The organism is Paenibacillus sp. CECT 9249 (assembly GCF_918697855.1).
Taxonomy (GTDB): domain Bacteria; phylum Bacillota; class Bacilli; order Paenibacillales; family Paenibacillaceae; genus MSJ-34.
The window spans coordinates 345,661-403,331 of the sequence record NZ_CAKKLI010000001.1; the positions used below are offsets into that span (position 1 = coordinate 345,661).

At 51.6% G+C, this 57,671-nt stretch carries 55 protein-coding genes, 2 tRNA genes and 1 other annotated feature (2 of these 58 only partly in view); of the genes, 6 read left to right on the top strand and 51 right to left on the bottom strand.

The annotated features are described in order from the left end of the window. The 13 genes from LQ229_RS01585 to LQ229_RS01645 all read right to left on the bottom strand — a co-directional run. Positions 1-485, bottom strand: partial view of an ROK family protein gene (locus LQ229_RS01585; RefSeq protein WP_290369999.1) — the 5' portion only. It extends 397 nt beyond the left edge of the window; 485 of the gene's 882 nt are visible here — the first part of the coding sequence; its start codon is at positions 483-485; the stop codon falls past the left edge of the window. 47 nt (positions 486-532) lie between these two features. After that, a complete protein-coding gene (locus tag LQ229_RS01590; RefSeq protein WP_230190766.1) occupies positions 533-1,666 on the bottom strand; it encodes a phosphodiester glycosidase family protein in 1,134 nt (377 codons plus the stop codon). A 10-nt stretch (positions 1,667-1,676) separates the two neighbouring features. Further along, on the bottom strand, positions 1,677-2,555 hold the full coding sequence (locus tag LQ229_RS01595; protein WP_216538519.1) for a 5'-3' exonuclease H3TH domain-containing protein: 879 nt from the start codon (positions 2,553-2,555) through the stop codon (positions 1,677-1,679). A 180-nt stretch (positions 2,556-2,735) separates the two neighbouring features. Continuing rightward, complete coding sequence (locus LQ229_RS01600) at positions 2,736-3,947, bottom strand: aminotransferase class I/II-fold pyridoxal phosphate-dependent enzyme (protein WP_216538565.1); 1,212 nt, start codon at positions 3,945-3,947, stop codon at positions 2,736-2,738. An 8-nt stretch (positions 3,948-3,955) separates the two neighbouring features. Beyond that, positions 3,956-4,315, bottom strand: a complete 360-nt coding sequence (locus LQ229_RS01605) for an arsenate reductase family protein (protein WP_216538520.1) — start codon at positions 4,313-4,315, stop codon at positions 3,956-3,958. 12 nt (positions 4,316-4,327) lie between these two features. Then, positions 4,328-5,308 carry an RluA family pseudouridine synthase gene (locus tag LQ229_RS01610; protein WP_216538521.1) on the bottom strand — a complete coding sequence of 327 codons (981 nt, stop codon included), beginning with the start codon at positions 5,306-5,308 and terminating at the stop codon, positions 4,328-4,330. 41 nt (positions 5,309-5,349) lie between these two features. Beyond that, positions 5,350-5,898, bottom strand: coding sequence for a bifunctional adenosylcobinamide kinase/adenosylcobinamide-phosphate guanylyltransferase (locus LQ229_RS01615; protein ID WP_230190809.1), 549 nt, complete (start codon positions 5,896-5,898; stop codon positions 5,350-5,352). A gap of 171 nt (positions 5,899-6,069) precedes the next feature. Continuing rightward, positions 6,070-6,282 (bottom strand): aspartyl-phosphate phosphatase Spo0E family protein, encoded by a 213-nt coding sequence (locus LQ229_RS01620; RefSeq protein WP_230190810.1) that lies wholly within the window; start codon positions 6,280-6,282, stop codon positions 6,070-6,072. Between the two features lie 120 nt (positions 6,283-6,402). After that, positions 6,403-7,608 (bottom strand): aminotransferase class I/II-fold pyridoxal phosphate-dependent enzyme, encoded by a 1,206-nt coding sequence (locus LQ229_RS01625; RefSeq protein WP_290370000.1) that lies wholly within the window; start codon positions 7,606-7,608, stop codon positions 6,403-6,405. Between the two features lie 13 nt (positions 7,609-7,621). Next, positions 7,622-8,113 (bottom strand): Lrp/AsnC family transcriptional regulator, encoded by a 492-nt coding sequence (locus LQ229_RS01630; protein WP_216538525.1) that lies wholly within the window; start codon positions 8,111-8,113, stop codon positions 7,622-7,624. A 159-nt stretch (positions 8,114-8,272) separates the two neighbouring features. Beyond that, positions 8,273-8,689: a hypothetical protein gene (locus LQ229_RS01635; protein ID WP_216538526.1), complete on the bottom strand. Its 417-nt coding sequence runs from the start codon at positions 8,687-8,689 to the stop codon at positions 8,273-8,275. A 139-nt stretch (positions 8,690-8,828) separates the two neighbouring features. Beyond that, on the bottom strand, positions 8,829-9,248 hold the full coding sequence (locus LQ229_RS01640) for a DUF350 domain-containing protein (RefSeq protein WP_216538527.1): 420 nt from the start codon (positions 9,246-9,248) through the stop codon (positions 8,829-8,831). Between the two features lie 22 nt (positions 9,249-9,270). After that, on the bottom strand, positions 9,271-11,634 hold the full coding sequence (locus LQ229_RS01645; RefSeq protein ID WP_230190767.1) for an endonuclease MutS2: 2,364 nt from the start codon (positions 11,632-11,634) through the stop codon (positions 9,271-9,273). A 188-nt stretch (positions 11,635-11,822) separates the two neighbouring features. Between LQ229_RS01645 and LQ229_RS01650 the strand changes: the two genes are divergently transcribed. Both LQ229_RS01650 and LQ229_RS01655 read left to right on the top strand, forming a co-directional pair. Further along, positions 11,823-12,170, top strand: a complete 348-nt coding sequence (locus LQ229_RS01650) for a phage holin family protein (protein ID WP_216538529.1) — start codon at positions 11,823-11,825, stop codon at positions 12,168-12,170. A gap of 156 nt (positions 12,171-12,326) precedes the next feature. After that, positions 12,327-13,004, top strand: coding sequence for an SDR family oxidoreductase (locus LQ229_RS01655; protein WP_230190768.1), 678 nt, complete (start codon positions 12,327-12,329; stop codon positions 13,002-13,004). On the opposite strand, the gene LQ229_RS01660 is transcribed toward LQ229_RS01655, so the two are convergent. The 17 genes from LQ229_RS01660 to LQ229_RS01740 form a co-directional block, all read right to left on the bottom strand. Next, a complete protein-coding gene (locus LQ229_RS01660) occupies positions 12,991-13,491 on the bottom strand; it encodes a CvpA family protein (protein ID WP_230190769.1) in 501 nt (166 codons plus the stop codon). The two genes, LQ229_RS01655 and LQ229_RS01660, sit on opposite strands and share 14 nt — an antisense overlap. Before the next feature lie 78 nt (positions 13,492-13,569). Next, positions 13,570-15,009: a cell division protein ZapA gene (gene zapA, locus LQ229_RS01665; RefSeq protein ID WP_230190770.1), complete on the bottom strand. Its 1,440-nt coding sequence runs from the start codon at positions 15,007-15,009 to the stop codon at positions 13,570-13,572. A gap of 26 nt (positions 15,010-15,035) precedes the next feature. After that, entirely contained in the window at positions 15,036-17,483 is a 2,448-nt protein-coding gene (pheT, locus tag LQ229_RS01670) for a phenylalanine--tRNA ligase subunit beta (protein WP_230190771.1), read from the bottom strand. A 28-nt stretch (positions 17,484-17,511) separates the two neighbouring features. Then, the gene (gene pheS / locus LQ229_RS01675; RefSeq protein WP_216538534.1) at positions 17,512-18,546 is read right to left on the bottom strand and encodes a phenylalanine--tRNA ligase subunit alpha; all 1,035 of its coding nucleotides are present in this window, start codon (positions 18,544-18,546) and stop codon (positions 17,512-17,514) included. Positions 18,547-18,639: 93 nt separating this feature from the next. Beyond that, positions 18,640-18,912: a binding site (T-box leader), on the bottom strand. Between the two features lie 330 nt (positions 18,913-19,242). Further along, the gene (locus LQ229_RS01680; protein WP_216538535.1) at positions 19,243-19,677 is read right to left on the bottom strand and encodes a GreA/GreB family elongation factor; all 435 of its coding nucleotides are present in this window, start codon (positions 19,675-19,677) and stop codon (positions 19,243-19,245) included. Between the two features lie 43 nt (positions 19,678-19,720). Beyond that, positions 19,721-19,906: a cold-inducible protein YdjO-related protein gene (locus tag LQ229_RS01685; protein ID WP_216538536.1), complete on the bottom strand. Its 186-nt coding sequence runs from the start codon at positions 19,904-19,906 to the stop codon at positions 19,721-19,723. 260 nt (positions 19,907-20,166) lie between these two features. Next, entirely contained in the window at positions 20,167-21,033 is an 867-nt protein-coding gene (locus LQ229_RS01690) for a protein phosphatase 2C domain-containing protein (RefSeq protein WP_230190772.1), read from the bottom strand. A 31-nt stretch (positions 21,034-21,064) separates the two neighbouring features. Further along, on the bottom strand, positions 21,065-22,351 hold the full coding sequence (locus tag LQ229_RS01695; protein ID WP_230190773.1) for an extracellular solute-binding protein: 1,287 nt from the start codon (positions 22,349-22,351) through the stop codon (positions 21,065-21,067). A gap of 68 nt (positions 22,352-22,419) precedes the next feature. Then, positions 22,420-24,108, bottom strand: coding sequence for an iron ABC transporter permease (locus LQ229_RS01700; RefSeq protein WP_230190774.1), 1,689 nt, complete (start codon positions 24,106-24,108; stop codon positions 22,420-22,422). Continuing rightward, positions 24,059-25,198 carry an ABC transporter ATP-binding protein gene (locus LQ229_RS01705; protein ID WP_230190775.1) on the bottom strand — a complete coding sequence of 380 codons (1,140 nt, stop codon included), beginning with the start codon at positions 25,196-25,198 and terminating at the stop codon, positions 24,059-24,061. Before LQ229_RS01705 ends, LQ229_RS01700 begins: the two co-directional genes overlap by 50 nt. Before the next feature lie 103 nt (positions 25,199-25,301). Then, entirely contained in the window at positions 25,302-26,366 is a 1,065-nt protein-coding gene (locus tag LQ229_RS01710) for an ABC transporter substrate-binding protein (protein WP_230190776.1), read from the bottom strand. 674 nt (positions 26,367-27,040) lie between these two features. After that, positions 27,041-27,838 (bottom strand): response regulator, encoded by a 798-nt coding sequence (locus tag LQ229_RS01715; RefSeq protein ID WP_216538541.1) that lies wholly within the window; start codon positions 27,836-27,838, stop codon positions 27,041-27,043. Then, positions 27,813-29,639: a sensor histidine kinase gene (locus LQ229_RS01720; protein WP_230190777.1), complete on the bottom strand. Its 1,827-nt coding sequence runs from the start codon at positions 29,637-29,639 to the stop codon at positions 27,813-27,815. Before LQ229_RS01720 ends, LQ229_RS01715 begins: the two co-directional genes overlap by 26 nt. A gap of 12 nt (positions 29,640-29,651) precedes the next feature. Next, a complete protein-coding gene (locus tag LQ229_RS01725; RefSeq protein WP_216538543.1) occupies positions 29,652-30,269 on the bottom strand; it encodes an NUDIX hydrolase in 618 nt (205 codons plus the stop codon). Between the two features lie 240 nt (positions 30,270-30,509). Further along, entirely contained in the window at positions 30,510-31,460 is a 951-nt protein-coding gene (locus LQ229_RS01730) for a metallophosphoesterase family protein (RefSeq protein WP_230190778.1), read from the bottom strand. Between the two features lie 103 nt (positions 31,461-31,563). Further along, entirely contained in the window at positions 31,564-32,331 is a 768-nt protein-coding gene (locus LQ229_RS01735; RefSeq protein ID WP_230190779.1) for a DeoR/GlpR family DNA-binding transcription regulator, read from the bottom strand. Between the two features lie 147 nt (positions 32,332-32,478). Then, the gene (locus LQ229_RS01740; protein ID WP_230190780.1) at positions 32,479-33,384 is read right to left on the bottom strand and encodes a LysR family transcriptional regulator; all 906 of its coding nucleotides are present in this window, start codon (positions 33,382-33,384) and stop codon (positions 32,479-32,481) included. A 142-nt stretch (positions 33,385-33,526) separates the two neighbouring features. Here LQ229_RS01740 and LQ229_RS01745 point away from each other — a divergent pair, with 142 nt between their 5' ends. Both LQ229_RS01745 and LQ229_RS01750 read left to right on the top strand, forming a co-directional pair. Beyond that, entirely contained in the window at positions 33,527-33,898 is a 372-nt protein-coding gene (locus LQ229_RS01745; RefSeq protein WP_230190781.1) for a CidA/LrgA family protein, read from the top strand. After that, on the top strand, positions 33,895-34,572 hold the full coding sequence (locus tag LQ229_RS01750) for an LrgB family protein (RefSeq protein WP_230190782.1): 678 nt from the start codon (positions 33,895-33,897) through the stop codon (positions 34,570-34,572). Before LQ229_RS01745 ends, LQ229_RS01750 begins: the two co-directional genes overlap by 4 nt. A gap of 61 nt (positions 34,573-34,633) precedes the next feature. On the opposite strand, the gene LQ229_RS27255 is transcribed toward LQ229_RS01750, so the two are convergent. The 7 genes from LQ229_RS27255 to LQ229_RS01780 all read right to left on the bottom strand — a co-directional run bounded on the left by LQ229_RS27255 (position 34,634) and on the right by LQ229_RS01780 (position 40,954). Further along, positions 34,634-34,900, bottom strand: coding sequence for a hypothetical protein (locus tag LQ229_RS27255; protein ID WP_356709244.1), 267 nt, complete (start codon positions 34,898-34,900; stop codon positions 34,634-34,636). Positions 34,901-34,999: 99 nt separating this feature from the next. Beyond that, positions 35,000-35,965: a carbohydrate ABC transporter substrate-binding protein gene (locus LQ229_RS01755; RefSeq protein WP_356709247.1), complete on the bottom strand. Its 966-nt coding sequence runs from the start codon at positions 35,963-35,965 to the stop codon at positions 35,000-35,002. A 37-nt stretch (positions 35,966-36,002) separates the two neighbouring features. Further along, entirely contained in the window at positions 36,003-37,160 is a 1,158-nt protein-coding gene (locus LQ229_RS01760) for an efflux RND transporter periplasmic adaptor subunit (protein ID WP_230190812.1), read from the bottom strand. 71 nt (positions 37,161-37,231) lie between these two features. Then, positions 37,232-38,065 (bottom strand): carbohydrate ABC transporter permease, encoded by an 834-nt coding sequence (locus LQ229_RS01765; protein WP_230190783.1) that lies wholly within the window; start codon positions 38,063-38,065, stop codon positions 37,232-37,234. A 79-nt stretch (positions 38,066-38,144) separates the two neighbouring features. Continuing rightward, complete coding sequence (locus LQ229_RS01770; protein ID WP_230190784.1) at positions 38,145-39,050, bottom strand: sugar ABC transporter permease; 906 nt, start codon at positions 39,048-39,050, stop codon at positions 38,145-38,147. 100 nt (positions 39,051-39,150) lie between these two features. Continuing rightward, a complete protein-coding gene (locus LQ229_RS01775) occupies positions 39,151-40,263 on the bottom strand; it encodes a HAMP domain-containing sensor histidine kinase (RefSeq protein ID WP_230190785.1) in 1,113 nt (370 codons plus the stop codon). Then, positions 40,256-40,954 carry a response regulator transcription factor gene (locus LQ229_RS01780; RefSeq protein ID WP_216538552.1) on the bottom strand — a complete coding sequence of 233 codons (699 nt, stop codon included), beginning with the start codon at positions 40,952-40,954 and terminating at the stop codon, positions 40,256-40,258. The genes LQ229_RS01775 and LQ229_RS01780 overlap by 8 nt, the downstream gene beginning before the upstream one ends. A 638-nt stretch (positions 40,955-41,592) precedes the next feature. Between LQ229_RS01780 and LQ229_RS01785 the strand changes: the two genes are divergently transcribed. Then, a tRNA-Pro gene (locus tag LQ229_RS01785) sits at positions 41,593-41,669 on the top strand. An 11-nt stretch (positions 41,670-41,680) separates the two neighbouring features. Continuing rightward, positions 41,681-41,754, top strand: a tRNA-Gly gene (locus LQ229_RS01790). A 704-nt stretch (positions 41,755-42,458) separates the two neighbouring features. Here LQ229_RS01790 and LQ229_RS01795 read toward each other — a convergent pair. The 14 genes from LQ229_RS01795 to LQ229_RS01860 all read right to left on the bottom strand — a co-directional run. Continuing rightward, entirely contained in the window at positions 42,459-43,115 is a 657-nt protein-coding gene (locus LQ229_RS01795; protein WP_216538553.1) for a YcnI family protein, read from the bottom strand. Between the two features lie 118 nt (positions 43,116-43,233). Then, positions 43,234-43,881: a response regulator transcription factor gene (locus LQ229_RS01800; RefSeq protein WP_216538554.1), complete on the bottom strand. Its 648-nt coding sequence runs from the start codon at positions 43,879-43,881 to the stop codon at positions 43,234-43,236. A gap of 17 nt (positions 43,882-43,898) precedes the next feature. Next, positions 43,899-44,720, bottom strand: a complete 822-nt coding sequence (locus LQ229_RS01805; RefSeq protein WP_216538555.1) for a histidine kinase — start codon at positions 44,718-44,720, stop codon at positions 43,899-43,901. Continuing rightward, positions 44,720-46,276, bottom strand: a complete 1,557-nt coding sequence (locus LQ229_RS01810) for a copper resistance protein CopC (protein WP_216538556.1) — start codon at positions 46,274-46,276, stop codon at positions 44,720-44,722. The genes LQ229_RS01805 and LQ229_RS01810 overlap by 1 nt, the downstream gene beginning before the upstream one ends. A gap of 326 nt (positions 46,277-46,602) precedes the next feature. Further along, positions 46,603-47,595 (bottom strand): LacI family DNA-binding transcriptional regulator, encoded by a 993-nt coding sequence (locus tag LQ229_RS01815; RefSeq protein WP_216538557.1) that lies wholly within the window; start codon positions 47,593-47,595, stop codon positions 46,603-46,605. A gap of 172 nt (positions 47,596-47,767) precedes the next feature. After that, the gene (locus LQ229_RS01820; protein WP_216538558.1) at positions 47,768-49,453 is read right to left on the bottom strand and encodes an extracellular solute-binding protein; all 1,686 of its coding nucleotides are present in this window, start codon (positions 49,451-49,453) and stop codon (positions 47,768-47,770) included. A gap of 76 nt (positions 49,454-49,529) precedes the next feature. Next, entirely contained in the window at positions 49,530-50,423 is an 894-nt protein-coding gene (locus tag LQ229_RS01825; RefSeq protein WP_216540339.1) for a carbohydrate ABC transporter permease, read from the bottom strand. A 30-nt stretch (positions 50,424-50,453) separates the two neighbouring features. After that, positions 50,454-51,410: an ABC transporter permease subunit gene (locus LQ229_RS01830; protein WP_230190786.1), complete on the bottom strand. Its 957-nt coding sequence runs from the start codon at positions 51,408-51,410 to the stop codon at positions 50,454-50,456. Positions 51,411-51,788: 378 nt separating this feature from the next. Further along, positions 51,789-52,784 (bottom strand): LacI family DNA-binding transcriptional regulator, encoded by a 996-nt coding sequence (locus tag LQ229_RS01835; protein ID WP_216540341.1) that lies wholly within the window; start codon positions 52,782-52,784, stop codon positions 51,789-51,791. A gap of 106 nt (positions 52,785-52,890) precedes the next feature. Then, complete coding sequence (locus tag LQ229_RS01840; protein ID WP_216540342.1) at positions 52,891-54,240, bottom strand: ABC transporter substrate-binding protein; 1,350 nt, start codon at positions 54,238-54,240, stop codon at positions 52,891-52,893. A gap of 53 nt (positions 54,241-54,293) precedes the next feature. Next, positions 54,294-55,178, bottom strand: a complete 885-nt coding sequence (locus tag LQ229_RS01845) for a carbohydrate ABC transporter permease (RefSeq protein WP_216540343.1) — start codon at positions 55,176-55,178, stop codon at positions 54,294-54,296. Continuing rightward, the gene (locus LQ229_RS01850; protein ID WP_216540344.1) at positions 55,178-56,068 is read right to left on the bottom strand and encodes a sugar ABC transporter permease; all 891 of its coding nucleotides are present in this window, start codon (positions 56,066-56,068) and stop codon (positions 55,178-55,180) included. Before LQ229_RS01850 ends, LQ229_RS01845 begins: the two co-directional genes overlap by 1 nt. A 432-nt stretch (positions 56,069-56,500) precedes the next feature. Next, positions 56,501-57,166, bottom strand: coding sequence for an MBL fold metallo-hydrolase (locus tag LQ229_RS01855; protein WP_230190787.1), 666 nt, complete (start codon positions 57,164-57,166; stop codon positions 56,501-56,503). 454 nt (positions 57,167-57,620) lie between these two features. Continuing rightward, positions 57,621-57,671 carry the 3' end of an aldolase catalytic domain-containing protein gene (locus LQ229_RS01860; RefSeq protein ID WP_216540346.1) on the bottom strand. The gene runs 903 nt beyond the window's last position, so the window shows 51 of its 954 coding nt (coding positions 904-954); the start codon falls outside the window, past its right edge — the gene reads right to left on this strand; it ends in the stop codon at positions 57,621-57,623.

A 57,671-nucleotide genomic window follows, 5' to 3' on the forward strand; every position in this document is an offset into this window, starting at 1 on the left:
GGATGACGGCGCACAAGAATATGCCCCATCTCCGGATGCGATAAACCGTGCAGCAGGCGGCCTTCCACAATGATCCCCGCCCCGATTCCCGTGCCAACCGTAATGTACATACAGCTATCGTAACCTTGCGCCGCTCCCCAAGTCCATTCGCCCAAAGCGGCGACGTTCACGTCCGTATCGAAGCCGATCGGAACGGAAATCCGCTCTTGCAGCGCACCGAGGAAATTGTAATGTCCCCAATGCGGTTTCGGCGTACTCGTTACATAACCGTAAGTCGGGCTGTTCTTCTTCGGATCGATCGGACCGAACGATCCTACGCCAAGCGCCGCGATGTCTTTCCCGTCGAAATAATCGAATACCCGGCCGATCGTTTCTTCCGGCGTTGTAGTCGGAAAGCTGATCCGGTCGAGCACTTTGCCGTCATTCGTCCCGATTCCGCACACGAATTTCGTTCCGCCCGCTTCAATTGCTCCTAGAATGCTCATGTACCTGTTCTCCTCCTATTGTCATATCCGAACCTTCGTCATATCCGCTATTTCGATTCGTTTTTCCCGAACACCAACGCGTTGCCGATCAAGCGTCCGGGAGCGGTTACCGTTTTGCCGTCGGCAAACAGTCCGGACGAAGCTCCGCCATCCAAATTCATCGCTTGCTGAGCTCCAAGCTTCAGCATAATTTCCGCCCATTGCTTCATCGTAGCGCCGCCGACGGTCGCCAGTACGACGCTGCCGTCCTTCTTCACGGCGATACCGCTGCGCGCCCCGCCGTCCGTTACTATTTTGGAAGACGTGAAGCCTTCTTCCTTCGGATTAACGGCCAGTTTCCCGTCCTTCACAAGACGCGGGCCGGCTCCGATCGCCGTCGTTACGTTCTCCCAAGGAATTTCTTCTCCCTTAAGATTTTGATAGCTTACTTTATATTCAACGGTAGATCCGACCTCGAACCGGTCCGCCATCGAAGCTTCCACACCGACGAACACGAGCACGTAGCCGTTTTTCGGAATAGCGGCATTTTCATTATTCGTCACCTTGGTAACGACGCCGTCCTCGACGACAACGGCGTTGCCGAATTTGAAGCCGATATTCGCGCCTCGCTTGGGCGTAAATAAGATGGCGCCGTTTCCGTTCTCCTTGGGCGTACGGTTCACAAAGTAGACGTACCAACTCGCCTTCTTCTCCGCAGGCGAAGTTACCGTTCCCGATATTTTGATCCGCAAATGATCCATTAGAACGTTGCCGTCATCGGTAAAGCCGACCGCCGTTCCCGTATTGCCGATATGTTCGACCTGTCCGTTCGCTATGATCGTTCCCCACGGTTCGGGGGCGCCGCCGTACGCTTCGAAATACGTTCCGTTAATTCCGAACCGCGCGCCGGATAATTTGACGATATCTTTTAAGTGCCCCGTTTTGCCGACCACATGATTGGGCAGTCCGACGCTTGCCTGCATTTCCTTGGGCAGCGTTACGGTTTGTACGGTAAACGTGCGCTTGCCCACCGTTACTTTTTTCGTTTCCACTTTCGGTTGGAAGGACAGTTTCGCTTGCGCTGCCGCCTGTTTCGTCTCCTGCTTCGCGTTCTGTTTCGGCGGCGTTTCCGCGGCGAATGCCGTAGACGCGCATAATAGACTGAATATAGCGATCGCTGCCGCCCATTTTATTGTTGTCATAACGATTCTGCTACACCTCAATCAATTTTTGTAAGCTCTCCATTTCAAGTTCTTCGAACTTGCGTCTGATTTCGCCATGGTCCACGTTGAAAAAACACGATTCCAGATCGCATTGTACCGGCGCATCGCAACGGATCCGCGCCAAATCGCGCGATAGATGGAGCATGTCCAAATCGCTCTCGATCTTCGTCCGAACCGATTTGCTGAGCTGATCGAGATTGCTCAAAATGCCTTCGATCGACTCGAACTGCTGTATCAGCTTCAACGCCGTTTTCTCCCCGATGCCGCGCACGCCGGGATAATTGTCGCTCGTGTCGCCCATAAGCCCTTTCAAATCGACGATTTGCCGCGGCGTCAGCTGCTTCTCCTCCATTAACGATTCCACGCCATACACCATATAGTTGCCATGGCCTTTCTTCATAATGATGACGCGGATTCGCTCGTCGATCAATTGCAGCATGTCGTGATCGCCCGTCAAGATCAGCACTTCCATTTGCGGAGCGTACAATCTGGCCAACGTGCCGATGCAATCGTCCGCTTCATAGCCTTCGATGCCGACATTCGGAATGCCGAAGCTTTCCATCACTTCTTTGATCAAACTGAACTGGGGAATTAATTCGTCCGGCGCTTCCGCCCGGTTCGCCTTATAATCGTCGAATTTATCCGTCCGGAACGTCCTGCCGCCCATATCCCAGCAGCAGGCGATATGCGTCGGCTTGAACTTGCCGACCGCGTCCCAGAAATAGCGGATAAATCCATGCACCGCATTCGTCGGGACGCCGGCGCGCGTCTTCCGTATGTATCCGCCGTAAGCCGTCGCGTAGTACGCCCGAAACAGAAGGGCCATTCCGTCCACAAGCAGCAATCGCCGTTCATTCGTTTCGTTCACTCGAACTCTCTCCCAACATTGTTAACTCTAAAAAATTCGCAAAACATAGGCTAGAAGTCTAGTATATCATAATTTATAGCGGAAACAGCATGATAGAATCGGCAGCCATGCTCCAAATAACGGTAAGCCGCGAAGGGGAAGAGAACATGGCGAACATCCGGTACTGACCGAAGCTTAACTCTACCGGTCGCGCAAAAATTGTCCGATCCGCTCCACCGCCTCCAGCAATCGTTCTTCCTCCTGAACGAGCGCGATTCTAACATAGCCTTCGCCTTCCTTGCCGAAGGCGTCGCCGGGCACAACGGCCACACCCGCCCGTTCCAGCAAATCCCGCGCGAATTGGCGGGAAGACCGCTCATCCGGAATCGGAGCCCAAATAAACATCGTCGCCTTCGGGTTCGGCACGTTCCACCCGATGCTGCGCATGCCCGCGACGAGCGCGTCTCTCCTCGCTTCATATACGCCCGCCGCCGAGCCGTCCGGCCCGCTTCCGCCGGACGCGGAGGAAGACGCTTCCATTCTTGCGATATCGTCGCGCAGCGCCTTGACGCCGGCAGCCTGCACCGCCGCGAACACGCCGAAATCGATCCCGTTCTTCAGCGCGGCGATCGCATCGAGGACGTCCGCGTTGCCGACGGCGAACCCCAGCCTGACGCCTGCCATATGAAAGCTCTTCGACAACGAGTGAAGCTCGATGCTTATTTCTTTGGCTCCCTCGATTTCGAGAATGCTCGTCGGATGGAAGCCGTCGAACGCCAATTCCGAATAGGCCAAATCATGCACGATAAGCAGACCGGACTTGCGCGCGAAAGCGACCAAATCTCCAAAAAAAGCACGATCCGCCACCGCCGCGGTCGGGTTGCCGGGATAGTTCAGCAATATATATTTCGCGCGCTCCGCCGTTTCTTGCGGTATTTGATCCAATTGCGGCAGAAAGCCGTTTGCCGCGCGAAGCGGCACATAGTAAGGCCGGACCCCGGCTACCGCCAATGCCGCCGCATATATCGGATAACCCGGATCGGGCACGATCGCCGTATCGCCCGGATCGGTCAAAGCGAGCGCCAAATGGGCGAGGCCGTCCTGCGAGCCCATCAGCGCCAACACTTCGCGCTCCGGGTCCAGGCTGGCGCCAAAGCGCCGCTTGTACCATTCGGCCGCTGCCGCGCGAAACTCCCGGCTGCCGCGCGAGCCCGGATAGCCGTAGTTCTCCGGATCGCGCGCCGCTTCCGAGAGCGCGTCCATAATCCTCGCGGATGGAGGACGGTCGGGACTGCCGATGGACAAATCGATCACGTCGATTCCCCGGGCGCGCGCCGCTTCTTTCCATTGCGCCACTTCGGCGAATATGCCGCTCGCCATTCGGTTCAAGCGGGAGGAGCGCAATTGTTTCATTCTCGAAGTCAAGTCCATTGGCGTTCGTACTCCTCCGGTTTATATCCGACGGTTACCCGCTTCCCGTCGGTTACGAGCGGGCGTTTGATCAGCATGCCGTTAGAGGAAAGCAGGCGTATTTTTTCCTCTTCGGATAGGTTCGGCAGCTTGTCCTTGAGCTGCAACGCTTTATATACTTCGCCCGATGTATTAAAAAACTTTTTAATATCCAATCCGCTGATTCGAATGATTTCCGTTAATTCGGAAGGAGTCGGCGTTTCTTCGACAATATGGCGCAATTCCAGCGTTTTCCCTTTATTTTGCAACCATTTCACCGCACTGCGGCATGTACTGCATTTCGGATATTGGTATACGGTCAAATGACTCATGTCTTCACTCCATTAACATATGATTTCGTCTTGGCCTGCGGACAATATTCGGCGCAGACGCCGCATGTCTTGCGGCAAATCCGCCGTAAACCGAATGTCGCGCCGCGTGATCGGATGAATGAATCCGATGCTGCATGCATGCAGCGCATGCCGGTCGATCAAACCGTCCAAAGAAGCCATTCGCTTCGCCCGTCCATCCTCCGCCAGCCTGTCGGCATCCCATGTCTTGTACATTTTGTCGCCGATAAGCGGGCATCCGATATGTCGCATATGTACGCGTATTTGATGCGTTCTCCCCGTTTCAAGCCGCAATCCGACCAAAGAAGCATGCGAATAGGCTTCCTTCGTCTCATAATGCGTCACCGCCGCATAGCCGTCCGCGGTCACGATTCTCACATGCGGATTGCCGGGATCGCGATCGATCGGACCGGTTACGACGCCTTGCGGCTGCTCAGGATGTCCGTGTACGAGAGCGACGTATTCCTTCAACACGGCCCCGTCTATCATTTGCTCGGAAATATGCTGATGTACGTAGGGATTTTTGGCGATAACAAGCACGCCGCTCGTCTCCTGATCCAAACGGTGAACGGGTCGAAACCGGTATTTCTCGCCGCGTTCCGCCCAATAATGCACAACTCCGTTCGCAAGCGTATCCACGTAATGGCCGTGGGTGGGGTGAACGATCCTGCCCGCTTCTTTATTGACAACGAGCAAATGCTCATCTTCATATATGATTTCGAAATCGATCGGCTGCGCCAATATATCTTCCGACGTTTCCCGCTCCATGCGAATTTGCACGCAATCTCCCGCGGCGACGCGAACGCTAATATAACGGCGTTCTCCGTTGACGGTAATGCCCCGTTCCGTCAATTTCAGGCGGGAAAGCAGTTTGCGCGACACCTTCAGCCGCTTTTGCAAAATCGTCTTCAATAAAAATCCGTCCTCTTCCGGCGGAACCGAATAAGAGATCGGATCGTAATAATCGTTCGTCATGATCGTTCTCCGTAGGCATATTTTGTGTGGAACAGGTACAGTTAGCGGCTTCGCATGCGTTTCAGCTCGACGGGAATGCCTGAGGTCAGCAGAAACAGCTCGGCGCATTCCGCGGCAAGCCGCCGGTTGACCGCAGCTGCGGTATGGAAAAAAGCGGATTTCTCCGGCAGCGGATCGTCCCATCCGCCATAAAGTTCGTTGGAAACGATAACGATCATCCCTTGAAACGACATAACCGCCTCGATCATCGCTTCCGCCCGCGCCGACAGTTCGGCTTCCAACGTCGAAACGAGCGCATGGATGCGCGACAAATGCCGGTATTCCTCATAAAGCCACGACGCAATGCTATCGACGACGACAACCCGCCGCTGCGCGCGATAAATATTCGATTCCCGGTTGATTTGATCGATAACGTGCGGCAACTCGAGCCCGGCATGCATTACTTTCCATTGGAAACCGTTCGGAGCGGAACGTTCGGCTTCTCCATTCGGCTCACGGGTCGCGATATAAATGCCTTCTCTTCCCAAACCTGCAGCGTAGCGAAGCGCAAAATCCGTTTTCCCGCTGCCGATCCCGCCCGTTACCATCATCAGCAAATCGAACCCCTCCATCGTCAATTATTTTGGAACGGCTTCTCGCACGCGTCGTTATCATCGTTCTTTTAAACAATATAACATAAATGCGGAAATCAAAAAAAGAAGAAGGTTCCGGCGGAACCTTCCTCGGGAAGTCTATCGTTCGAACGATTGCCTAGCGTTAGCTTATTTTCTCGGATTATTTCTCATATATTCATTTATCTTCAAATCCAGCAGACTGCTTATCTGTATGACGGTGTCCGACGTGAAGGATTGTTCTTGCAATACCATTTGTTCCATTTGAATACGCAAAAACTGAATTTCGTCTTCCAGAGTAACCGCTGACGAAGATGACTTATTTGCATCACTTATGAGCAAATCATTTTCTACACAAATCAACACGATCCCCCCCCGGAGTAAAAATTGCCCGCCAAAATCCAATTATAGCATTTCAAAAAGACAACAAAAAGGAAAATATATGCTATATTATAACAAAATAATCCTATGATTGGTACCTTATTATAAATTATTTCTCACTTTATCCATGAATTTGCCAATTCTCTCCAAAGATTCGTTTAATTGGGCGATCGAAGTCGCATACGAACAGCGCAAAAATCCTTCTCCGCCCAAACCGAACACATCGCCCGGCACCGCCGCCACTTTCGCTTCTTCCAACAACCGATTCGCGAATTGTTCCGAAGTCATGCCGCTCGCTTGAATCGAAGGGAAAGCGTAAAACGCCCCTTGCGGCTCATGGCATTCCAGGCCGATCTCGCGGAATCCTTTCACGACGAGACGCCGGCGCTGGTTGTACGATTCGATCATCCGGTCCTTCTCTTCCATCCCGTTGCGGAGCGCCTCCAATGCGGCGACTTGCCCCATGACCGGAGCGCACATGACGGTATATTGATGAATTTTCAACATGGCGGAAATCAAATCGGGATGTCCGCAAGCGTATCCCATACGCCAGCCGGTCATCGCGAACGCTTTGGAAAATCCGCTGACGAGAATCGTCCGATCTTTCATCCCCGGCACCGAAGCGACGCTGACATGTTTCCGGTCGTATGTCAATTCGGCGTAAATTTCGTCGGAAATGACGATCAAATCGTGCTCTTCGACGACTTTCGCGATCGGAAGCAAATCTTCGTAAGACATAATGGCGCCCGTCGGATTGCTCGGGTAACATAAAATTAAAATTTTGGAGCGCGGCGTCAATTTCGCTTTTAACGATTCGACCGTGAGCTTGAACTCGTCTTTCGCGAACGTTTCAATACCTACCACTTTGCCGCCGCCGATCGACGCAATCGGCGAATAGGATATATAGGACGGCTCGGGAATCAATATTTCGTCTCCCGGCGCAATGAGCGCGCGCAACGCCAAATCGATCGCTTCGCTGCCGCCGACCGTAACCATAATTTCCTTCGCCGGATCGTATGTCACTTTGAATTGATGATGCAAGTAGTTTCCAATTTCTTCACGCAATTCGATAAGCCCGGCGTTCGACGTATATTTCGTCATCCCCCGTTCAAGCGAATACACGCATGCTTCGCGCACATGCCAAGGCGTACAAAAATCCGGTTCGCCAACACCTAACGAAATGATGTCCTTGTCTTTGCTCGCGCTCACCAAATCGAAAAACTTGCGGATACCCGACGGGGGAATGTCGCGAACGAGCGGAGACAGATAGGAGTTCATTGACGTTTGTTTTTCTTCATTTTTAATCATGGCGCAACTTCCTTTACGGCGAGATCAACAGACGGTGATCATCTTCGCGTTGTTCGAAAATAATGCCGTCCTGTTTATATTTTTTAAGAATGAAATGCGTTTTGGTCGATAACACGGATTCGATCGGAGACAGTTTGTCGGATACGAAACTTGCAACTTCCCGCAAACTTTTCCCTTCCACTTCGACGAGCAGATCGTAAGCGCCCGACATGAGGTATACGGATTTCACTTGCGGAAACAGATAGATGCGTTCGGCTATGCCTTCGAATCCGCGGCCGCGTTCGGGCGTAATTTGCACTTCGATCAGAGCCGTCACTTTATCGTCTTCCACTTTGCTCCAGTTGACGACCGTCGCATACTTGACGATGACATGTTCCTCTTCCATCTCCGCAATCGCCGCCTTCACTTCCGCTTCGGACACGCCGAGCAGCGTAGAGATCAGTTCCGCATCTCTTCTGGAATCCTCTTTAAGAATATCCAGAATTTTCATTTTGAGTTCATTCATACCCCATACCTCCAAAGAACCATAATAATAATAATACAACGAATTTGCGCGATGTGCCAACCGAAAAGCTGCTTTTTTGCCTTCGAACTTGTACGAAAAACCGTTCTCGCGGGCAGTCCGCTTAAACGGTTTTCCAATTGGCATGATGGTGAACGGATATTAACGGATCAATCTTTGGATCATCCGCTGCCGATCTTCGTCCGACAGGACGGTATTGACTTGGAAGCAGCCCGGGCATACGTAGACATGAAGCCGGAATGGCGCTTCCAACACCGGTTGGCCCAATGAAGCGGGGACATTCGGCTTAAACGAGTCGGCCCGAACCGTCTGTTCTCCCGCCAGCAGCATATATTCCCGGCAATAGATGCATTCCGGCGCTTCCTGCTGCGAATCGAGCACTTTTTCGACCGAAGCTTCGAATACCTCGGAATCGTTCTCGTCCGCGTTCTCGTCAATTTGAATTTGCAGCGTGCGGTAGCCTGTCAGCTCGTTGTTGCAATGAGGACATTCTTCTTCGGGACCGAGTTCTTCATCCCATACAATTTCCGTTTGACACCAGGGACAAATGGTATTCATCACATATCATTCCTTTATTTTGTTCTATCATTCAATATTGATCCAAAAAATAATGCCGGCCGCGAACACGATAATAGCCAGTGCGAATAACGATCCCCACAAGTATTTCATGCCTGTCCCCCCATATCAACGCTTAATATTAAGATAAACCCGCTCCGATAATATAAGATAGCGAAATCGAAATCATCATGGCGATAAAGCCGACGGCGCGATTGTCTTTTTGAATTTCATGGTCGATACGAAACACGGGCGTTACAAATTCGAACATAAAGTATGCGACTAAAAGCAGGACAAAGCCGAAGGATGCCCAGATCAACGACTCGTAAATCGAATCGCTGGCGGTAATGCAAAAGCGAAAAATGTTGCAAATTCCGAATATTTTCCCCCCGGTGGCCATGGCGACAGCCATATTGCCCTTTTTAATTTCGTCCCAGCAGCGATACTTGGTCACAAATTCGAAACAATACAAAAACACGATGAGCGCCAAGACGGCAACCGAAAAATAAGCGACCATTCCGAAATACGGATTGGCGAGCAGCGTTTCCAAATCGACTTCCACCCTGTTTCACTCCCCCGTTCCATCACTTTAATTCGACAACGGTTACCCCCGCGCCGCCTTCGCCGTAATTCCCCAAACGGTAAGATTTAATATGCCGATGCTTGCGCAAATAATCTTGAATGCCCGTGCGCAGCACTCCCGTGCCTTTTCCGTGAATAATATACACCTGCCCGAGATTGGACAGAAACGCTTCGTCGATAAACCGATCCGCCTCGATAAGCGCTTCTTCCAAATTCGAACCGCGCAAATCCAGCTCCGAACGGACATGCTCGTCGCGCGAACGTTTCACGCTGGCGACATGACGCTGTTGCTGAACTTTGGCCGGCGCCTGCTGCACAAGCTCCAAATCGTTCAAACTCACCTTCATTTTCATAATGCCCATTTGCACGATCGCCTCGCCGGACCCGGCCAATTCGACGACATGCCCCTTTTGATTCAAGCTGTACACGACAACTTCGTCGCCGGCTTCGATGTTCCGCGTTTGCTTCGCGCCGGGGCGAACCGTCTTCGCGCGTCGTTCGTTCGGCTCTGCCTCGTCAAGCTGCTTGCGCGCGGCGATCAGTTTATGCTCCTTGACGGAGGCGCCTTCTTCCTTCGCCAATTTGCGCAAATCGGCGATAATTTGCTCCGCTTCGCTCCGCGCCTTGGCGATGACGTCGCGCGCTTCTTGTTCCGCTTTGGCGAGCATTTTGTCGCGCTGCTGCTCGAATCGATCCCGTTCCCGCTCGACTTGCTGACGGAGCTTTTCCAGTTCTTGGCGGAGGCGCTGCGCCGTTTCGCGTTCGGCTTCGGCGGTAAGCCGGTTCTCTTCGAGCGAAGCGATCATGCTCTCGACGCGCAAATCCTCTTCCTTCACTTCGCCCTTCGCTCTTTCGATCATTTGCTGCGGCAAACCGAGCCGTTCGGCGATGGCGAACGCATTGCTTCGTCCCGGCACGCCGACGAGCAACCGATATGTCGGGCTTAACGTTTGGATATCGAATTCCATGCTGGCGTTAATAACGCCCTTGCGTTCATAAGCGTAAGCTTTCAGTTCGCTGTAATGGGTAGTCGCCACCATGCGGCAGCCCAAGCTGTGAATATGTTCCATAATGGCGATCGCAAGCGCCGAGCCTTCCGCCGGATCCGTACCGGCTCCCAATTCGTCGAGCAGCACCAAGCTTTTCCCCGTCATTTGCCGCAATATGTTAATGAGGTTCGTCATATGGCTTGAAAAGGTGCTTAAATTTTGCTCGATGCTCTGCTCGTCGCCGATATCGGCGTAAATCGCGTCGAATACGCAACATTGGCTGCCGTCTTCGGCAGGAATGAACAAGCCTGACATCGCCATTAAACTAAGCAAGCCGATCGTTTTCAAGGTCACCGTTTTTCCGCCGGTATTCGGTCCGGTCACAATAATCGACGTATAGGAATTGCCCAGCTCGACGTCGAGCGGAACGACTTTGTCGGTCGCGATCAACGGATGGCGTCCTTTGCGCAATTTAAGAAATCCGCGGTCGTTCATGCGCGGAAAGGAGGCCTTCATTTCATGCGCCAGCCTTGCCTTCGCGAATATAAAGTCAAGCTGGGCGAGTATATCGACATCGTAGAGCAGCATTTCCGTTTGCTCGCCGGCAAGCGAAGACAAGCGATGCAATATTTTTTCGATTTCCCGCTCTTCCTTCAACTTCGCCTCGCGCAGTTTATTGTTCATGGCAACGATCGATTCCGGCTCGATGAACAAGGTTGCGCCCGAACCGGATTGATCGTGTACGATGCCCCCGAAATGGGAACGATATTCTTGTTTCACCGGAATGACGAATCGGTCGTTGCGGATCGTAATCAGTTGCTCTTGCAGCATTTTCGCGACCGAATTCGAACGGATCATTTGCTCCAATTTCTCGCGGATTCGAACTTCGCCTGTCCGAAGCTCGCGCCGGATCGCGGCCAGCTCGCTGCTGGCATTGTCCATCACTTCGGCTTGATCGTCGATGCATGCTTTAATCGCATCCTCGAGCGGCTTCTGTTCGGATATTTGCTCGCTGAGCGCATCCAGCAAAGGAACGGGATCCTCTTCATGGATATTGGCGATAAACCGTTTCAAGCGACGGCCGCCGTAAATCGTATTCGCGATATCCAACAGCTCGTGCGTGTTCAACATTCCGCCGATTCGCGCCCGCTGCAACGCGGAACGTATGTCGGCGATGCCGCCGAACGGGGCCCCGCCCTTCAAGCGATCGACTTTATACGCTTCGTCCGTCGCTTGCAGACGGCGCTTTACGTCTTCGAGATTGCCGCTTGGGCGAAGAGATTCCGCGTATTCCTTGCCGAGACTCGTCACGGCGTGATAAGCCAATTTATTTAAAATTTTGGAAAATTCCATTGTTTTTAATATTTTGTCGTCCAAAACGATAACAACTCCCCTCGTTGTTATTATATCCGAACCAATAAGGTTTAGCTATTCCACTCCTTACGAATCCTTCCACTAATAGAAGTTTGGCCTTCGGGTACAATAATGGTTGAATCGAGTCTTACTCATCAGTTCACGAACCTTTGCAAGAGCGGAGGAATATCGATCTTAAGGAGGAATTTCACATGACTTTTCTGAGACATGTCGTTCGTTTCGTTGTCTCAGCAATTGTGCTCATGGTGGTCGGATGGCTCGTTCCGGCATTTCATGTCGGCGGATTTTGGAGCGCCTTGGTGCTGGCCCTTGTCATCGCTTTGTTCGGCTGGATCATCGAAGGCATATTCGGCAAAAAAGTAACGCCGTTCGGTCGAGGCATCGTCGGCTTTCTAGCGAGTGCGCTCGTCATTTGGGTCGCGCAGTTCTTCGTCGGCGGAGTCAGCGTTTCGATTATCGGAGCCATTCTGGCCGCTTTGGTAATCGGGATTATCGACTTGTTCATCCCCATCAGCACCCCGTACGAAGCCGGACGTTAATCTTTCGTTTACGATGCCGGCAATCGCCAGGATCCCCCTGCTTCACGATGCAGGGGAATTTTTTTTGTTTTATGCCCCTTTTACGGCGCAAACCCTCTTTCCATAAAAGCCAAAGTCTGGTATATTGAATTAAATACCAGTAAGGAGGTCGGAATTATGGGTGATGTGCAAACTAAAGTTGCCATCGTTACCGGAGCCGGAACCGGACTCGGTAAAGCGGCGGCGATTGCTTTGGCGAAAGAAGGGGCGAACGTCGTCGCCATTGGACGAAGGCTGCCGAAAATAACGGAGACGGTGCAAGAAATCGGCTATTTCGGCGGAAGCGCAATCGCCGTCAGGGCCGACGTGTCGGTCGAGTCGGATGTGAGGCATGCGGTGGAAACCGCCCTTGCGGGCTATCATCGAGTCGATATTCTTGTCAACAATGCCGCCGTGTTGGATATCGCGAATATATTCGATACGGAGCCCGACGAATGGCGGCGTCAAATCGACGTCAATTTGACCGGTCCGTTCCTCATGACCAAAGCCGCGCTTCCGATCATGCGACGGCAGAAATACGGCCGCATCGTCAACATTACGTCGTCTCTTGCCGCGAACGGCGCCGGCGGCTACGGCGCTTACAGCGCCGCGAAAGCCGGTTTGGAATCGCTCACCCGCACGGTCGCCGACGAAGAATCGAACTATAACATACTAGCCAATCTATTCGATCCCGGCATGATCAAGTCGGAAATGCACGGCACCGGGAAAGACCCGGCAACCGTAGCGGCGGAAATCGTCCGGCTGGCTTCGCTTCCGGTTTACGGTTTCTCGGGCGAGAAAATTATTTATTCGTAATATGCTCGACAAACTGCAACGTTGCCGCGACAAGATCCGGGAACAACCGCACCACCTGACCCGCCGCCCATGAGCCGCTCAAGAGCGTTTGAATGTTCGGCGATTCGAACAAGCGCATAATAAAGACAATGAAGGCAATCAATACGCAGCTTTCGACGAAAGCAAGCAAAGCTCCGCACCATCGGTTCAATCGATGAATGCCCGGAGCTTTTGCAATCACGGTCAATATTTTGCCCACGATCGTCAAGCCGAATTTCGCGAGAACGAACAAACCGATAAACGCGAGAATGTCGGCAAACGTCGCGTTCAAACGAATCGTTCGCTGCAGCCATGGGGCTACGTCGTCGTAATACATCACCGCCGCGATAAAGGCGATGAATATCCCGAATACGGAAATGAGCGAATGAACGAATCCGCGAATATAGCCGTAGATGCAAGCCGCAACGACGACCCCGAATATCATTAAATCCAATGTATTAAAAGTCACTCTGCTCCCCTTCGTTTCTGTCCAATCCATGTTCTAAACGAAACGCCCGCGGCCATCGCGAAAGAAGGCGACGAAACGTCATCGATCTTGTTCAATCAGCTCGATCCACTCGTTATATTCGTTCTGCAGCTTGGCGTATTCCTCCTGCAGTTGGCTGTACGCTTCCGACGTTTCCTTCGCTTTCTCCGTCTCCATCTCATGTTCCACTTGCAATAGACGGTATTGATGCGATACAAGTTCGAATTGTTCTTTTAAAGAATCGAGCTCCTCGTTCGCGGCGTCCAGACGCTGCTTCAACGAGCCGTATTCCGATTCGGCTTTCGCTTGCAGCGCTTCATATCTTTCGTTGGAACGTTGTTCCAGGGCGTCGTACTTTTCCTTTTCGCTCCGTTTCAACGCTTCATATTGTTTTTGCGCTTCTGTCTTCATCCGATCCCGCTCCTGCGCGGAACTCCGCTCCAACTGCTCATACCGTTCCCTTGAAGTCCGTTCGAGTTCCTCGTACTGTTCCTTGGAACGCAACTCCAAATCCGCGGACTGCTCCTGAGCGGCCAATTCCAATTCGGACAATTTTTGTTTCCATTGTTTGTCCAAAGCCGCCAATTGTTCCTGCGACCGCTTCTGCAATTCTTCATATTGATCTTGCGAGCGCTGCTCCAACTCGGAATATTGTTCTTGCGAACGTTTTTCCAGCTCTTCGTACTGCGCTTTCGACCGTTTTTCCAACGCGTCGTACTTCGCCAAATGTTCGTTGGAGCGCCGCTTCCATTGTTCCACCAATTCCTTCAGCCGTGCTTCTTCCGCTTTCCAGCCGCTCTCGCGCTGCTGCAGCTTCTCATTATGTTCCTTCAACGATTGCTGGCTCTGCTTCGTTTTGTGAAGTTCATCCTGCAAACGGCTATGATTGGATTCCAGCAGCTTGCAACGTTCCTTCGTCTTATTCGACTGCGATCTCGCCTCTTCCAGCTGGCGTTCCAGTTCTCCGACGCGAGCTTTCAATTGGCTTGTTTGTCCTGCGGCAGCTTGTTCGCCTTCGCGCGCTTGCGCAAGCGACCGCTGCAGTTCGGCCGTTTGGGCCGTTTGGCCTTTCAATTTATCGTCCTGTTTCGCCATCGCTTCCCGCTGTTGCTCCAATTCGGCGCGCAGCCGGCCCAGTTCCTGCTGCAGCCGCTCGTTCTCCGCTTGGACGGCCTGAAGCTGCTGCTGTTCGTGCTTGCTGCGCATCGCTTGTTCCGCTTGCTCCTGCTTGCTTCGCATCACTTGCTCGGCCATATGCACGGCCGCAAGTACGGCGATGCGAGGCATATCCAGCCGCGAATTGCTTTTCGCAATTTGATGCATATGTTCGTCGACATATGCCGCTACATTTTTTACATAATCCGTGCTAGAGGCTCCGACAAGCTTATATTGTGATCCATATATATCAACGGTGACTCGTGTTCGGTCTGTTGCTGCCATGGCCGCGCCCTCCTTCAATTCGTCTACGAATACAGCCACATCGATTCGTCTAGTAAACATTTCGATGCGGCTGTACCGTTTTCCTGCTATTTTCTTAATTCTGCGGCAAAAGTTTGCTCCAAATTCGCCACGATTTGGCTATTGATTTCATTCACCTCTTCATCGGTCAGCGTACGCTCCGGATGGCGGTATACGAGTGAGATCGCCACGCTCTTCTTGCCGGCTCCGAGCTTCTCGCCCGTATAGACGTCGAATACATGCACCGATTCAAGCAAATCGCCGGCGGTCTCCTTCGCCGTTTGCACGACTTGGCCGACTTCGATCTCTTGCGCCAGCACGATCGCGAGGTCGCGTTCGACCGACGGATAGCGCGGCAGCGCCCGGTATTCGATCGAGAAATCGGCGGCGGCGTACAGCGGCTCGAGCGCGATTTCGAACACGTACGTATCGCCCAAATCTTTCGCATGCTGCAATTCCGGATGAATTTGGCCGATCGTTCCCAAATATTGTTCTTCGCCTTGCCCGGTCAAGTATACGGATGCCGAGCGTCCGGGGTGGAACCCTTGCGGTTTGTTCGCTTCGTAGCGAACCCGATCGGCGATGCCCAGATAAGCGAATACGGCATCCAAAATGCCTTTCAAATCGAAGAAATCGCAAGGCTCCGCTTTGACGTTCCACTGAGCGGCTTCGCGGCGGCCCGCGAGCAATAGAGCCAGCATCGGATTTTCCTGCGGCAATTTCGTTAAGGCCGCTTCTTCGGTGGCGAAGCTGTGCCCGATTTCAAAGATGGCGATATCTTCTTGCTTGCGGTTGCGATTGTAAGCGGCGATATCGAGCAAATTCGGCAGCAGGCTGGTGCGCAATACGCTCCGCTCCTCGCTCATCGGCATCGCGACGCGGATCGGCCGCAGCGTCTCGGAAGCTGCCGCGAATAACCCCGTATGGCCCGGATGCGTAAAGGAATAGCTGATGACTTCCTGAATGCCGCCGCTAGTCAGCAATTCGCGCAACGCGCGTCTAATTTTTTGCTCTTTCGTATATCCGCCCGGCGTCGTCGCGCCTTCGATCGGCGTTGTCGGAATCCGGTCGTAGCCGTATAAACGCGCAACTTCTTCGATCAAGTCGACGTCAAGCGCGATGTCTCCGCGGCGTTTCGGGACGCTCACTTCCAATACTCCGCCGTCCAGTTCTTCATATTCAAACTGCAGCCTTTCCAAGATCGATTTCACTTCCGCGAGCGTAAACGACGTGCCGAGATGCCGGTTTACTTTATCCAGGGCGACGCGAACGATGGTCGGCTCCGGCAACGAAACGACCGCTTCCACAATGCCTCCGGCCACCGCCCCACCGGCGTAGCGTTCCATCAATGAGGCGGCGCGGTTCAAAGCGGGAACGACCGCTTCCGGATTGACTTCTTTCTCGAAGCGGGCGCTGGCTTCGGAGCGCAATCCGAGCTGACGCGACGTCTTGCGAATCGTTCCGCCGTCGAATTTGGCCGATTCCAGCACAATGTTCACCGTCGCATCCGTCACTTCCGAATTGGCGCCGCCCATCACGCCGGCCAGCCCGACCGGCTTCTCGCCGTCGGTAATTAACAGCATATGCGGCTCCAGCTTGCGTTCCTGATCGTCGAGCGTAACGAGCGTCTCGCCTGCGCGGGCGAGACGGACGTCGATTTGTCCGCCGGCCAATCGGTCGGCGTCGAACGCATGCAGCGGTTGGCCGTACTCAAGCATTACATAGTTCGTGATGTCTACAATATTATTGATCGGTCGTACGCCCGCCGCGATCAGCCGGTTTTGCATCCATTGCGGAGACGGGCCGATCTTCACGCCGGCGATGTACCGCGCCGTATATCGGCTGCATTGCTCGCGTGCCGTAATGGTAACGCGAACGCGGTCGCTTGCCCGCACGGCGCTCTCCGTCATGTCCTTGTCCGGTTGCGGCAGCTTTACATCGCGTCCCAGAATCGCCCCAACCTCATAAGCGACGCCGATCATGCTCAAGCAATCCGAGCGGTTAGGCGTCAGATCGAGTTCCAGCACGTCGTCGCCGAGCGCAAGCACGTCGATGATCGATGCGCCGATTTCCGTATTGTCCGGCAGCACAAGAATGCCTTCCTGCTGTTCCTTGGGCAGCAGCTTGTCGTTCATGCCCAGTTCTTTCGCCGAGCAGATCATTCCTTGCGACTCCACGCCGCGCAGCTTCGCCTTCTTGATTTGCAATCCGCCGGGCAGAGCCGCTCCGACCAATGCGACCGGCACTTTCTGTCCTGCCGCCACGTTTTTCGCGCCGCAAACGATTTGCAGTTCTTCGCCCGTACCCGCGTCCACGGTACATACGTTCAACTTGTCCGCATCCGGATGTTTTTCCTTCGTCTTTACGTAACCGGCAACAACTTGGGTTACGCCTTGATTCCGATGTTCGACAACGTCGATTTCGATGCCGGCCTGCCTAATTTTATCCGCCAGTTCCTCGGCCGTTACGCCGCTTAAATCGATATATTCAGACAACCATTGATAGGATACTTTCATCGTACGCTCACTTCCTTTTATTCATGAATTATATGCGCGCAAATTGGGACAAGAAACGCAGATCGTTCGTATACAGATGGCGAATATCGTCGATGCCGTATTTCAGCATCGCGATCCGGTCCGGCCCCATACCGAACGCGAAGCCGCTGTACACTTCCGGGTCGTACCCGCCTTTGCGCAGCACTTCCGGATGAACCATGCCGGAACCTAATATTTCAAGCCAGCCGGTATGTTTGCAGATGCGGCAGCCGCTGCCCCCGCATTTCGCGCAAGTGACATCCACCTCGGCGCTCGGTTCGGTAAACGGGAAGAAGCTCGGACGCAAACGAATTTGCGTATTTGGGCCGAACATTTCGCGCACGAATTGAAGCAGCGTTCCTTTCAAGTCGCTCATGCGAATGTTTTTGTCGATCACCAAACCTTCGATTTGATAAAATTGGAACGAATGCGTCGCATCGTCGTCGTCGCGGCGGTACACTTTCCCCGGGCAAATGATTTTCACAGGCACTTCGCCTTTCATCGCTTCCATCGTGCGAATCTGTACCGGCGAAGTTTGCGTACGCATCAAAATTTCTTCCGAAATATAGAACGAATCCTGCATATCGCGCGCAGGATGGTTTTTCGGCAAGTTCAACGCTTCGAAATTGTAATAATCCTGCTCCACTTCCGGGCCTTCCGCGATTTTGTATCCCATGCCGATAAAAATATCTTCGATTTCATGGATCACCTTCTGAAGCGGATGCATCGCTCCGACACGCATCGGTCTGCCTGGCAGCGTCACATCGACCGTTTCCGCCTGCAACCTCTTTTCCGTTTCTTCTTTCAAAAAGCGTTCCTGATGGGCCGAAATCACTTGTTCGATCGCCGCGCGCACCTCGTTGGCCACCTGGCCGATGATCGGGCGTTCTTCCGCGCTGAGCCCGCCCATGCCGCGCAGCACTTCCGTCAATTCTCCCTTTTTGCCAAGATATTTCACCCGCAAATCGTTCAATTGCTGCGGATCGTCGACTTGCTGCAATTTTGCGAGCGCTTCGGCTTTTAATGCTTCCAGTCTTTCCTTCATGAATCGATCTCCTCCTTCGTTCTGCTGTGCAACATGTTCCGTCTTGTTCCGTCATTCCTGTCTGCCGTTGCAACAAAAAAGGCCTTTTCTCCCGTAAGGGACGAAAAGACCGTGGTACCACCCTTGTTAGAGAATCGCCGTACCTCCGCCGCAGGAAATATGCGAACAAAACCATTTGCGGCGCGCCAATTCTCTCACTCGATCGATTAACGGCTCGAAACCGGTATCCTCTACTTCGGCGTTGCCGGTTCAAGGAACTGCTCCGGAGCGAACTTCGGCAGCCTGATTCTGTAGAGACGCTCTCAATCTGCGGCATCTCCTCCCTGTATAGAGGCGCTGCTTACTCTTCTCCATCGTTGCATTTGAATAGTGTATACGTTACAAGCTATTATATGCAAACCTAAGCTAGATTGCAAGCGTATTACCCCGGTGCAGCCGCTTGCCGCAAGAGCGGATCTTCTTCCGCCGGCGGGAACGACCGGGAACCGGGATTCGTATTGTACAAAGTACAACATTTGCGCCCCTTTCCTCACGGCAATGATGCTAATGTTGTAAAATGTGCAACGTTCCAATTCGATTCGGGCGGAATTGCCGCTTTTCATTGCGGTTTTGTTGCACAATATGCAGCATAGCGCCCCGTTCCGCCCTTCCGCCATTCAACATGTTGTATATCGTACATCTTGCGCAGCGCGGCAATTATGTCCGGGCTTCGAATTCGATCTGTTCGATCCGGATCGGAAGCTTGCCGTTAGGAACTTCGATCGTCACCGTCTCATCCTTTCCGGCAAGCAGCAATTGCGAACCCATCGGCGACAGAAAGGAAATGCCCCCGCCGTCAATATTCGCTTGATCCGGAAAACAAATCGTAAGCGTATCGGTTCCTCCCGTATCCAAATCGCAAATCGTAACGGTACTGCCGATGACGACTATATCGGTCGACCGCAGCCCGCTCTCTCCGGTCTCCTCAATAAGCTGTTGAACCCGTGACGTATACCGGGACAGCAAGGAGTCGGTCTTCGCGCGGGCCGGATGCTCGGGCTGCGGATAATGCGTATCGATAAACTCCAATTTCCTTTCCTTAAAATAGGAGAGTTGTTCCTTTAAATAGCGGACGATATCGTTATCTTTCATACGGATAATCCTTCTTTCGAAATAATACTTTCCAATCGGTTCGTTACATTTGCGGCAGCATCTTAACGCCGCGCTCCATCGGAGAACCGCATAACGGGCAGTCAAGCTCCTCCGGTTTCTCGTCAAACGTAAATTCCGCGCGCATCCAACCGTTGCAAGCCGCATGCGTGCAAATCCACACATCGGTTTCCGTTTCGGAAGGCCGTTGCTTTTCTTTCTTACGGTACATCGCTAAATCTCCTTGTTGTAAGCGTTTTCTGTAGTGTATTGTCCCAAATAGCAAAAACCATCGCATCACCGTCCCGTTTGATTTTCACCATTTAATGTAAATTGCAATAAATATGCACGAAGGCATCCCGCCCAGTAAGGGCGGAATGCCTCGTTTCATTCAGATTATCATTTTAGGAATGATTTGTCAACGTTTCCTCATGTCTCCACAAGCGACCTTCTCAGTGCTGAAAAGTTGACTTTTTGAACTCGCAGTTATCGTTATTCGAACGTCAATAATACGCCCGTCTTATCGTCGGATTTTTTAAATCTCGGGTAACGCTGGCATTCCGGATCGGACTCCTCCAAATCGATCAGCCATTCGGCGTATCCGCGAAGCGACTTGTCCCGAACGAGCCGCACCAACGTCTCCATTCCCGCCGTTCGCTCCGCCTCCGAAAGCTCGTAGCCTGCCGGCAAGAACAGGCCGTCCGTCACAATGAGCAGCCCCGACAATTGAATGCGGCTGATCCGGCCGTACTCGAGAAACTCGGCCAGTTCCGGTTCCCCGCTGAGCACCGCATACCCGTCCAACGTATTCATCGTTCTTTTATTATACAAAATCGTCGGTTCGACCAGTTTGCGCAATTGTTCGCGCGTCGTCATTCCTTGCTTGACGCCGTCTTCCCACATCCGTTTCGTTTGCTGGTCGATATGATCGACCTGATCGTAGGAAACGGTGCGAATGGAGCCGTCTTTATAAAACGCGGCAATCATGCAATCGCCCGCTTGCGCGTATTCGATATTGTTCTCCCCGATGCGTACGGCCGCCACGCCCGTCGTCCATAGATCTTCCTTCCGCGCGACGTCGATGCCGTGCTCCGCCATCTCCTCCCGCAACCGGGCATTGGCCCGCAATACCGCGCTATGCAGCGGGACGCTGTCCAGATCGCTTGCCGCCAAACGTTCCAATTCCCGCTTGACCAGTTGCGACGCCAAATATCCTCCGGTTTCGCCGTTCGGGCCGCGGAAAGGCCTAAGCGACGTCGCGCCGTCCAGCACGCCGAACAAACGAACCGATTCGTTCATAATTAAAGCGTCTTCGTTCCACTCGTTGCTCCCCTTTATCGTCAACGTTTCCACCTTCACGAGTGAATTCCCCCTTTATTATGCCACTATTTCAGTCATGGGCGGCGGCGCCCGGCATTAACGGGCCGTATTCCGCCATTCGATGCGCATAAGGCGCAAGCTCCAGTTCGGCGTTCGACTCAAGCTTTTCCGTTATTTCCGCCAGCCGCTCCCATCGTTCCATATCGTCCGCGCTCGGGAACATGCTGGCGAAATCCCGTTGCAGCCGGATCACCGTACGTTCCCTTGGCCCCAGCGCTTCATCCAGAGCCATACGATCGATCGCGGCAAGCCGGGAAGGAATCTTCCCCGTTCGCTGAAGCATGCCAAGCTGCGCGTCGATGTTCGTCATATATTCCATCAGCCGAAGCGCCAGCCGTTCCTGTTCCGGCAATGCCCGCAGCATGGCTAGTCCGCTCGCGTTCGGCGTCCACTGCTGTCCCTCGAACAATGGGAACGGCAAAACGCCGTATTGAAATTTTCCCCCGATATACCGGTCGAGCAGCGGCATTTTGCGTGACGAGCTAATCAGCATGCCGACATCGCCGTCGATAAAATCGCTCAGCGCGAAATGATGTTGAAGCGGCTTCATCACTTCGTCCTCGAACACGAACTGCTGCCACATCCGAAACGCCCTTAACCAGCTGTCTTCGCCGCGCGGCGAAGACGCGCTTCCCGCCCAGTTCAATAAATACCACGGCGTATCGGAATCGACCGCAAGGCCCCAATGTTCGACGATGCCGTCGCCGTTTATGTCTACCGTCAGCTTCTTCGCCGCTTGCGTCATGCCGTAGACGTTCGACACGAACGAAGAAGGATTGAGATCGGCATGTCTCGCCATGTCGCCGTTATAATAAATGACCGGAACTTCCCCGCCGACAGGGAGAGCCCACCGGTATTGATTATACGTGAACGGGGCGAGCATCGCGGGATGAAATCCGAGCCACGCGTCCGCCCCGAACCGGTCGTCCAACTGCGCCAGCATGCCGCTGTCCGCCAGTTGGGCCAGTCCGTACATCCCGCCGATTTCGGCGAGTTGAGGCGCCGCGTTCGCGGAAATGGCCGCGCTCAATTCTTCGTACAGCTGCCCCGCCGAACGAAATACTCTTACTTCCGCATGGAATTCCGGATTTTCGGCTTCAAATTCGTTGATGTACTCGACCAGTTCCTTCGTATAAATCCAACATTCGATCGAGACGGGCGCTCCCGTTTCTTGCTCGGCCACCCGATTCGGCGTTTGCAGCAGCCATACGCTTACAATCGCCAGCGCCGCGAGCGCCGTACCAAGCGCCAGTCCGATGAACCGTTTCTTTCTGCCTTTCGGCCGGATTGCTTGCATCAGTTTCCCCCCGGATCCATCCGTTCTGCGCCTATTATACCGCAAAACCGGCGTTCCGGCTTCAGCCGCTATACTTGCAAATCTTTTTTGCCGGTCAGCTTATTGGCAATCAACAGCGAGATGAGCGTGGAAATCGATAAGATAGAAGCGAGCGCCGCCCCCGTGCCGTAATTGGATGTAAACACTTCGCTATAGATAGTCACCGATATGGTCGCGGTCGCGCCGTAATAAAGGACGATCGTCGAGCTTAGTTCGTTAATCGTCGTGACCCAGCTCAGTATGGCTCCCGATAATACGCCGGGAATCATGAGCCGGCCCGTCGTCTTGAAGAAGGTCTTCATCGGCGGAACGCCAAGACTGATGGAAGCTTCCTCCACCCCGCGATCCAATCCTTGCAAAATAGCGGTACTGGAGCGGATCGTATACGGCAGCTTCCGCACGACATAGGCGACGACGAGAATGATCCACGTGCCCGTCAATACGAGGGGCGGTTTATTGAACGCAATAATTAAGCTGATCCCGAGCACCGTTCCCGGCATGACGTAAGGAATCATAATCAATCCGTCCAGCGTTGCCGTTAGCTTGGAAGAGCGTCGGACAAGCACGTAAGCCAGCAGCATGCCGAACACGATCATAATGACGATCGCGATCAACGAGAAACTGTACGTGTTCATAATCGCCCGCGGCACCCGGTACAAAATTTCTCTGTAGCTATCGAGACTGAAGCCGCGATGGAATACCGGGCCTTTCGTTTTAATGAACGAAGTCACGATGACGGTTGCCTGCGGAATCATCGAAACGCAGACAACGAGCAACGCTCCGATCGTAATCAAAATGCGCGGCGTCTTGCGCAATTTCACCACTTTCGGCGTTCTCATGCCGGACATGGCGTAATTTTTGCGCGACACGAAATAGCGCTGCAAGAATAAGATCGTGGTAGAGCATAGGATCAAAACGACGCTGAGCGTACTGGCCATCGCCGGGTTGCCGCCCATTTCGCTAATGAACTGCTCGTAAGCGAGAATCGGGAGCACTTTGAACCCTTGGCCAAGCAGCATCGGCGTGCCGAAATCGGCAAACGATGCCATAAACACCATAAGCGCGCCCGCGGACAAGGTCGGGAAGATGAGCGGCAGCGTAATGCTCCATAAACGCCGGAAGCTGGAACGGCCGAGACTCTCCGCCGCCTCCTCGAGCGAGGTGTCGATCGTCTTCAGCGCCCCCGAAACGTATAAATAAATATGCGGATAAAATTGCAGCGTGAAGACGAATACGATGCCTTGCCAGCCGTACACCGAGCCGAACGGAATGCCGATATCGTTCAAGAAGCGGGTAATAAACCCGTTGTTGCCGAGCATCAAAATCCACGAATAGGCGCCGATAAACGGCGGGGAAAGCAGCGACATGATGATTAAAATATTGATGAGCCCTTTGCAGGCGATATTATACCGGGTCGTCACGTAAGCCATCGGCACCCCGATCAAAATCGCGAACACGGTCGCAAGCCCGGATACCATAAAGCTGTTAAGCAAGGCGCTGCGGAAATATTTCAACCTGAAAAAGTCGGCGTAGTTCGAAAAGGAAAATTTGCCGTCCTCGTTGTACAAGCTGGAAAAAAACAGGCTGAACAGCGGGTAAATGACGAATGCAAAGAAAAAAATGTAGCCGATTAAAATGATAAAGGTCCAGAAATCCCACTTGCGCAGACTAAGCCTTTTCAGTAGCGGCGATGGGCCGGTTCGCGCCGTTTGCTGCACTGTAAAGCACCTCCTGCCCGTTCGAGTCGAAAATAACCGCCTTCTCCAAGTTCAAATTGACATTGACCCGCTGTTTGGCCCGCAGCAGCGAATCGGGCTCGATCGCGTGCTGTTGGATGTCCAGTACGCTGCCGTCCGCGAGTTTCACCAGATAGCTGACCTTTTCCCCCAAATACGTAACGTCCGCGATTTCCCCGAGCAAATCGCCTTCGTTCTGCGCGCGATCGGGCGAAATCGAGATTTTCTCCGGACGGATCGAGAGCAGCACGTCGCCCTCGTAGCGCCGGTTCAACCGTACGTGAAAATCGCGGTTCGCCACACTGATCTTCGTCGCTCCGGTCGAGGCGTCGCAACCGTTCCCGCGCGCTTCCATAAAATTGGACGTGCCGATAAAATTGGCCACGAATCGGTTTTGCGGGTAGGAATAAATGTTCTGCGGCGTGTCAATTTGCTGAATAACCCCTTCGCTCATGACCGCGATCCGATCCGAGACGGCCAGCGCCTCCTCTTGATCATGCGTGACGTAGATCGTTGTAATGTTCAATTCCTTCTGCAAATTGCGGATGTCGGAACGCATCTTAATTCTCAGCTTCGCATCCAAATTGGACAGCGGTTCGTCCATTAAGAGCAACCCCGGCCGAATGACGATCGCGCGCGCCAAAGCGATTCGCTGCTGTTGGCCTCCGCTCATATTCGACGGAATCCGGTCGCGCAAATGGCTGAGTTCGACCAATTCCAGCGCTTCCATCACCCGTTTTTCGATTTCTTGTTTGCCGACTTTGCGCGCGCGCAAGCCATAAGCGACATTATCGAATACCGTCATATGCGGGAAGATAGCGTAGTTCTGAAATACCATGCCGATATTCCGCTTGTACGTCGGAACATGGTTTATTTTCTGCTCGCCGAACCATATGTCCCCTTCTTCCTGCTGATAAAAACCGGCAATCGTGCGCAGCAGCGTCGTTTTGCCGCAGCCGCTCGGCCCGAGCAGCGTAAAAAATTCGCCCGCCTCGATCGTAAAATGTGCGTCGTTGACGGCTTTCTGCTCGCCGAAATATTTACTGACGTGGTCAAATCTAATTTTCTGCACGTCTATCATCCCTCCAGCCTTCTGATCGGATTGTTTCTTAGATGCGGAAAAGGGGAGATGCCTTGTCGGCTTGCATTCCGCCAGGCATCTCTTTAGGCATCGCTTATTCTTGTCCGGTTACGATTCTGTTGAATTTTTTGATCAACTCGTCTTTATTGGCAGCCGCCCAGTCGAAATCGTAATTGACCAGCTTCATTTCGCTAATGGCCGGAATGCCTTCAATCGGCTCGGCGTCTTTCCGCACCGAACGGCGCTTGAATTCCTTCTGGATGAGCGATTGAACGTCTTTGCCTACGAGGAAATCGATAAATTGCTTCGCTTCCTCCATGTTTTTCGCGCCTTTAATGATCGCAGCCCCGTCAGGTACGGCCGACGTTCCTTCTTCCGGATACATGATGCCTACCGGCGCGCCGCCTTCAACGTAACGCAGCGCCGCTTCCTCGAGCGTCACCCCGACCGGGAATTCCTTGTCCGCTACCCCTTTATATACCATGCCGGAGGAGGACAACAGCTTGCCGTCGATGTTCTCCACGAATTTCTTCACATAATTCCAGCCTTGATCGCCGTCCTTGCCGAATGCGGTCAGCATCGTTACCAACTGCGTATAGGAAGAGCCCGATTTCGCCGGATCGACGAAGGCGATTTTTCCTTTCCATTTGGCATCCAGCAAATCCATCCAGCTTTTCGGCACTTCGTCCTCTTTCACCAGTTCCTTGTTATACATAATGACCATCGGCAATGCGGCGAACGGCGTCCAGTGCTGCGAGCTGCCGATTTGCTCCGGCTGCAAATTGTCGAATTCGGACGTTTTGTACGGTTCGAAGTATTGCTTGTACGCTTCGAGCGAATCGGCGCCTCCGGCCCAGAATACGTCGCCGAGCGGATTCGCTTCTTCCGCCTGCACCCGTTTCAAGAGCTCGCCCGTTCCGCCGGAAATGAGCTGCACTTCAATGCCGGTTCGATCTTGGAATTCCTTGACGATCGGATTGTTGACCTCCGCCGCGTTCGGCGAATAGATCGTAATTTTCCCTTTCGATTTGGCCGCCTCGCCGCTACCCGATTCGCCTCCGGCTTCGTTGCTTCCCGCTCCTCCCGAACCGCCGCAGCCCGCAAGAGCCAATGCGATAATGAGCAGTGCGATCACGCCTGACATGACTCGTTTTTTCATCTCTGTTACCCCTCTCTGAATGTCTTTAACAATTACTGAATTCACTATAAACCCAGTATGAAGCGCTTTCAATGTGACGATTTTGCGAAAATCGTTTAAAAAATTGACATAGGTGTCCGGGACGCGTTACTCGAATCCATCGACGTAAAATTGCATTTGCAAGGCTAGTTTTTGCCGCAACCGCGGACAGAGGATCCCTTATTCGGCGAAAATTCCCCCGTTTCGGTCTTGAACCACTGGCTTTGTTGCATTAACTTCTACCGCCCTGCTCCCCAAGTTCGCGGACACAGGAGACGCTAATTGCGCCAACAGCCGAAAATAGTCGGATTCGATGCGTGCGCGGCTCGTTTCGTACGATTTTTCGTATACCTTTGCAGGATCAGGGCTCAAATCGGCGAGTATGTATGAAATTTCGAACTAAGTCGATGGATTGGAAGTGTGAGCCGCTTGTTTTGTACGATTTTTCGCATACCTGAGCAGGATTATACTTGAACAGGCCTTGTTACTCCGCCTGATCGATGCGGCAAAGGAAGGTCGTTTATGGATCGGGAATCATAAAAAAACTGCACTATCGCATTTTCTCCATCCGTCTCGTCGAGCGACGCGGAAAAAGCTGCGATGGTGCAGGCATAAAATACATGATTCATCATCCGCCTTGCGCGGACTGCAGCGTGTCACGTTTGCTGCAACTGCTTGCGAAATTCCGTGGGCGTTTCGCCGGTTACTTTGCGGAAAATTTGGCTGAAATAGCGCGAATCCTGATAACCTACCCTTTCCGATACTTCGTAAATTTTCAGGCTGAGATCGGCGAGCAGCGGCTTCGCCTTCTCCACGCGGATTTTCGTCAAATATTCGACAAAGTTCAGCCCGGTCTGCTTCTTGAACTGACGGCAGAAATGGCCTTCGCTCATATGCACGATCGAGGCCACCTCCTGCAGCGATATATCCTCGTCATAATGCCGTTCCAAATAGTCGTCGATGGCGCTGAAATCGTATTTTTCCTTAAGCTGCAAAGCGGGCGGCTCCTGTTCTTCCGTGCCGTTCAGCATCGCGATTTGCCATTCGAGCCGTTTCATATGGTCCACTTTGCGCCGCTCTTCCGCAATCTCGCCCGTTATGCGGCGTATAATTTTCATCAACTCGTCCGGATCGGTCGGCTTCAAAATATAATCCGCCGCGCCGACTTTAATCGCCTTTTGCGCGTATGCGAACTCGCCGAACCCTGTCAGGAAGACGATTTTCACTTGCGGATAATGGCGCGACACTTGCGTCGCCAAATCCAGCCCGTCGCAGCCGGGCATTCGAATATCGGTCAGCAAAATATCGGGCGCGCTGCATTCGATTTGCTCCCAAGCGCCGATGCCGTCCTCCGCTTCTCCGACAATTTCGCAATCGAACGATTCCCACGGAATCGTCCGTCTCAATCCTTCCCGGATGACCCATTCGTCATCCGCTATGACGATTCGATACATGTTCTCCCTCCTCCGCGCTATTCAAAACGGGTATTTCGATTTGCACCGTCGTTCCTTGCTGCGGCGCGCTGTCGATGGAAAGCCGATAATTTCGGCCGAAATAGAGAAGCAGCCTCTTCCGCACATTTTCGAGCCCGATCCCCGTCTTCTCGGGATGATCCGAAGCGTACCCGCCGCTCATAATCCGTTCGGCCGTTCCCGGGTCCATTCCGATTCCGTCGTCGCGAACGACGAACCGGATGCGGTCGCCGATTTTGGCCACATGGATATCCAGCTTCCCTTTGCCGACTTTCATTTCCAAGCCGTGGGTAATCGCATTTTCGATGATTGGCTGAAGCAGCAATTTCAGCGTATACAACGATTCGAGGCTCGGATCGAGATCGAATGTCACTTCATACTTGTCGCGGTACCGGATTTGCTGAATGACCAAATAATTGCGGATTTGCCTCATATCTTCGCCGAGCGGAATAAAAGGCCCGTCCTTGCGGATGCTGAACCGCAGCAGTTCGCCAAGCGAAATCGCCGTGCGGCTAATATCGTCCACCTTGTAAATGCGCGCCATCCAGTTGATCGAATCGAGCGTATTGTACAAAAAATGGGGATTGAACTGCGCTTGCACCGCCTTCAATTCCGCCTGCTGCACCATAAGCTGCTTCTCGTACACTTCGTTGATCAGCAATTTGATTTGCTGCAGCATATTGTTGAAGCTATGCCCGAGCTGCCCGATTTCGTCGTCGTAACGGGACGAAAACATGACGTTCATGTTGCCGCTTTCAACCTGGCGCATGAGCGAGCGCAATTTGCGCAGCGGCTGCGTCAATGTGCGCGAAATTAAATAAGCGATCCCGAAAAATACGATCACTTCCAGAACGATGACCGCGACCGTTAAATTGCGGATGCTGAGGCTGTCTTTCGTTACGGCCGCAACCGGCACCTTGCTGATCAATTTAAAGCCCGTCGCTTCCGACGTATCGTAAATGATCATCGACGAATCGCCCGACGGCTCCTTGACATTGAAGAAGCCTTTTTTGCCTTCCAGCACTTTGGGCAGGAAGCTTTCGTCCAGCTTCGTGCCGACTTGCTGTTTCGACGGAATGCTGGATATCGTATACCCGTTTCTGTCCAGCAGAAACACTTGTCCGCCCGGGTATAAATGGGCTTTATTGTATTTGTCGGCCAGCGCCGGCTCCATAATATCGATCACTAAATAGCCGAGCGGCTGGTTGGTGTCGATTTTTTTGATCAATCTGCCCGAACTGAGCACGACGCCGAAGTCGTCGATTTTCTTCATCGCGTAATGCGTATCCCATACGACATTGCCTTCGGCTAATCGCGCTTTGCGGAACAACCCCCAGTTCGGGTTAAATTCCGCGTACGGATTCGGCAGCAAATCGCCCGTAAAATACCGGTCCCCGTTCAATCCGAGCAAATAAATTTCAATATCCCAATTTTTGAACCCGAGAAACGATTCGAGAATGCGGTTCATTTTTTTCTCGTCTTCGTACTTTTCGACAAGGCTGCGGTTCGGATCTTTTGCAAGCACCTCTTGAATGTCGGAGCTTCCGTATATATACATCGAAAGCTGCTCGATATCCCGGACGAAATAATTGAGGCTGAAATTGACTTGCGATAAATTTTCCAACACCGTTTGATATACTTTTTCCTGGATAACATTCGACGATTTGTAGTATGAAAACGTGCCGAGTAGCGCCAGCGGAATGACGGAAAGAAGCAGAAACAGCACGATCAGCTTGTTTTGCAAGTTGATCCCGTTCACGTATCGCTGCAGTTTGGCCAGCATCGTTGCCTCTCCTTAATCGAGCAAAACGGGGGCGTCCGGACGATGCCAAAATTCGAACATGCGTCCGATCTGTCCGATCGTATTCCGTTCCGTCGAAAGTTCCGGCAGCTCGTCCGGACCGAAGAAGCCGACGCCGCTCGTCTCGACCCCTTGGCTGGCTTCTCCGCCGGTAATGTCGCAGCGGATAAATACTTTGTATACATGATACGGCGAAGGCGGGTGCGGATGGCATTTTTTATCGAGAATGCCGAGCAGGCGAACCGGCTTGACGTCGAATCCGGATTCTTCGCGCACTTCCTTGACGGCAACCTCCGCCGGCGTCAGTCCGATATCGGCCCAGCCGCCCGGCAGCGACCAAGCTCCGTCGATTTTCTCCCGCACGAGCAGCAGCTTGCCCTCCCGGAACACGACCGCGCGAATGTCGACTTTCGGCGTCGCATAGCCCGTTTCATTTGCGAACAGATCCGGGATTCGCTCGAATGGCGTATCCGTATAGGCCGCCATCATCTCCACGCTAAGCTGCCTGAGCTCTTCATACCGCTCCAGGTCGTACACGTCTTTGCCGTATGTTAATCCGATTTGCGCGATGCTTTGTATTTTTTTGGCCCATGCCAACCATTGATGTTCCATCCTCTTCCTCCTCGCTCGTTCAACCGCTAATGTAATTGTTACTATATCATTATTGAAACCGGATTCACAACGGTTACTTTTGCGTATGAACCAACCGACGTTTGAGCAATGGGAGGGCCGCCGGAGCTGTACTGCAACAACGAACGATAACGAAAACGGACTTGCAGAGGCTGCTTTAGCGCAGTCTGCAAGTCCGTACCGTATCCATCATTGCCGCTCACGCGGCGTCCGTATTGTCGCTTACCTACAAGGACGGTGCTCGGGCTGCTTGGTCACCGTCGACCCGTCTTCCAGCCGGAGCCAAGTATCGAAATCGCGCTCGCCTTCCTTCATTTGGATCATCCGCGCCCCGCGCGGAAATCCTTCGCGCCCGTACGTATTAAATCCGGTTGCCCGGCCGTAACATAGTCGAATGCCGTGCAGCGTACCGGTATAGTCGTTAATATGGTCATGCCCGACAAACGTGCCCATCACATCGCCCATTTCGACCATCGCCGCGAACAATCCGCTGTTGACCGGCGGACAGCATACTTCCTCATACTTATGCCCGTAGCATGTCTGGCTTTCCCATACCTCGCGGTATTCGGGCAGCGGGATATGGAGAAAGGCGAGCGCCGGCAGCGGCCGGCCTCCGTTGACGTTCGTTAAATGGCGGGATTCCCGTTCGTACCAGCCGATTTGATCGCGACGGATCCAGTCGTACCCTTCCACATGGGACAAGGCGGACAAATTGCCGGAATCGAAAAAGTAAAGCGCCGCTCCGACGTTTCCTTCGCCATCCCGCACATGCAGAATGTAATTGCCGACGCCGCTGACAGCCGCGGGTCCCGGTTCGGCAACCGCGTATTCGAATCCCGCCGCGACCTCCATCAGCTCCTGTCTTGTAATCTGCGCCTCGGTGTCGTGATTGCCGAACACCACCGCCCATGGCGTGCGGCTTTCTTCCACAGCCGATACGGCGGCGCGGAACGACTCCCGCGGATCGCGGCATCTGCCCGCGGAGATGACGTCTCCGGAAAATACGACCAGATCGGGCCGCTCCTCCCGCAATACTAGCTGCATCAAAGCGAGGGAGCGCGCATTCTCCTCTTCGCTGTTCAAGCCCGGCTCCCCCCAGTCGTTCCAATGCACGTCCGTAAATTGCGCGATCGTAAACGTACCGCTCTCGCGGAACGTAAAAGCATGTTTCATGACAGCCCTTCCCCTTCCGTTTCATTCTTCTTCGTTGTTGCCCGCGCCGGCCTGCTCCTCTTCAAGCGGAAGCGAACTCAATCCTCTTCCCGCTTCCGCCTCTTTACGCCAGTGCGATTTCAATTTGCTTCCGCCGCAAATGCTCGATCCATTCCTCGGGACATTGCCGGCCGATGATCATCATCGAAACTTCCTGCAAATCCGCGATTTTCGCAAAAGCCGACGCCCCCAGCTTGGAATGGTCCGCGAGCACGATCGCTTCTTCCGCCCGTTCCATCATTTTGCGGGACACGCTCGCTTCCTTCAAATCATAGTCCGTAATCCCGTCGACCAGCGAAATACCTCCGACCGAAATAAAAGCTTTATGTACCTTCAACTGCTCGAGCAAGCGTTCCGTTAACGCCCCTCCCGCGGATTGCAAGGATACGTCGATCTCGCCTCCGGCGAAAATGACGCGTCCCGGAAAGCGTTCCATAGCCAACATCATGGCCGACACGGAATGGGTCACGATCGTGACGTCCGGCCGCTCGTGCAAATGGCGGATCACCTCGATCGTCGTGGTGCCGTTGTCGATCATAATCGTCTCTCCGTCCTTCACCAGGCCGGCGGCCAACTTGCCGATCGCTTCCTTCTCCTCGCGATTCGTTTGCATTCTTTGCAAATACGGCGGCTCCGCCGCATGCATTCGCGCCTTTACGGCCCCGCCGTATACTTTCTTGAGCAGCCCTTCCTTCTCCAAGCGGTCCAAATCGCGGCGGATCGTTTCCGACGAGACGTTCAGACGTTCTGCGAGATGCGGCACCCGTACCTTCTCGTCCTGCGTCAGCAGCTGCAAAATCGTTTTTTTCCGTTCTTCAAAAGTTAAGGACATCCTATCCCCCATACATCACCGGAATCGAAACGAACAGAAGGCATTCGTCGATCCTGTCGTTTCACTATCATATTAAGGTTGATTCATGACGAATGTCAATGATTTTTTGTTTGTTTTATGTGTTTTTATGACCGATGTTGTTGTTTATCATTCTTCTTGCGTTGGTTGCGGCAAGGAAAATGTAGTACGCGCAAATCGGAGCCACTCGCGTCCCGCAAACGACAAATACCGGTCTTTGGACCATATCATCGCCAAGTTCCATGAAATCGCCGGAGCTTCGAGCTTCGCCGCAGCGATCCGGCCGGGATCGAGCTTGCGGCAAATCGTCTGCGGCAGCAGCGCCACGCCGAGTCCGACCGCGACCATCTCGCTAATAAAATCCCATTGGGAGCTGCTATAAGCAATGTTCGGACGAAAACCGGCGCGAATGCACGCCGTCGTAATCATCTCGTGCAAAGCGAAATCTTCACGGTACATGATGAACGGCTCGTCGCGCAATTCCTCCAGCCGCACGGACTCGCGTCCCGCCAACCGATGATCTGGATGCAGAACAAGCTTGAGGTCGTCCACCACAAACGGCAGCACTTCAAACTGCGCTTCATTGACCGGCAGCACCGCCACCCCGATATCGAGCGAGCCGTTCTCCACTTCCCGCTCGATCGTTCGTCCCCCTTCTTCGATCAGGCGAATGCGAATGCCCGGGTACAACCGGTGAAATTCGGCGATGACCGCAGGGAAGAAAGGCGCGCCGGTCATCGGAGGAATGCCGATGCGGATCGTCCCTTTCCGCATTTCCATCACATCCGCCAGTTCGGAAGCCAAGTGATCGAAGGAATGCACGATTTGCTGCGCTTGCACTAGAATCGCCCGGCCCGCGTCCGTTAATTCGATATGTTTGGTGGAACGGTCGAACAATAAGACGCCCAATTCGTCTTCGACCGCCTTAATCATTTTGCTGATCGTCGGCTGCGTCACATGCAGCGTTTCCGCCGCTTTCGTAAAGCTTCGATATTTCGCAACCTCCAGAAAATAGTTTAAATGCCGGATATCCATTCGAGCGTTTCCTCCTAAAACAAGATAAACATCTGATCTTGTATCCGTGATTTATAGATAAAAAGCATAAATATCATTCAATATATGTATTTTACCTATTCTGAAGCGCGAAGTATACTCAATATCGAGAGGAGTATTCAACATGTGGAAAATCGCCAAAATCATCGGTCAGCTTGGACTTCTGACCGGTTTAACTTTACTCGGCAACGTCATATCCGATTATTTCGGCTTGCCGATTCCCGGCAGCATCATCGGCCTCGGCATCCTGTTCGCCTTGCTGCAATTGAAATGGATCCGGCTTGAATGGATCGAGCAAGGAGCCGATTGGCTGCTTTCCAAACTGCTATTGTTTTTCATACCTTCCGTCGTCGGCATCGTTCAGTACCAACAATTGATCGCTTCTTCCGTCCTCCGGCTTATTATGGTGATCGGTCTCAGCACCTTTGCCGTGATGGCATGCACCGGGCTGCTTGCCGAGTTCATCTCGCGCAAAAAAGGGAGGGAGACCGCATGATCGCCATCGCTTGTCTGCTTCTTACCGTCGGCATTTATTGGGGAACGGACCGGTTGTATCAACGTTTCAAACGAACGTATCTGTCTCCGGTCATCATTGTGCCGGTTCTATTGATTGTCGGTCTCCTCGCATTCCGCGTCCCGTTCGAATCGTACCATGCCGGCACGCAGGTATTGACCGATCTGCTCGGACCGGCAACTGTTGCGTTTGCCGTGCCGTTGTACAAATATTTTCAATTGCTCAAAAAACATGCGCTGGAAATGATATCGAGCGTCCTGTTCGGTTCCTTCGTTGCGATCGTCACTTCCGTGCTGCTGGCCGAGTGGATGCAAATGGACGCCCAATTGATCGAAAGCATGGCTCCGCGCTCGATTACGACGCCGATCGCGATGAACGTTTCGCAATCGCTTGGCGGCATCCCTGCGATAACGGCCGTATTCGTTATTATGACAGGCATTACCGGCGTCGTGATCGGCCCGCCCATGATCCGGCTGTTCCGCCTTCGAAGCAGCGTGTCGCGGGGGCTGCTGCTCGGCATGGGGGCGCACGGCATCGGAACGACGAGAGCGTTCGAATTCGGCCGCATCGAGGGGGTGATGGCAAGCCTGGCCATGATCATGGGCGCCTTATTCACGCTCGGAATGATCCGCGGCGTGCTGGGACTGATGATGTGAAGCGCCTCAAACCGTTTGGTTCGAGGCGTTTTGCCCGAGCTTCGCTTCGCGACTGCCCTTTCTACTCGTTTAAATACGTTGTCGCCCGGTTCTGGATCAGCTTCGCTGCTTCCTTGGCAGTCTTTTGTCCGTTGAAAAACGGTTTGGCTTCCTCTTCGATCATGCGAACAATTTTAGGATCGTAGTTCATATAGTGATCTGCCGCGTTGATGATCTCCTGGATTTGGGCAAATTGTTCGTTCGGCACGTTGATTGCTTTCCCATCTGGAAGCTTGAACGTTCCATTCTTCATTTGCTCCTTCATGTCGTTCAGCTTCTTCTCATTCACAGATTTATGCAATGAAATTCCATCTTGCAAGGATTGCACTTCTTCGGATAACAAGAAGGAAACAAATTTCCATGCCTCCTCCTTGACTAACGATTTGGCTCAAATCGCAAACTCAAATGAAGGTGTGATTGTTACACCGTTTTGTCCTTCCGCATGCGGCTTTTGCAGCAGTTTCGGATTCGAGAAGAATTGATGCGGAATATGGATCAAGTCGGCCGGCGAGTAAAAATAGGTATTGTAGAACAATTGTTTACCCGCTTCCGCTTGATTGGCAGTCATCACTTTCTCGTCATACCATTTTTTTAATTGTTGCATAGTTTCCACGAATGAGGGAGAGTCGAAGTTTGCCTTCTTCGCCGCACTGTCAACGAACTGTTCGAAATGATCAAAAACCGTTTCATAAAGGATTCGTTCCGGCGGGGTGCCTGCCAAGGCGAAGCCGCTCTCGCCTGCCTGCTGCTTCAGTGTTCTGGAGATCTCCCCGAACTCCTTCCAGCCCCAGTTCTTATCGTCCGCTTTCACGCTTGCGTTTGCGAGAATGTCTCCGTCTCCCACGAACGCCTCCAGGTAAAATCCGGATGGCATCGCATATAAGCCGCCATGCGCCTTCTTCGCCGCTTCCAAAACGTTCGTTTGCAACTCGCTCTTATTCAATGTACTGTCTTGTTCCAATAAATCTTCCATGTTCAGGAGAAACTGTTTGCTTATATATTCTTTGAGAGGCAAGCCGCCTATTTCGATAATATCCGCGCCTTTCCCGGATAGCAGTGCCGTATTCGTCGTTTTTTGGTACTTTTCGAAATCGCCAACCGTCCACTCTTCCCCCGCTTGTTGCTTATAAGATATGATTTGCAGGTCGATCTCCGGGTATTTCTCTTCAAACTTTTTCTTTACGGTCTGGTAAAATTCGTCCGGTTGCAGGATCGTCAAAGTAAGGACGGTTTTCCCATCCGACTTGACCGGTTTCCCTTGGTTCTTCTCTTCCCCGCTGCCTCCGGAACTGCATGCCGTCGTTGCGATCATCATCAAACAAATGAACATTGTCCATAGCTTTTTTTTCATCATATGAGTTCCACTCCTCTACTATATCGAATCTATTTTTCTATTGCAGACGAACACGATCGCCGTCCTGCAATGGTTCGCTGCTCTCCACAACAATGAGCTCCCCTTCAAAGAGGCTGCCCGATTGAATCATCGTTTCCTTGTCATTCGTTTCACTCGAATCAAGCTTGAATTTACGCGCAACGAAGACATTGCCCAATGCGCCCCGCTGCTCTTCAATTTTATACACAAACATGCCCTCCCGATCCTGATGAATCGCCGCATTGGAAATGACGAATCCCTCTTGGTTCGAGCGCTTCTCGAGTTTGACCCATGCCTGCTCCCCCCCTTTCAGTTCGGCATCAATTACCTTGATGCGAAGAACCTTCTGAGGAATGGTCCGGATCTTGCCCGAATCCATACTCGATGAATTGTCGGTACGCGGTTCCGCATTCGCCATTTCATTAATCGTGCCGTCAACGAGACGGGTCTGTTGTTCTTGGGAGGTATTGACCTGGACTTCGATCTTTTCCCCAATCGATATCCCTAAGCCGGATAACAGCTTGGCATCGGCGGTTAATTCAAACCAGTAACCCAAACGATCGTTTGCAATCAGAACATCCCCCTCTCCAGACGCTAATCCTTCAACCGCGTTGATTTTCGTAATCATCCCGTCGAACGGAGCCGTCAGTTCCTTCCGGCTTGTCAGGCGGTCTTTCAATTCGTCGATTTTACGTTCCTGCACGCCCAGATCGAGCTTGCGCGTTTCGATCTCGCGTTTTACATTGCGAAACTGGAGTTCGTCCCCTTCCATCGTTGCCTGGATGAACTGATCTTGCGTATTTTGCAGCTCGATTTTCTGTTTTTCCAAATGGGTGACCTCATCCTGCAATTCTCGCTCGGCAGATTTGCTGTCATAGAGGATCAGCTTTTGCCCCTTCTTCACATGATCTCCTTCTTTTACGAGAATCTTCCGGACCTTCCAGCCGTCAGGATTCGATAGTTTCTCCTCGCCAACCGGGCGCAAGATGCCGCTGCCTTCGAGCGTATGTACAAGACTTCCGTTCATTGCCTTTTCCGTTCTCACCTTCGGCAAGGTCAGCGACTGCAGCGTGTTGCCGAATAACATCAAAATCGCCAGCAACCCTATAAAAGCTATGAATGCGACTTGAATGTTTCGTTTGCGCCTTCGATCGGCCGTCTCATTTTGTAACTCCATGTCCACGTCTTTCACCTCCTAACCGCTTATGCTTCAGCGAAACTCGCCTCGTCGGCATCCGCTCTGCAAACCTACCCCTTGATGCCGGATAATTGAATGCCTTCGATAAAATACGTTTCCGCGTATAGAAACAACAGCACCATCGGAGTCATGTAAAGGATCGATGCAGCGAAAGCGACACCCTGCTCGCCCTCGTTGATCCTCGATAAATAAACGGATAGCGGCTGCTTGAACGAATCGTCCAGAAAAATAAGGGGCTGCTCTACCATGTTCCAATAATCGACAAATAACAGGATCACAAGCGCGGCTATGCCCGGTTTGATCATAGGGACGATGATCGTAGAGAAAATCCGTAAATGACCGGCACCGTCAAGCTTAGCTGCTTCGATATAGGCATACGGAATATGCAGCATGAACTGGCGCAGCATAAACACGCCGAAAGCCGCGAATATGCCGGGCCATATAATAGCCCCCGGGCTGTTCAGCAACCCCAATGTATCCGCCATCATGTAATTTGGCACGAGCGTCACTTGGAACGGCATGAGCATCGATAAGAGATAGACAATGAACAGCGTATCGCGGCCGCGAAAATGAAGCTTGGAGAGCGCATAGGCGGCAAACGCCGCTACAAGGGTCTGGCCTGCGATGATCGGCACCACCATAAACGCCGAATTCCAGAACATCATTAGAAATTTCGGGCTGTTTACCAGCACTTTGCCGTACTGCTCCAAAGACACTTGATCCGGCAGCAATTTTAAATTGACAAATGGATTGGCTGTCCCTGCAGCCGCTTCGCTCGCTTTCCCGATGGGCCCGTAATTGATTCCAATTTCCAGTTCCGTCATAAGCGAATTTGTAAAAGTGATCACGATCGGCAATAATAACAGGACCGCAATAGCGCCCATGACGACCGTTAACGCGCTTTTTGCAAACCTTTTGTTTTTCGCAAACCTTTGGTCACTTGCAATCGACCTTTCCTCCCCCCTATTCCATGAACTGCCGATACCGGCGTTCCAGCGCAAACAAACCCATGACGAGCAGAAGAATACAGCCAACCATCAAAGTCGCCGCCGCGGTCAGCTTCTGAATGTCCAACGACGCGAACATGTTGTTCATATAATGCTGCAGCATATAGATGCTGTCATGCGGATAATCGCCTGCGATCAAATACGTTTCCCGAAATACTTTAAACGAATTAATGATCGACATCATGACGACAAAGAACATGGTGGACGTGAGATAGACCAGCGTAATGCTGCCAAACTGCCGTAAGCGCCCCGCGCCTTCCACTTGAGCGGTTTCATAATAATCCTTCGGAATTTGCTGTAGTCCCGCCAGAAATAAAATCACGTTATAGCCGATGTTCTTCCATAGATAAACGACAATCACCACCATTCGAGCGGTATCGCTTTTCATCCAATCCACGCGTTCCAATCCGAACTGAGTTAGCCAAGCGTTCAAGGAGCCGTTCCAATCAAACAGCATTTGCCAGATCAGAATAATCGAGGCGACGGGAACGACAAGCGGCAGCACATAGGAAGTTCTGAACCATTTTCGGAAATAAACATTTTTATTCAGCAGCATCGCCAAGCCTAGCGACAGCACAATCATAACGGGCACACTAACCGCGGTGAAATAAAACGTATTCGACGCCGCCTTTCGGAACGAAGCGCTCGCAAGCAGTTCGCGATAATTGTCCACCCCGACAAAATGACCGTCTACCGTACTGTCCATAAAGGAGTAAAGTACGCCCATGGCAAACGGAATAAGATAGAACAGTGCAAATCCCGCTCCGCTTGGGGCGAGAAACAGCCATGCCGCCGCCGTGTCTCTGCGGAACCATTTTTTCGTCTTCATTGCGAATCCATGCCAAAAACCCCACTTCTTCATTCTTCATTTCCTCCTGCCCTCATTCATAGAGAATAGGACGAAATGTTAAAAAAAGTAGTGGGGTATTTTTAAAATATTCCTTAAATGGTCGGCACAACCGTTACTCGGGACGTTCGGATTCGCCGTTTTCCCGAGGCAGGCGAACTTCAAAGAGCGTACGAATGACGTCGCTTTGAGCCGAAATGGCGCCTTGATGCTGCCCGACGATATTTTTCGCAATGAACAATCCTAGTCCGGTACTGCCTTCACGATACGTTCGCGATTGGTCGCCGGTATAGAACATATCGAAAATATGCGGCAACTCGTCCGGGGGAATGCAATCGCCGTAATTGACCACTTGAACGACCGCATCCGCTTCATCGATATGGCAATGAATATCGATAAACTGCCCGTCTTTGCCATAGCGGACGGCATTCGTCAGCAAATTTTCAAATACGCGCGCCAATAGCTCGCCGTCGGCCTGAATCGTGATATCCGGGGTAATATGCAGTCGCGTCGTTAAACGGTTTTTCTCAAAAAGAGGGTATAATTCCTCGGTTAATTGGGTAAGAAGCTCGCTAAGATCAATCGGTTTCTTATCGACGGTAAGCTTGCCGTAATTCATGCGGGTAACTTCGAATAATTCGTCGATTAGCTTCTCCAAGCGTTGCGACTTGGCGAAGGCAATGCTCGTGTAATGTTTCGTTTGTTCCGGAGTCAGCCGGTCGTCCCGAAGAATGAAATCCAAATACCCGATGACGGAGGTCAACGGCGTACGCAAATCATGCGCCAAATTCAAAACCAACTGCTCCTTGCTGCTCTCCGCAAAATCTCCTCTTTCCAACGCCAGCCGCAATTTTTCGCTCGCCAAATTAATATCTCTGGCAATATCGCCGAATTCGTCTTTGGTCGGAATCGAGACGCGACTGTCAAAATCGCCGTTCGCAAGCTGATGAATGCCGCCCGAGATAACCTGGAAATACGTCGCATACCGTTTAGTGAAGAGAAAGAAAAATAAAATCGCGAGCGGAATGAAAATAATTAAAAAGGAATTAACGTCCCCTACTTCTCTTATGAAATAACGGACTTTGGTCAACGGATCTTCAACCTTCGTCGTATGATAATAGAGTTGAAGAATTTTATAAATGATGTAGGTTATGATACCGGAACAGACCATGCTTAAGCCGAACAGCAATATCATTTTGGAGCGAAAACTTCGAATCAATTTAGCCATTGAACGTATAACCTACTCCCCAAACGGTTTTGATCAGCTTGTCTTTTCGCGTATCTTCGCCGAGTTTTTTCCGCAAAGAACGAATATGCACCATCACCGTATTGCCGCCGCCTTCGTAATAGGCCTCGCCCCATACTTGCTGAAAAATATGCTCCGAGCTGAATACTTTCTTGGGGTAACCGGCCAGCAGCGCCAAAATGTCAAACTCTTTCTGCGTCAGCTCGACAGGTTTGCCGTAAAGATAAACCGTCCGTTCTTCGGGATAAATGATCAACCCTCCCGCCTCCAGGGTAGATTTATTCCCCTGCGCCTGTTGATTGAACTGCATGGAACGCCTCAATTGGGCATTCACGCGGGCGACCAATTCCATCGGGTTGAACGGTTTGGTCACATAATCGTCCGCGCCTCTGATCAACCCCGCGATTTTATCGAGATCGGTCGCTTTGGCGCTCAAGAAAATAATAGGCATATAATAATGCTCCCGAATTTGCCTAATCGCTTCATAGCCGTCCAAATTCGGCATCATAATGTCCAATATCGCCAAATCGACGGAATGCGCCTTCACCGCCTGCACGGCTTCCAGCCCATCGGCTGCTTTTATGCAACGGTACCCTTCCTTTTGCAGATGCAGCTCGATCAAATCGGCAATTTCCGTCTCATCGTCGGCTATTAAAATCGTGATCGACTTCATTTCTTTCCACTCCCTGTGTTAACCTTATCGCTATTATATCGCTTTGTCCGATATTTTGAAAATGAGGCGGCGGATGATGCGCCCTTGCCGCCTTTGCCTTTAATTTGCTCCAATTTCTGGCGTTAATTTATGCCTTCCCTACTGTGATGCCGAATTAGATGGAAATACTACCGTTAATCATTGGCAAATCGACCGAATCGCCCCACATGCTTGAAATTAACGCCGCATTCTACCGCTAGATTTCCAATTCCCGTTCATTCCAACAAATTAACGCCAGGAAATCCAGCTAATTCATTTGGTTGCGGGTTGTTTGACCGGTTCCCGTATCGCATTCCCGCCGCTGACGCGCGAATTTCTTCAAACGTATGGTTAAAACGAAGCTCGGATCTATTAAACTTTTTCGGCCTTCTGTCGAAATCCCCTTCGTTCAGACTGACTCAAGATAAGATCGCAGATCGCATCCAATACCAGAAGAGCTCATTGTTTGAACCTTTGACTTTTTGAATGAGAGGGATACTGACAAAGGGAGATCAGGAAATGCAGGATTGGAGTGGAATGTAATAATATACCAGTTGCAAAAGGAACGAGTACGTGATATATTATTTCTTGTCGCTGTTAACGGCGGAAAACAAATACTTCGGGACGTAGCTCAGCTTGGTAGAGCACCTGGTTTGGGACCAGGGGGTCGCATGTTCAAATCGTGTCGTCCCGACCATTTTAGTATTTGCGGGTGTAGTTCAATGGTAGAACTCCAGCCTTCCAAGCTGGTAGCGTGGGTTCGATTCCCATCACCCGCTCCATACATAAAGCATGCCACCTCCGGGTGGTTTTTTTTAATTGGCGGTTGTGTGGGGTGAGAACCCGCGCGTGTGGGGGCGACCGTCCGTGCATGCCTCATTGGAGCAGCCCCAATAGGACGAGCGTCAACATCTCCCTCTTTTCCGCGAGCCGGAGGCTCGCATTTCCATCGAGATGTTGAGGATTCCATCACCCGCTCAGGTATATGAGAAAGCTGGGTATGATGTACAATATACAACATTTAGCACCCTATCTATAGGAAAACAACGCCTATGTTGTATTTTTTACAACAATTCGAGGGCAGATGGGGGGCGTTAACCCGTTATATTTGCGATTTTGTTGTACATTGTGCAACATAACCTACGATTCGACCCTTCCTGTCCCAAAAATGTTGTACTCCGTACAACATGTGTGACCACCAGCCAAGAAATTTCCCTTATGAATGCGAGACAATCAACAAAGTCGACCACCTTTTTGAAAAGTCGGCGAGATATTGACGAAAACGAGACAATTTTTCCTAAACTAGCGGTTGTGTTGGCGGGATCCCACGCATGTGGGGACGACCGTCTGGCGAAGCAGATGCAACCTCCCTGAACGAACGGGATTTCGACAGAAGGCGAAGAAAAACATCATTTAGAGGCAGGTATGGTAGAAAAAGAAAACAGGCCGCCATCCCCGCAAACGCGTAAAAGACGGCCGATCCGAGTTAATTTTTCGCTTTTTTGAATAATAAGATGATCAAATTGATTACACTTAATATCATCGAGGCAATACCGAAGCTAAGGGCAAGAATCGAATTTCTGGCCGAATTGTCGATCGGCGCTTCCTCATCGGCTGCAGCCGCCTCGCCCGCTGCAGCGGCGTCAACGCCCCCGCCGTGCCCGTCGCCATGGCCTGTCGCTTTCCCGTTTACGCTCGTCACCGAGGCGGGAGTCTCCGAATCTTCCGCGCCGGTCCACTCGACGACGCTGCCGTCCTCATAGGTTTGATAAGCTTTCCAGACGATCTGCGCAGCATCGTCGGCCACTTTGCCCTGCATATTGAACTCGACGAATTCGCCGTCCTGAATGCCGGCGCCTGTGCTTGTCCAAGTAATGCTCGTTACTGTGCCGGATTCGTCTTTCTCCATTTCATAGTTCCAATCCGGTTTCGGCTCGACGCGGGATATGGCCGCTGTCTCCGGAATTCTCACTTGCACCTTCACTGTCGCGATATCCTTCTCATTCGGAACGCGTACCGTAAATTTCTCGTAAGCACCCTGCTTCGTTTCTTGCGGGTACACGACAACATGCGCGCTTGCCGCACCGGCGAACAGCAGCATAGATACGAGCAGCAACGGCATTGCCACGAACCATTTTTTCATATGAACCCAATCCTCTCTCCACTTTGTCTTATCCAAAAGTATATAACACGAAGCCGCCGCTTGCATGACTCAACAGGGCTACGGTCGTTCACCATTTCAACAATAACTTGTTTCCATTTCAATTTACGATTAGACCGTTTTCCAATGCATACCGTGTCAACTGCACGCGATTGTCCAAATGCAGTTTTTGCAAAATATTTTTCAGATGATTTTTGACGGTATGCTCGGAAATGGTGAGCCGTTCGGCAATTTCGCGATTCGACTCGCCTTTCGCCACGCGCTCCAATATTTCCCTTTCCCTAGACGTTAGCGGCGTGGAGACGGGCATCTTCGTCGTTTCTTTCCTTGAAAACTCCTGCAAAATGCGAAAAGCAAGCTCTTTGGACATCGGCGCTTCGTCGATTGCGATCGCCCGCAAATACTCATGCCACGCGGAAGGCCGCAAATTTTTCAGCAAATAGCCTTGCGCCCCTTTTTTCAACGCTTCGAACAGATGGGTAATGTCGTCGGAGACGGTCACCATGACGATTTTCACGTAAGGAAATTGCTCTTTAATCCGTTTCGTCGCCTGCAGCCCGTCCATTTCCGGCATGGAAATGTCCATCAATATTAAATCGGGCATATATTGTTCCGTCAACGCAATCGCCTCAAGGCCGTTCACCCCTTCGGCAACGACTTCAAACATCGGATCGACCGACAAAATGTCGCGCATCCCTTCTCTCGCATGCGCATGATCGTCAACGATAATGACGCGAAATGAATCCATCCCCGCTCCTCCTCGTTTCATTTGCAAATTTCAACGATCGTTCTATCCCCGCTTCGTTTTATGTCAAGCTTCCACCCCATTAGCTGCGTCCGGCTCCGCATCATGACCAGCCCATACCTCCCTTTCGCCTGAAACGGATCTCCGGCAAAACCGATTCCGTCGTCTTCAATGAGGCAGCGGAACTGTTCCCCTTCCGATTCGCCGACAACCCGCACCGTCGTGGCTTGGGCGTGCTTTTGGACATTGATGAGCGCCTCGCGCAAGCATGCGAATAATTCGATTTTCTCTTTGGAAGTAAACTTGTCTTCCGACATCCGCCAATCGACGATGACATCGAATCCCGTATCCTGCTTATATTCTTCAAGCATCGTCATTACCGATTGCGACCAGGGCATGTCGGAAACAGCCGGTTCCGTTCGCAAATTCCCAATCGCTTGCCGAACGTCATCGTATACATGGCGCACCGTTTGCCGCAATTTGTCCATCCGGAGATCCCGTTCCTCGGCCGTCTCGGAAGCTTCCAACTGATCCAGCTTCACCGACAGCATGAACAAAGATTGGGAGATCCCGTCATGCAACTCCTGCGCCAGCTTCTCCCGCTCTTTCAGCGCCGCTTTCTCCCGTTGTTCGCGCTGCAGCCTCTCTTGCGTATCTTCCAGCAGCCCAAACAAGCGGCGCATAATCGTAATCGTCACCAGAAACACGAGAACGACCGCCAAGAAGTTCCCCAAATCCATGGAAATATAGGGGAGAAGAAAGGAATGCCGCGCATATTCCCAAAGCGCGATTGTGACCGTCGGCACCCAAAGGATCAAACATTTAATTTGTTTATATGACATCAGTATATCCGGAACTCCTTACGTTTCACATATTCATTGTCATCGGCGTCCATAATGCGCAATTCGACTTGCCAGCGGCCGGGGAATGCCATATAAGGACCTTTGCTGTCGTATGAATATTTCACGAATCCTTCAAACTCGTCCAATTCCCTATCTTCGTATGGGGCTAGCGGCACGTCGATCGCGCCTGCTTCCGGGCGGTCAAGCGGTTTTAAGCGGAACGTCACCCGTTTGGGCGTGCCGCTTTGTTCGGGAAGCCATACTTTGGCGATAAAGCGATTGTCCCCCGGCGCGTTCGGCGTAATCTTGATCGTCGTATGCAATTCGTCGCCCATCTCATGCCATAGCAGCGTTTCATTGGCCGGCAGCGGGCTGAAATACGTAAAGATGGCTGCGATCAATACGATGGCACTTAGCCATGCCGCATCGATGCGAAGCAGCAAACCGGAAACCGGATTCCCGCGGCGCACGCGGCGGCGAAGCAAATATCCGGTCGCAATGACAAGCAGCACCAGAGCTGTTTTGACGATCAGGAATTTCCCCCAGGCCGTCAGCAATAAATAGCTAAGATCAGGCAAAAATGCAAACGTAGACAAGACGCCCGTCACCGTTAACGCGATCATCGACCAAACGGCCGCATTCGAGAATTGCTGCGCGAACGGCTGCAGCGGTTCGCTCCGAGTCCGCCATAGCGCGAACAATAACATGAGGCCGCCGGCCCAAATCGAAGCGGCAAGCAAATGTACGCCGTTCAGCGCCATCGTATACGCCGGCTGTTCAAACGCGGCGCTATGGCCGCTCCAGCATTTGGCGCCGAGCAGCAGCACGGCCCAAAGCGCGGTCAACCAGCGGCCGCGCATCCAAACGGCAAAGCCTGCGAGCCCGAGCGCGAACGAAGCGAGCCAAGACAAGCCGATCTTCGTGCTTAGGAACAGCTTCAGCCAATCCCCGATCGGTTGTCCTGCAAGCAAGCTGCTGCCCTGAAAATAAATATAGACGACCAGCGCCGCCAAGTGGAGCGGCAACATATATTTGCCTGCCTGGCGAAGCAATCGGGTCCATGCTTCCGTCCCGCCGCGACGCAGAGCGTGCCATAGCGCCGTCCCGGCCACCGCCAGCAGCAGGGCGTAGTAGAAAACCCGCGAAGCGTAGAACAAAAACTGTTCCAACGTTAGCGCCCCGTCCGATTCGCCGTGACCGTGGCCGCCGTGGCCCGCGTGCCCGGTTTGTCCGCCGGGAACGAACGTCGTCGCGTCGATCCGCTTGTCCGGTTCGCCGACCGTAAACACATAAGCGCCCGAAACCGGATGGCCGTCAGCGGAAATGACGCGGTAGCTTACCGTATATACGCCGTCTTCCAATGCAGGAAGAGACAGCCGCAACGTCTTGCGGTCTTCGCTCGGCTCCGGTTCCGCTGCCGCCGCCGGTTTCCCGTTCGAATCCAGCAGCGTAAGCGAAGCGACATCCGCCTCGATCCTCTCGTTGAATTGAAGCTCGATGGCCGGCGGAGCCTCTTGGAGCCGCTCATTCGCATCCGGAACCATGCGCTCGATCACGGCATGAGCTTGCGCGGCAACCGGCCGAAGGCAGAGAGAGAATATGAATATCCCAAGAACGGCCAGCAACCATAAAGTAGATCGTTTTGGAAATGAACATGTATGACAAATATCATTGCGCATTGGCTAATCATTCGCTTTCCAGCAAGTTTTACAACCAGTTTACTATAATCTATCGCAAAAATGCACGCCGCTTCTGATTGTTCACAATAACGCCTTCTTCCATTCCAAACGTTCGATCTGTCGTCCCAAAAGGAAAAACCGCCCTCCTACGATTGCAAGGAAAGCGGATAAAGGATAAAGAGTGTTCGGATGTCGTCATCATGTTACATGCGCGGCGCTGCCGTTGAATTGCGGACAATCAGCTTGGGCTCGAGCTTGACCGTTTTGCTGCGTATCGCATTGCCGTTGATTTGCTTCATTAGTAAGTCGACGGCCGTCCGCCCGATCTGTACCGTAGGCTGCTTCACGGTCGTAAGATGCGGGTGCAGCGCAGAGGCGAAATACTGATCGTCGTATCCGACGACGGATACATGATCCGGCACGCGAATGCCCTCCTGCATCAAAGCATTGATCAATCCGACTGCCATGTTGTCGTCGCATGCGAAAACGGCGGTCGGCAGACGGTCGGCTTCCATCCATTTGCGCCCGATTAGATAACCGTCGTCCATCGCGAACGCGCCCTGTTCGATCGCGAAAGGCTGCAAGCCGGCTTCCCGCAACGCTTGCCTATAACCTTTCTCCCGTTCGACCGAACTTAAGAAATATTCCGGACCTCGTATATGCGCGATTTTCGTATGTCCCAATTCGATTAAATGCCGGGTGGCATCGTAACCTCCTTGAAAATTATTGACGATCACATTGAAGACGGATGGAATGATCTTCTGATTGTCGATCAGTACAAACGGAATTTTGCGCTTCGTTAATTCGACCACATACTGCTCTTCCTTAATAGGGGATAAAATGATCAGCCCGTCCACTCGATCTTCTTGAATCAAGTAATGTTCTTCGTTTTCCAAGCCCGGGGATACGGAAAGCGCCAAATAATAGCCATGCGCCTCCAACGTATTTGTAACTTCATTCACAACCTCATCCAAGAAGGAGTCTTGCAACGTCGTTACGATCAGGCCGATAATGCGCGTTTTTCCCTTCGCCAAGCTTCTTGCAGCCGCATTCGGATGGTAATTCAATTCTCTCATCGCATCCAGCACTTTTTGTCTGTTTTTCTCCCGTACCGACGAGGAATTGTTCAAAACGCGCGATACGGTAACTACCGACAATCCGGACTTTTTCGCTACATCGAAAATGCTAACTCTCATCGTCCTCGCCCCTATAGACCCAAAAATAACACGGTAGGTTGATTTCACTTGCCGATCCTTTACATTCTATAACGATCCCACAATACGAGACTTGCCGTTCATAATGAGAAGAAACGAGGGATACTATTAAAATCATAGCATTCCCTCGCCATTTCTTAAAGCTAATAAACGATTAGCGGCCTAGCGCTTTCAAATTTTCTTTCCATTTTTTGTCGTAGTATTCCAACAGTTTGTCGTAGCCGGACTTAACGGAGTCGGCATGAGCCTTATCCAAAATGTCGAGAACCTCTTGGTCCGTCTTGGCGGTCAACGCTTGCGATCTTACTTTCAGCCAAATATCCTTGACGCGCTGGTAGATGATGCCTTCCTCGGATTCCGGCATCGGAGCCAGGTTGACGAACTCGGTCGCATCGCTTTGCGTTTTCCACGTCACTTCCGATTGCCAACGCGTAGCCCAGTTGCGGTCATTCTCATCCAGCGTTGATTCGTATTTCGTTTTGACGTTATCGACATACACCGTATTGCCGACCCAAGTAATGTTGGTCGTTTCGCCCTGCAGCTTGGCAAGTTCATCTTTCTCCGTTACATATTTTTCCGTAAATTTCGGCGTAATTCCGTCCTCTTCCCATCCATCCCAGAATCTTCCTTCCGGTCCCCACATCAACAATGTTTGCCCTTCCGGACCGGTATACCAGTCAAGGAATGCGAAAACGGCTTCCGGATCTTTGGCGCTCGTCGTAATGACCGCGACGTTCCATCCAAGCACGTTATAGCTTCCCGGATAAATCTTGTTCTTATCCAAGCCTTCTTTATAAATCGGCCAAATCATAAAGTATCCTGCATCCGGATCCTTTTTGGACAGTTCCGCATCGGCAGGCATCGCGAATTTCATCGGATCGGAGCTCGCCAATACCGCTACGCGCCCGTTCATCACCTTCTCGGTAATTTTGTCTTCCGTTTGCGTAAACGCATCTTGCGTCATTAATTTCTCACGGAACAATTTGGCGGCGTATACCGTCGCTTCGCGGAACGGCTCATCCAAAAATATGGATGTCATTTTATCGCCGTCCGGCACGAAGAAATGTCTTGTATAACTGCGGTTGTTTTCTTTAAAAGCGGAATAAAGCTGGTCGATGCCGTTGCCTTCTTTCGCCGTGGTCGTTTCGAACGGAATGACATTCGGGTACTTTTCTTTTACTAATTTGAGGTAATTATACAAATCGTCGGTCGTTTCCAACTTAGGCGAACCTAGTTCTTTGTAAATTTTCTTGTTGACGGCATAGCCGGCGTTTCCGTTCGGCTGGTTCGTGTACCAGTTCGGGAATTGGTACAATTTGCCGTCCTCGGAGCGAAGCATTTTCAACGTATCTTCCCCGAGCCATTTTTTCAAGTTCGGATATTTCTCCATATAATCGTCCAGCGGGACAAGCATGCCCGCTTCGCGCAGCCGCTCCACATCCGCTCCGCGTTCGGTCCATATAATATCGGGCAACTGTCCTGCCACTATCATCGTTTGCAGCTTCTTCTCGGCTTCGTTGCCGGATTGGATCGGTTTAATATTCACTTTCAAATTTTCTTTAATCCATTTGGAAGCTTCGTCCTTGCCCCAAGGAGGCGTCGAATACCAGTCGTAGTGTCCGTAAAAAGAAATCTCAAGCGGCTCTTTCCCGAGCGGATACAGGTCGCTGGCTTCCTCTTGCTGTTGTCCTTGCCCTTCGTTCGTCTGCTCTTGCCCTGTCTGGGGCGTCGGTTCCGCCGGCCCCTGCGAAGTGCCCCCGCCCCCGCTGCATCCTACGATAAGCGACAAGGCCACGATCGCGGATAGGACGCCAAGAATCCATTTTTTCTTACCCTTCATGTTCATACCTTTCCCCTTTCACCTCATTTAATTTATGTTTAAAGCATTGCGCTCTAAACGCCGCAGCATAAACGGGCTATTCCTTCAGCGAACCTACCAGTACGCCCTTGACGAAATATTTTTGAACGAAAGGATACACGCATACGATCGGAATGGTTGCAACCATCATCGTGGCCATGGACAAGGATTTGCTCGTCACGCTCTTCATGGAAGAAATCCGGGCCAACGCCGCCGAATCCACTCCCATGCTTTCGGTCATAATGTTGGAATCCAAAATTTGCTTCAATATCGTCTGGATCGGCAACAATTTTTCGTCGGTAATGTAAATGCTGGCCAAAAACCATTCGTTCCAATGCATAACCGCCGTAAATAACGACAGCGTTGCGATAACCGGCCCCGAAAGCGGCAGGATGATGCGGAAAAATATGCCCCAGTTGCCGCTGCCGTCGATCTTCGCGGATTCCTCCAAACCGGCGGGCAATCCCCGAAAGAAGGTTCTGAATATAATCATGTTCCATACGCTGATCAACAAAGGAATGATATAGACCCAGAAAGTATTCAACAAGTGAAGGGCTCGCATGAGCAAAAATGTGGGAATGAGTCCCCCGTTGAAATACATCGTAATAATGCACATAATCATGTAATATTTGCGGCCGATCAATTCTTTCTTCGACATCCCGTATGCGAAGATGCTGGTCGCCAGAATCGCGGTTACCGTCCCGACGGCCGTACGCGCCACCGATATGAAAAAGCCGTTGATTAATCGCTGGTCCTCGAAGACGATTTTATAATTCTCAAGCGTAAACTCCCGCGGCCAAAAGGTGACGCCTCCCAGGGAAGTATCGAGCCCTTCGTTAAACGAAATGACGAGCGCGTTCCAGAACGGATAAAATGTAGAAAAGGACAGAACGATTAAAAACGCATATATAAAAACAACCATCAAACGATCTCCAAAGCTATCGCGCACCACTGACTTTCACCTCCTGTAAATTGAGCGTTCTTACCATAAGCTGTTGCCGGATCTTCTTGCTATGTAATTCGCTATGGTCAGCAAACCGACGCTAACGACTGCCTTGAACAAACCGACTGCGGTAGCGTAAGAGAACCTGTAGTTATCGATACCGACGCGTATGACATAGGTGTCCAGCACGTCGGAAACATCCCTTAGGCCGTCATTGACCGCAAGCACCAAAATATCTTCATAGCCTGCGCTTATCAGGTTGCCGATCGCAAGAATCATAAAGATGATGACGACGGGCATAATGCTTGGAAGCGTGATTAAATAAATTTGTTTAAACCGGCTCGCGCCGTCCATGGAAGCGGCCTCGTACAAATGAGGGTCGACGCCGGCAATCGCCGCCAAATAAACGATCGAGTTGAAGCCGATCTCCTTCCAGACGTTCGTCGATACGAGGATCCCCCAGAAATAATCGGTCAGCGACAGGAAGTTAATCGGTTCGTCAACGATTCTGAGCTTCTCGAGCAATATATTGACGCTTCCGTTGTCAACGGAAAGCAAGGAACTGACAAGTCCGCCGATAATAACCCAGGACATAAAATGCGGAAGATAAGTGACCGTCTGCACGACTCTTTTGAAAACCATTTTGCGGACCTCATTGAGCATCAGCGCGAGAATAATCGGCGCCGGAAATCCGATCAAAAATTTCAGCAGGCTGATCGCGATCGTGTTGCGCATCACCGTATAAAATTCCGGCGCCGTAAAGAACATATGGAAATGCTTAAACCCAGCCCATGGATTCACAAAAAAACTGTTGGTAAGCTTGTAGTCCTGAAAAGCGAACAAAATGCCGTACATCGGTAAGTAACTAAATACGAAAATGAGCGCGAGCGCAGGCAGAACCATCAATTGGATATCCCACTGCGCCAAAAACCGCCTAACCGGCCCTTTGCGGTTTTTCTCGATCACGCGCTCCCGATTCGTTGAAATTTGAGCCATCTTTATCCCCCCGTAGTAATAAATTGCATGACTTGCCGATTTGCCCGACGCTATCGCAGAGTTCAAAACAACATTCGAGCAAAAATTAAAAGGTTTTAACTTAATGTTTCCAGCCTGCCAATAAATTTTTGTTTAATCAATCGTATAAACTCAATATTATCATGTATGTATACGCTTACCTAAGGTGTGAAAAATAAAACGAAAACATCGTTTTTTTCAATTAAAAATTAAAAGGCTTTAATTTATTATGTCTATATAATATATTCAAAGCAATAAATTTTCAATAGCAATATTGGTTTTTTTTGCAAAAAAAAAGAATTCAAGCCTTCGCGGGTGACGCGTGGAATGAATTCCTTCGTTCATATGAAAAATGAGAATTTAATCCGATTTGGGAGCGGCCGTCGATTCGCGTACGATCAACTCCGGATCAAACTTGACCGTCATGCTCCGTTTCAAATTGCCGTCAATTTGTTTCAACAAAATATCGACCGCCGTTTTGCCGATTTGCGCCGACGGCTGTCTTACGGTCGTAAGATAGGGTTTTAGCGCGGACGCGAAGATTTGGTCGTCATAACCGACAACCGATACGTCTTGCGGCACGCGTATTCCGACCTCGCTTAAAGCGTTCATAAACCCGATCGCCAAATTGTCGTCTCCGGCGAATACGGCGGTCGGCAACGAACTCGCTTCCATCCATTTGCGGGCAATTTTGTATCCTTGCTTAATCGTAAATTCCCCTTGCTCGACCGCGAACGGCTCCAAACCCTCTTCCTGAAGCGCTTGTAAATATCCTTTCTCGCGTTCGATCGCGCTTAAGAAGAAGGCCGGTCCGCCAAGATGGGCGATTTTCTTATGCCCGAGCTCGATCAAATGCTTGGTCGCGTCGTATCCGCCTTTAAAGTTGTCGACGATGACGTTGGAAACCGACGGAATATCCTTCTGGTTATCGACCATCACGAACGGGATTTTCCGTTTCTTCAGTTCGACAACGTAAGGGCCTTCATTGACCGGAGACAAAATAATGAGCCCGTCAACCCGGTCCTCCTGGATCAAATAATGTTCCTCGTCTTCCATGCCCGACGATACGGACAACGCCAAATAATAGCCGTGCGCCTTGAGTACATCTGTAACTTCTTTCACAACCTCGTCGAGAAAGGAGTCTTGCAGTGTCGTCACGATTAAACCGATAATGCGCGTTTTGCCCCTTGCCAAACTTCTGGCGGCCGCATTCGGATGATAATCGAGCTCTTTAATTGCCTTCAGCACTTTTTCCCGGTTTTTTTCACGGACCGACGTCGAATTGTTCAATACGCGGGACACCGTGACGACCGATAATCCGGACTTTTTGGCCACGTCAAAAATATTAACCTTCATAGACCTCGCTCCTACAACCTTAAATGCTTATATTATAGTATATACCGAAGGGGAATGAAAATCCTTTCATTCCCCATACCGTTGACCCCGCTTCCTTTACTGTACCCTATTTATTGACGCGTTCCAATAGTTTATTCAATTTTTCTTGCAGCGCGGGCAATGCTTCGGCCGGTTTTTTGTCGCCGTTCTGCACCGGCTGCAATTCGTTAATAAACAATTCGTTAATTTGCGAGTAGTTGGCGACCAAATGGTTATACGATTCCACGCCATGCGTATTCGCGCCGTCATATACTTGCTTGATCAATGCCGGGTCGATGCCTTCAAAGGAATTATAGTATGTCTCCTTCGCTTTGTCGTTGATTGGCGGCGTGCCGCCGCTCAGCTCGATCGATTTCTCCTGCACTTCCTGGGTGATCATATATTTAATAAATTCGTAAGCTTCTTTCGGATGTTTCGAATCTTTCAGCACGAACAGCGGATCGATGTACAGCACGCTGCGCTCTTTCGGATCGCCGCCGATCGGCACGGCCGCTACGCCGACTTTGAAATCAAACTCGCTTTGACTCGCCAAGCTCCAGGAGCCGACGACGGACATCGCCACTTTCCCCGACAAGAACGGATCGCCGAATTGTCCGGCCACGGAATTGCTCCATGCAGGCGTCGGAGACACTTTTTTGTCATGAATCAAACCGATCCATTTGTCGTAAGCGGCAATCGCTTCCGGCGAATCGAAATGCGTTTCGCTCGGCTTGCCACCGTTGGTCCACGTATCGTCCGAATACACTTTCGCCCCGAAATAGGCCGGTCTCATATCCAGTTCGCCCCAACCGAAATCCACACCGTACTGGGATTTTGTAATATCTTCGTCGCGGATGGTCAGCTTGTCGGCATATTCCACCATCTTATCGAACGTCCAGCTTTCGTCGTTATAATCGGCCGGCGGATACGGCACGCCGGCTTGATCGAACAAATCTTTATTATAGAGCAGCAAAGTGATGTAGTTGCTGAAAGGGATTCCGTACGTTTTGCCGTCCACTTTGTAAATATCCATCAACTCCGGCGCAATGCCGTAATCCGCCGGATTGAAGTTATCCTCTTTCATAATGTCGGTTAGATCCGTGAGCATGCCTTTATTGTAATATTCCGCAAACCCGCCGTAACCGAAGTGCGACGTAATGTCCGGCGATTTCTTCGCCGCGATTTGCGCCTGCAGTTTGGAATCGAATTGCTCGTACGGCGCCTTATCGACCTTCACTTTAATGTTCGGATGCTTCGCTTCGAAATCCGGAATCAACTTCTCCACATACGTTCTGTCCGGCGAATCGATCGTATAATACGTAATCGTTACCGTCTTCCCGCTGCCGCCTCCCGTTTCCCCGCCGCAAGCGGTTAAAAACAACGAAAACAGCAACGTCAAACCGAGCAGCGCCAACAGCATTTTTTTCCCCTGTCTCATTCAAACATCCCCCTGTAAAGGTTTTTTTATATATCAAGCAATCGCAATGGCGACTACTTAATACCGGTAAGAACAATGCCTTCGGTAAAGCGTTTCTGCGCGACCGAGAACAAGACGATAATCGGCAGCACCGTTAAGATGGACGCGCACATCAGCAAGTTCCACGGCGATATGCGGAATTTCGACGAGATCATCGCCGCCATGCCGATCGGCAGCGTAAATTTTTCTTGCGAGCTTAAATACAGCACCGGCGCCAGCAAATCGTTCCAAGTCCATATGAAGGTGAAAATAGCGACCGTCGCAATGGCCGGGCCGGACAGCGGCAGCGCAATATTCCAGAACATGCGGAACTCGCTGCAGCCGTCTATTTTGCCCGAGTCGTACAACTCGTTCGGCAGCGTGCTGAAAAACTGCCGCAGCAAAAAGATTTGATACGCCGAACCGAAAAAGGCCGGCACGATGAGCGGCAGAAACGTATCCATCCAGCCAAGCTCGGAAAACAGTATAAATTGCGGTATCATAATCGCCGGATAAGGCAGCATCATCGTAGAGATCATCAACATGAACAAAATTTGCTTCCCTTTCGCCCGAAAACGCGCGAACCCGTATGCGACCAGGGCCGAAGACATCACTGTCCCGATCACGGAACTGATGGCGATAATCAAGCTGTTTTTATACAAAATGCCGAATTTGATTTCTTCATTGGTAAACAACGTCCGGAAGTTATCCCAGGCGAATACCTCCGGAATCCAGGTCGGCGGAAAACGAAGCATTTCCTTCGTCGTTTTCAGCGATGTCGAGACCATAAAGAATAAAGGCGACAACATGGCGACGGTGCATACGAGCAAAATAAGGAAAGCGACGATTTGCCCGGCCGTTACTTTCTTTCTCTTATCCGCCTTGATCATCGGTTTGTTCTCCAGCGCGACTTGATTCATTACTCCCGCCCTCCTTCATAGTAAACATAGCGATTCGAAGTTTTCATAATAATGATCGTGACGATCAAGATCGCAATGAGCAGCAGCCACGCCATCGCCGACGCATACCCTAAGCGGAAATCTTTAAATGCGCTTACATACAAGTTGTAAACATAGAACCGGGTCGCATAGTTCGGCCCGCCCTGCGTCATGACGTACGCTTGCGTAAACACCTGGAACGATTCGATGACAGACATGATCAACTGGAATAAAAATACGGGCGAAATCATCGGAAACGTGACGTTCCAGAACGTTTTCCAACGTCCCGCTCCGTCCAGCCGCGCAGCCTCCAACAAGCTTGCCGGAACCCCTTGCAGCCCGGCCAGGAAAATCAGCATCCCCGTACCCATTCCCCAAAACGACATAATAATGAGCGCCCATAACGCATAATGCTCATCGAGCAGCCAAGCCGGCCCCTTCACGCCGAACCAAGACAATATGTAATTCAGAAAACCGATTTCGGGGTTGAACACCCAGAACCATAAAAGGGACATGGAGACGCCCGATACCATGCTCGGAAAATACATCGCCGTGCGGAAAAAGCCGCGGGCCGGCACTTTCTGGTTGATCAGCATCGCAAACAGCAAAGATAAAATCAACGATAGCGGCACGCTGATGAACGTATACTTTAACGTGACGGCAATGGACTTATAGAACAACTCGTCCCGAAACAGCTCCTTGAAATTATCCAGTCCGATAAATGTCGGCTTGCTGATAATGTCGTAGTCCGTAAAGCTGTAATAAAGCGATGCCAAAATCGGGTACATGGCAAACACGGCAAACCCGATCAACCACGGCATAATGAACAAATAAAAATACATTCCCTCTCTTCTCGATTCGGATAACTTCATCCCTTAACCCCTCTCTCATTCTTTAAGCTTGGACGTCCAACCGCAAAAGTTAAAGGGCTTTAACTTTTGCGAAAATAAAAAACCCCCGAACTCCTTATCATGCAGCACCTCTGGTTTTTTACATTTTTTCCTAAAAAAATAATTGAATGCGTTTACTTGTCGGGTAAAAAAAATAACACCAAGCTGCCTTGTCCTTAAAAATTAAAGGGCTTTAACTTTTTTATCTATTCTTATCATACGTTCTAATGGATTATTTTTCAATAGTTTTTTTTAATTTTTCTCATGAAACTTTCGGCGATGGCAAATCGTACTATATGGGAATCATGGATAAGGTCTACTATAATCCGAAGACCGGCGAGCGCGAATACGTTCGGGTCGAGGAATAATACATTCCCCGGAGCTTATCCATTCCGTATAGCCCCGGGGATGCTTTTATTGGCGCAAATAGGCGCCGATTTGTTCGGCGGGCCGCAGTACGGAGCCGCCATGGCAAACTTCCAATCGGCCCGGCTTGATATGCTCCACGACTCGGGCGCTGCGCAGCGCCTCCTCCATGTCCGCGGTGAACATCGCCATCGGCCGCTTCAGCCGGCCGCCGCTTGATGTGAACAAATCGCCCGCAAGCATAACATCGTCTTGTTCATGATAATAAACGACATGTCCGGGCGAATGCCCCGGCGCGTGCAGCGGCGTTAATCCGCCGACCTGCGCCAGCTTGCCTTGTCCGTCGGTTGGCAGCGCGCTTGCGATGCCTGCCGGCACCGATTGCGCCGCTTTCTTCCGCCGCGGGTACGGCTGCCTTCCTTCCATATACGGTATTTCAAGCTCATGCGCCATCACGGGAATATCTCCGCCGAAGGCGGCCAGCACCCGCGTTATCGCCCCGACATGATCGGAATGGCCGTGCGTCAGCGCGATGCGGCGCAACGGCCCGTGTCCGCCGGCTTCAATCCAGCGCGTAATCTTTGCCGCCATCGGCCCGATGCCGGCGTCGACCAGCGTCCAGCCGTCCTCCTCCTTCACAAGCCATACATTGACGGGAATGAGTACCCATGCCCGCAAACTCCATATATGTTCCGATATTCTCGTCCATTTCATCTTGATCGCATCCTTTCAATCCGCCGAATCTAATATAACCATTGGTTACTAACCGTTGGTTATATTATAGGACGAATCTTTTTCCCTTGTCAACGAAAATTTCGTCGGCCGGCTTTACACTGTTTCATGATGGATCAAACCGATGCTTGGCTGCATATCGTCCGATTGGCTAACGGATGTAGGAGACGCTATTTGAGCAAATTCGCGACTTTTCTAAATGTAACGGATTTGAGGAACCTAATTTTGGGAGATTCGTTCATTTCTCGCTAGAAAAACAACCAATAAGAGCTCCGGCTTCCGTTACAATCCGAAAAGACTTTTTCTTCCCACGATAAGGTCTTCCATTTCCGTTACAAATGATGAACGTCGAATTCGCTTATCCGCCAGTTTCCAATCGCAAAAAGGCATGACCGGCCGCCAAAGCGGAGCCGATCATGCCTTTGTCTAAATCATCTTACTTGCTTAGAATTTCGGGCGTAGTCAGTTTATCGTAAAAATCCACTAC

Bases quoted from the DNA above. Each gene is read 5' to 3' on its own strand.
- LQ229_RS01590 (WP_230190766.1), bottom strand. From the start codon at position 1,666: ATGACAACAATAAAATGGGCGGCAGCGATCGCTATATTCAGTCTATTA.
- LQ229_RS01600 (WP_216538565.1), bottom strand. From the start codon at position 3,947: ATGAAACAATTGCGCTCCTCCCGCTTGAACCGAATGGCGAGCGGCATA.
- LQ229_RS01605 (WP_216538520.1), bottom strand. From the start codon at position 4,315: ATGAGTCATTTGACCGTATACCAATATCCGAAATGCAGTACATGCCGC.
- LQ229_RS01610 (WP_216538521.1), bottom strand. From the start codon at position 5,308: ATGACGAACGATTATTACGATCCGATCTCTTATTCGGTTCCGCCGGAA.
- LQ229_RS01615 (WP_230190809.1), bottom strand. From the start codon at position 5,898: ATGATGGTAACGGGCGGGATCGGCAGCGGGAAAACGGATTTTGCGCTT.
- LQ229_RS01625 (WP_290370000.1), bottom strand. From the start codon at position 7,608: ATGATTAAAAATGAAGAAAAACAAACGTCAATGAACTCCTATCTGTCT.
- LQ229_RS01630 (WP_216538525.1), bottom strand. From the start codon at position 8,113: ATGAATGAACTCAAAATGAAAATTCTGGATATTCTTAAAGAGGATTCC.
- LQ229_RS01635 (WP_216538526.1), bottom strand. From the start codon at position 8,689: ATGAATACCATTTGTCCCTGGTGTCAAACGGAAATTGTATGGGATGAA.
- LQ229_RS01650 (WP_216538529.1), top strand. From the start codon at position 11,823: ATGACTTTTCTGAGACATGTCGTTCGTTTCGTTGTCTCAGCAATTGTG.
- LQ229_RS01655 (WP_230190768.1), top strand. From the start codon at position 12,327: ATGGGTGATGTGCAAACTAAAGTTGCCATCGTTACCGGAGCCGGAACC.
- zapA (WP_230190770.1), bottom strand. From the start codon at position 15,009: ATGTTTACTAGACGAATCGATGTGGCTGTATTCGTAGACGAATTGAAG.
- pheT (WP_230190771.1), bottom strand. From the start codon at position 17,483: ATGAAAGTATCCTATCAATGGTTGTCTGAATATATCGATTTAAGCGGC.
- pheS (WP_216538534.1), bottom strand. From the start codon at position 18,546: ATGAAGGAAAGACTGGAAGCATTAAAAGCCGAAGCGCTCGCAAAATTG.
- LQ229_RS01680 (WP_216538535.1), bottom strand. From the start codon at position 19,677: ATGAAAGATAACGATATCGTCCGCTATTTAAAGGAACAACTCTCCTAT.
- LQ229_RS01685 (WP_216538536.1), bottom strand. From the start codon at position 19,906: ATGTACCGTAAGAAAGAAAAGCAACGGCCTTCCGAAACGGAAACCGAT.
- LQ229_RS01695 (WP_230190773.1), bottom strand. From the start codon at position 22,351: ATGCAAGCAATCCGGCCGAAAGGCAGAAAGAAACGGTTCATCGGACTG.
- LQ229_RS01710 (WP_230190776.1), bottom strand. From the start codon at position 26,366: ATGAAAAAACGAGTCATGTCAGGCGTGATCGCACTGCTCATTATCGCA.
- LQ229_RS01715 (WP_216538541.1), bottom strand. From the start codon at position 27,838: ATGTATCGAATCGTCATAGCGGATGACGAATGGGTCATCCGGGAAGGA.
- LQ229_RS01720 (WP_230190777.1), bottom strand. From the start codon at position 29,639: ATGCTGGCCAAACTGCAGCGATACGTGAACGGGATCAACTTGCAAAAC.
- LQ229_RS01725 (WP_216538543.1), bottom strand. From the start codon at position 30,269: ATGGAACATCAATGGTTGGCATGGGCCAAAAAAATACAAAGCATCGCG.
- LQ229_RS01730 (WP_230190778.1), bottom strand. From the start codon at position 31,460: ATGAAACATGCTTTTACGTTCCGCGAGAGCGGTACGTTTACGATCGCG.
- LQ229_RS01735 (WP_230190779.1), bottom strand. From the start codon at position 32,331: ATGTCCTTAACTTTTGAAGAACGGAAAAAAACGATTTTGCAGCTGCTG.
- LQ229_RS01740 (WP_230190780.1), bottom strand. From the start codon at position 33,384: ATGGATATCCGGCATTTAAACTATTTTCTGGAGGTTGCGAAATATCGA.
- LQ229_RS01745 (WP_230190781.1), top strand. From the start codon at position 33,527: ATGTGGAAAATCGCCAAAATCATCGGTCAGCTTGGACTTCTGACCGGT.
- LQ229_RS01750 (WP_230190782.1), top strand. From the start codon at position 33,895: ATGATCGCCATCGCTTGTCTGCTTCTTACCGTCGGCATTTATTGGGGA.
- LQ229_RS01755 (WP_356709247.1), bottom strand. From the start codon at position 35,965: ATGATGAAAAAAAAGCTATGGACAATGTTCATTTGTTTGATGATGATC.
- LQ229_RS01760 (WP_230190812.1), bottom strand. From the start codon at position 37,160: ATGGAGTTACAAAATGAGACGGCCGATCGAAGGCGCAAACGAAACATT.
- LQ229_RS01765 (WP_230190783.1), bottom strand. From the start codon at position 38,065: ATGGGCGCTATTGCGGTCCTGTTATTATTGCCGATCGTGATCACTTTT.
- LQ229_RS01770 (WP_230190784.1), bottom strand. From the start codon at position 39,050: ATGAAGAAGTGGGGTTTTTGGCATGGATTCGCAATGAAGACGAAAAAA.
- LQ229_RS01775 (WP_230190785.1), bottom strand. From the start codon at position 40,263: ATGGCTAAATTGATTCGAAGTTTTCGCTCCAAAATGATATTGCTGTTC.
- LQ229_RS01780 (WP_216538552.1), bottom strand. From the start codon at position 40,954: ATGAAGTCGATCACGATTTTAATAGCCGACGATGAGACGGAAATTGCC.
- LQ229_RS01795 (WP_216538553.1), bottom strand. From the start codon at position 43,115: ATGAAAAAATGGTTCGTGGCAATGCCGTTGCTGCTCGTATCTATGCTG.
- LQ229_RS01800 (WP_216538554.1), bottom strand. From the start codon at position 43,881: ATGGATTCATTTCGCGTCATTATCGTTGACGATCATGCGCATGCGAGA.
- LQ229_RS01805 (WP_216538555.1), bottom strand. From the start codon at position 44,720: ATGTCATATAAACAAATTAAATGTTTGATCCTTTGGGTGCCGACGGTC.
- LQ229_RS01815 (WP_216538557.1), bottom strand. From the start codon at position 47,595: ATGAGAGTTAGCATTTTCGATGTAGCGAAAAAGTCCGGATTGTCGGTA.
- LQ229_RS01820 (WP_216538558.1), bottom strand. From the start codon at position 49,453: ATGAAGGGTAAGAAAAAATGGATTCTTGGCGTCCTATCCGCGATCGTG.
- LQ229_RS01830 (WP_230190786.1), bottom strand. From the start codon at position 51,410: ATGGCTCAAATTTCAACGAATCGGGAGCGCGTGATCGAGAAAAACCGC.
- LQ229_RS01835 (WP_216540341.1), bottom strand. From the start codon at position 52,784: ATGAAGGTTAATATTTTTGACGTGGCCAAAAAGTCCGGATTATCGGTC.
- LQ229_RS01840 (WP_216540342.1), bottom strand. From the start codon at position 54,240: ATGAGACAGGGGAAAAAAATGCTGTTGGCGCTGCTCGGTTTGACGTTG.
- LQ229_RS01845 (WP_216540343.1), bottom strand. From the start codon at position 55,178: ATGAATCAAGTCGCGCTGGAGAACAAACCGATGATCAAGGCGGATAAG.
- LQ229_RS01850 (WP_216540344.1), bottom strand. From the start codon at position 56,068: ATGAAGTTATCCGAATCGAGAAGAGAGGGAATGTATTTTTATTTGTTC.
- LQ229_RS01855 (WP_230190787.1), bottom strand. From the start codon at position 57,166: ATGAAATGGACGAGAATATCGGAACATATATGGAGTTTGCGGGCATGG.